The sequence below is a fragment of the Rhizobium sp. 01T417 genome, from assembly GCF_056398905.1.
Genome location: NZ_JBFTQH010000002.1, coordinates 230,687 through 287,288 on the forward strand (window position 1 = coordinate 230,687; position 56,602 = coordinate 287,288).

Genomic DNA, 56,602 nt, shown 5'->3' on the forward strand with positions numbered 1-56,602 from the left:
TTGGATTTGTTTTGCTTTCGTGGTGGTTTGGGCATACTTCATGCCGCAAATGGATCAGTGTCGGCAAGCTATCACAAAAATATGACGAAATCAATAATTTGCTGCACCTGAGTCATGCGCGCAACACATGACACCCATATGCTGCAGGCACGCTTCAGGCATTTTCTACGTCACTGAACCCGGTTTCAGGCCGAGGTTTGGGGCCGGAAGATCAGTCGCCCGCTCCGGGCTTCTCCGAGAAGTACTTCTCGAACTTGCCGGTTTCGCCGTCCATTTCCTTGGCTTCCGGCATGGCATCCTTCTTGATCGTGATGTTCGGCCAAATGCTCGCATATTCGGCGTTGACCTTGAGCCACTTGTCGAGGCCCGGCTCCGTATCCGGCTTGATGGCTTCGGCAGGACATTCCGGCTCGCAAACGCCGCAGTCGATGCATTCGTCAGGATGAATGACGAGGAAGTTCTCGCCTTCATAGAAACAGTCGACGGGGCAGACTTCCACGCAATCGGTATATTTGCAACGAATGCAATTGTCGGTCACGACATAGGTCATGAAGAACTCCAGGACTTCCACACAATGGGGCCGGGCAACCTGGAACGTCGCGCCTTTCCCCTAACCGGAAAGGAAGCAGTGAAATGCGGGGGAGGCATTTACGCTATCCGGCAAGTTGATTGTGACGTATCGGCTTTGTCTGCGGATTTCAAGAATAAAGACGTCGCAAAACCCGGCTGTTCGGACAGAGTTTTCTAATCGTCGTCCGACATCAGCTTGTCGATTGCACGGCGGTCCTTTTTCGTGGGTCTGCCCGTGCCCGTAGCGCGCATCGCCTGTTCGTAAGGTGTCAGGCGCTTTGCCTCGTCGGGTGGCGGAGTCAGGTCCTCATAGAGCAGTCGGGCTTCCTCGTAGGGACCACGTCGCTCGCCGCCCGATTTGACGATGAGGACAACATCGCGGCGCTCCAGCGCCAGCTCGACCCTGTCGCCCGTCTTGACCATCTGGCTCGGTTGAAGGGCGCGCTCGCCATTGATCCGCACATGCCCGGATTGAATGTGGCTTTGTGCCAGCGAGCGCGATTTTACCATGCGCGTGAAGAACAGCCACTTGTCGATGCGCTGCCGCGAACCGCTTCCTGGCTGTGTCTCACTGCTCATCCGCCTACTTCTTCATCTGCTCCTTCAAGGCAGCGAGCTTGGCGAAAGGAGAATCCGGATCGATCGGCTTTTCCTTGCGCGGTGGCTTTGCCTCGAAGCGCAACGGCTGTGGTCCGCCACGGTTGTTGTTGCGATCCTTGCGGTCGCCACGGTCCTGACGGTCGCCACGCTGTTCGTTGCGGTCACCGCGTCCCTGCTGTGGCTTGCCGCCATCCTTGCCGCGATGCTGGCGGTTGCCGTCGCGGCCCTCGCCATTCGCAGCACCCTGGCGGCGATGTTCGGACCCCCGGTCCTGGCCGCGATTGTTGCCGCCACGGCGTTCGCCCGGGCTGCGAGCCTGACGCTGGTTGTCCGTACGGCCACCAAGGCGCCAGAGAAGGACCGGCTTCGGCTCCTCGGCTTCTTCGGAATTTGCGATGACCGGCTGTTCGGCTGCCACTGCTTCAACAGCAGCTGGGGCTTCGGAAGGGGCTTCCTCCGATGCGCTGTCGGCATCGTCGTGATCTGCCTTCTCTGCATTATCCTCAACCGCCGTCTCGGTCGCCGGCGCTGCGGCAGCGTCCTGAGCCGACAGATGGGCAGCTGCCTCTTCCGCCTTGACGGCATCGGCGCGATAGCCGAGCCCCTTCAGGATCTCTTCCATGTCCTCCAGCGTTGCGCCGAGGATCGAAAGCATGGCGGTTGTCGTCGTGAAACGGCGACCGTCATAAGCGCCTTCGGGACGATTGGCCTGGCCCGGCTTCCACTGAAGGAGCGGGCGAATAATGTCGGCCAGGCGCTCCAGAATGTCGATACGGACCGCGCGTTTGCCAAGGAACCGGAAGCCGGCCAGCTTGTAGAAGGTGCGCTCGAAGCCCGGATCGGTAACGACCGAGGTACGGCCTGCCGCCAGCACGGGAATGAGATCGCCATAACCTGGCTTGTCGAGGCCATCATTCTTCAACGCCCAGAGGAGCGTGATGAGCTCTGCCGGGGCGGGCTTGAGAAGTGCCGGAACGAAGATGTGGTAGGCGCCGAAGCGGACACCGTAGCGGCGCATTGAGGCCCGCGCATCCTGATCCAGCGACTTCACTTCTTCGGTCACGTCGCGCCGGAACAGTACGCCGAGGTTCTCGACAAGCTGGAATGCCAGGCCCTTTGCAAGGCCCTGCAGGTCCTCTGCGCGGGACAGATCGTCAAGCGGCTTCAGAACGGTGCTGATGTGATGATTTACGAAGCGCTCGATCCGAGCGGCCACGTGGTCGCGGGCATTGCCGGTCAACTGCTCGTCGGCGAGAATGATGACACGCGGGCGCATGACATGATCGCTGCCTGCCAGGCGCGCCACCGGGTCGCCCAACCAACGGATCGAACCGTCGGAGCTAATCGCGAGATCGCCATTGCCGGCCGCATGGAGGCGAGCCGCACGTGCCTCGAATTCCAGAGCGAGCGCCTTCTGCGAAGCAGACTGGACAGCCTTAGCGTCCGGTCCCTCCGCTCCCGAAATGGGCGTGAACCGGAATCCCGACAGTTGCCCCACATGATGTCCTTCTACGAAGACATCGCCATTTACACTGATTTCAGCTTCCAGCATCGCATTCTCTCTCAGGCGCTTCATGAGCACAGATGTCCTGCGATCAACAAAGCGTTTCGTCAACCTTTCATGTAACGCATCGGACAATCGATCTTCGATTTCCCGCGTCTTTTCCTGCCAGTGTGTCGGATCGGCAAGCCAATTGGGCCGATTCGATACATAGGTCCAAGTCCTTATCTGCGCGATTCGCGCCGAAAGCGTGTCAATCTCACCGTCTGTTCGATCCGCGCGATATACCTGCTCGGCAAGGAAGTCCTCGTTTACCGTGCCATAGCGGACGAGATCGGAAAAGAGGGTGGAGATCAGATCGGCGTGTTGGGCCGGTGTAATGCGGCGATAGTCAGGAAGCGCGCAGGCTTCCCACAGTTTCTCGACGCGCGCCGGATTGTTCGCAAGGTCGATGATCTCGGGGTAGCGCGACAGATGTTCCAGCGCTTGCTGGTCTACGGCGGGGAGCGCGCGTGTCAGGCCAGAAACCGTAGGGCCGGTCTCAAGGCTCACGCGGAGCGCATGCAGGGAGCTGAAGTCGAGGTTCTTCGTGCGCCACTGCAGCACCTTCACATTGTCGAACTCGTGGCCTTCGATGCGTTCAACCAATTCCTCATCAAAGGGATCGACCTGACCGGTGACGCCAAACGTCCCGTCGCGAACATGTCGACCGGCACGGCCGGCAATCTGCCCAAGTTCGGCGGGGTTGAGGTTACGAAACTGATAGCCGTCGAATTTGCGATCCTGCGCGAAGGCGACGTGGTCGACGTCGAGATTGAGGCCCATGCCGATCGCATCCGTGGCGACCAGATATTCCACATCGCCGGCTTGGTAGAGTGCCACCTGCGCATTGCGGGTGCGCGGACTGAGGGCTCCGAGAACGACGGCGGCCCCGCCGCGCTGCCTGCGGATCAACTCGGCAATCGCATAGACTTCGTCGGCAGAGAAGGCGACGATCGCCGAGCGCTGCGGGAGGCGGGTAATCTTCTTCTGTCCGGCATAGAACAGGTGGGAAAGCCGGGGACGCTCGACGATGGTAATTCCAGGGAGCAGTTGCTGCAGGATCGGACGCATTGTACCGGCGCCGAGCAACAGCGTCTCGTCGCGGCCGCGCAGATGAAGGATCCGGTCCGTAAAGATGTGCCCTCGCTCGAGGTCGCCGGCGAGTTGAACCTCGTCAATGGCGACGAACGCCGCCTTCGTCTCGCGTGGCATTGCCTCGACGGTGCAGACCGAAAAGCGGGCGTTGGGAGGCGATATTTTCTCTTCGCCCGTTACCAGCGCAACGTTTTGAATTCCGACCTTTTCGGCGACGCGTGTATAGACCTCGCGCGCCAGCAGCCGCAGCGGCAGCCCGATCACGCCGGTGCCATGGGCAACCATGCGCTCAATGGCATAATGCGTCTTGCCGGTATTGGTTGGTCCGAGCACCGCGGTTACTCCGCGCCCGCTCAGTATCATCGGCTGCGATGTCAGTGTCATGGTCCTGCAGATGAGGCGAGGGTGCCCCAGGTCAAGTCAGCTCCTCTCCGAGCAGCACACACATGGACAGCCGTTGTCTCAAACGCAAGGGCCGATTTGAATTTACTCTGCAGTTTTCTGTTGCGCGAATAGCTTGCAGATTGCTCGTTTTGCGATTCGGAACAGCTTGAGAACGAATCGGAGACGAATCGCAGACTCCGCATGATTCAGTGTTTGTTCACGGCTAAGTATTGATTTTGAATCACTTTTTCCTACAAGATGCTGAATCGCGAAATTCGCGGCATACGTGCAACGCGATCTATGTCCAGGCTGTCAATGTCGTTTTGCCCGAAAAAGACGAGCGACATCTGCCGTATCTTTTGTCATGGGTTAATATTACGCGGCGGGACGGAAAACGGCGCACGATGAGATCGTTTTGCCCTTAAATCCAAACATTTGATACAGATGGAACAAAAATCGGTGAGGTGTGTTTCTCGTCCATTCCAGGTGTAATGACCTCGAGGACTTGAACCATGCTTGGCACCATACTGCTCATTATCCTTATTCTGCTTTTGATCGGCGCCTTACCAAATTGGGGCTATAGCCGCGGGTGGGGCTATGGACCTTCCGGCGGTTTAGGGCTAGTTCTCCTGATTATTGTTATTCTTGTGCTAATGGGTCGCATCTAAGCGACGAAAAAACTGGGAGTTATGTCATGATGAAGAAGATTGTGCTCATTGGCGCCCTCGTCGGCGCACTTGCGTCCTGCACGGCGACGGAACAGGGAACCGCAATCGGCGCGGGTTCCGGCGCTATTATCGGCGGTGCCGTCAGCCATAGCTGGGGCGGTGCTGCAATCGGTGCTGTTGCCGGCGGTCTCGCTGGCGCACTGATCGGCCAGTCCGTTGAACGTCGCGGCTACTGTGTCTACAGAGACCGCTACGGCCGCCGCTACGAGGCACGTTGCCCGCGCTACTAAGGCGATAGGATTACTATTTTTGAGATCGAAAGCGCCGGCCCGACCGGCGCTTTTTGTTTGAACACCCGCCGGATCAGCGTAACTGCCGACAACAAAAAAGCCGCCTCGTTTCCGAAGCGGCATAATTCTCTCAGTGCATGCGGTGGACGATCAGTCCTTCGCGCGCTCGACGTAGGAATTGTCTTCCGTGGCGATCACGACGCGCGTGCCGGCGTTGATGTGCGGCGGCACCATAGTGCGCACGCCGTTCGACAGCATTGCCGGCTTGTAAGAGGACGAAGCCGTCTGGCCCTTAACGACCGGTTCGGTTTCCGTGATTTCGAGGGTCACGTGGCGCGGCAGCTCGAGAGCCAGCGGAACGCCTTCATGGATCGACAGGATGCAGGTCATGCCTTCCTGCAGATAGGCCTTCTGATCGCCCATCGTTTCATCGTTCACGACCACCTGGTCGTAGGTCGCCGGGTTCATGAAGTGGAAGCCTTCGCCATCTTCGTAGAGATACTGGAAGTTCACGTCTTCGACGAAGGCGCGCTCGACCTGTTCGGTCGTGCGCCAGCGCTCGGAGACCTTGACGCCATCGACGATACGACGCATGTCGACCTGCGTAACCGGCGTGCCCTTGCCCGGATGAAAGTTCTGGGCCGTCAGAACGACGTAGAGCTTGCCGTCCACGTCGAGAACGTTGCCCTTGCGGACGGAAGAGGCGATGACCTTGACCATTAAGACTTCCTTGTAACTCGGCTTTTGGCGTCGTAGAGGACTGTCGATACTGCCCCGAAGACGCGATTGATTGTTCTTTGGGGGCGCAACTAACCTAAAATCCGGCAAATAGCCAGCCCTAGCGTTGGAAGGCCGGTCAGGACGATGCCAATGAATCCCTCGATCGCCAAAGTATCGCCGTGGTGGACGCCGAGCGTGCATTTGGACCGCCGTCCGGTCCTGATCGGGCGCAATGCGATCCAGTCCGCGCTGCGCGGCTATTTCCTGCGCGAGGATTTTCTGGAGGTCGACACCGCGACGCTGCAGGTTTCGCCCGGCAACGAGGCGCATCTCCATGCATTTGCCACCGAAGCCTTGACGACGGACGGCCAGACGGCGGCGCCGCTTTACCTGCATACCTCGCCTGAGTTCGCCTGCAAGAAGCTGCTTTCGGCCGGCGAAAAGCGCATCACCTGTTTCGCCCACGTCTATCGCAACCGCGAGCGCGGCCCCTTGCACCACCCGGAATTCACCATGCTCGAGTGGTATCGCGTGGGCGAAAGCTATGAGAGCCTGATGATGGACTGCGTTCGGATCCTGGCGCTTGCTGCGGAAACCATGAAGACGACGCGGCTCACCTATAAGGGCCGGGATTGCGATCCGTTTGCCGGACCGGACCGGATCAGTGTCGCCGCGGCTTTCGAGCGCTATGCCGGCATTGATTTGTTGGCATCCGTTTCCGCCGATGGTGCGACGGACCGGGCGCATCTCGCTGACCAAGTGAAGCGGATCGGCATGCGCGTTGCAGACGACGATGGCTGGGCGGATTTGTTCAGCCGCGTGCTTGTCGAAAAGGTCGAGCCTCATCTGGGTTTCGACCGTGTGACCATTCTTGACGAATATCCGGTGTCGGAAGCGGCACTGGCGCGCCCATCGGCGCTTGATCCCCGTGTTGCGGAACGTTTCGAGGTCTATGCCTGCGGCGTCGAGCTTGCAAACGGCTTCGGCGAGCTCACCAATCCGGCGGAACAGCGCCGTCGCTTCGAGATCGAGATGTCTGAAAAAGCTCGCATCTACGGCGAGAGCTATCCCCTGGACGAGGATTTTCTGGAAGCGCTTGCCATCATGCCCGAGGCAAGTGGCATCGCTCTCGGCTTCGATCGGTTGGTGATGCTGGCAACCGGTGCGTCGCGGATCGATCAGGTAATGTGGGCGCCGGTCGCGGAGTACGGCAGATGAACAGTATCGGGCCTATCAAGACCGTCGAAGGGCTGGAACGCGCAGGGCTGCTGGGTCAGAGAGACCGGGACGCGCTGGCTGATGTCGCCGCACGCTACGCCGTTGCATTGACTCCGACCGTTGCAGGTTTGATCGACCGCGCCGATGGCTCGGACCCGATTGCCCGGCAATTCGTGCCTGACGCAGCCGAGCTGATCGTTGCGCCCGAAGAGCGCGCCGACCCCATCGGCGACGAAGCCCATAGTCCCGTGCAGGGGATCGTTCATCGCTATCCCGACCGGGTGCTGTTGAAGGCCGTGCATGTCTGCCCCGTCTACTGTCGCTTCTGCTTTCGCCGCGAGATGGTTGGTCCGCAAGGCTTGGGCACGCTTGACCCCAAGGCAATGTCTGCGGCCTTTGCCTATATCCGTGACCATAAGGAAATCTGGGAAGTGATCCTGACGGGCGGCGATCCGCTCGTGTTGTCGCCGCGACGGCTGGAAGAAATTCTTCGCGAACTGGCATCGATCGACCACGTCAAGATCGTGCGGTTCCATACCCGGGTTCCCGTCGTTGATCCATCGAGGGTGGATGCGGCCCTGATTGCGGCCCTGAGAGCGAGTGGCAAGACCGTCTACGTGGCGCTGCACGCCAATCATCCTCGCGAACTGACCGCCGAGGCGCGCGCAGCATGCGCTCGCCTGATCGATGCCGGCTTGGTCATGGTCAGCCAATCGGTGCTTCTGAAGGGCGTCAATGATGATCCGGCGGTGCTGACGGAGTTGATGAAGGCCTTCGTCGAGACGCGTGTGAAGCCGTACTATTTGCATCATCCCGATCTGGCGCCCGGCACGAGCCATTTTCGGCTGACGATCGAAGAGGGGCAGAAGATCGTCGCCGCATTGCGTGGCCGGATTTCAGGTCTTTGCCAGCCCACCTACATACTCGACATACCCGGTGGCCATGGCAAAGCAGTGATCGCTCCTCAGTCGATCAGTGAGATGGGCGAAGGCTGCTATTCGGTTTCGGATTATCGCGGCGGCGCGCACCTGTATCCGCCGGTCGCCTAGTCAAAAATGGGCGAAAGAAGTGTTGTTATTGGACAATGTGTCACAAGATCCGTTGGTCACCCAAAAATACAGCTCGCGAGCAAGATGTTGAAATCTAACACAAGCTCCCCCTCTTCCCTGTTTCTTTCGTAGGAATTTAGCTGAGAAGCTTAGCTGACTTTAACTACGTCATTTAGGACAATTTTGTCTTTTCCAGACTACGCGTACTCCGAGAACAAGGCGGTTTCGCCACTCGAGATATGATCATCTTGGAGAAGTCATAATGAATACTACGATCCGTGAGCTCCTGGTCAAATTTGGAAAGCTCCCTGTCTCTGTCGACCAGGTCGCCGATGATGCCGACCTCTATGCGGTCGGCCTAACGTCTTTCGCTTCCGTGCAGCTTATGCTTGGCATCGAAGAAGCCTTTGATATCGAGTTTCCCGACAATCTCTTGAATCGCAAGTCTTTCGCCAGCATCGCGGCGATCGCAAGGACCGTTGACCAGATCAAAGATAGCCGGAAGGTCGCCTGAATGAACTTTCCGGTCAAAATCGCGCAAGAGGATCTTGCCGCCAGAGCCGCGCGCGTGTCGGCGATTGCGGCAAAGCATGCAGACTCCGTCGATTTTGAAGGGAGGTTCCCGCACGAAGCCGTGGAGGCAATGAGGGCCGAGCGCTTGCTAGGCGTTCAGATCCCACGCCATTTCGGTGGCGAAGGCGCGACGATCGCACAGATCGCCGAGTTATGCTCGATGCTTGGTCAGGCTTGTGCTGCGGCTGCCATGGTCTTCGCCATGCATCACATCAAGCTTTGCAGCCTTGTTGAGCACGGCGGCGAGAGCGAGTGGCATCGGGCCTTCATGCTACGTGTTGCTGCCGAGCAATTGCTGGTCGCGTCGGCAACGACGGAAGGCGGGATCGGCGGCAATCTCAGGAATAGCATCTGCGCGATCGAGGTGGATCGTGACATTTGCCGTCTGGAGAAAGATGCGACCGTCATATCCTACGGCTCCCACGCCGATGCGATCATGGTTACCTCGCGTGCCCACGCAACTGCCGCCTCTTCCGATCAGGTGCTGACCGTCTTTTTGAAGGAGCAGTACACGTTGGAAAAAACGCATACGTGGGACACGCTCGGCATGCGCGGTACCTGCTCGGATGGTTTCCTCTTCAAGGGCGAGGCTGCGGCCGAACAGATCCTGCCGAAGCCTTTCGCAGAGATCGCGGCGCAATCGATGCTGGCATCGTCGCACCTTCTTTGGAGCAGCGTGTGGTATGGCATCGCGGTCGACGCGGTTGGCCGTGCACAGGCGTTCGTGCGCGCCGCAGCGCGCAAGTCGCCGGGTACGCCACCGCCCGGAGCCTTGAGGCTCGCCGAGGTGTCAAACTTGCTGCAGATGGTTCGATCGAACGTTGTCGCCGGTCTGAAGGCCTACGAGGACGCCAGGAGCGACGCCGACAAGCTTTCTTCCATGGGCTTCGCCGTCACGATGAACAACGTAAAGATTGCCTCATCTGAGACGATCCTCGAGATCGTCAATCACGTGATGCTGATTTGCGGGATCATGGGCTACAAGAACGGCACGCCATTCAGCGTCGGCCGCCATCTGCGCGATGCCCACTCCGCGCAACTCATGATCTCGAACGACCGCATCCTCGGCAATACGTCGAGCATGCTTCTTGTTCACAAGCAGGACACTAGCTTACTGGGGTGACGATATGGACGTGCAGACAACGTTTCTGGACAGGCTCTTCGAATCGGGCCTCTTGATCGATACGGGCGTTGACGGTCTTTACGGGCGCAGCGGACAATTCGAAGACGTGATCGCCGCCTTCGAGCGCCTGATCGACAGGTTCGGCGGCGCCGATGGTGCGGAAGCGATGCGCTTTCCGCCCGGGATGAACCGCGCCTTCTTCGAGAAGAGCGGTTACATGAAGAGCTTCCCGCAGCTTGCCGGCACCGTTCACAGTTTCTGCGGCAGCGAACTCGACCACATCAGCCTCCTTCAATGCATGGAAGTGGGCGATGATTGGACCAAGGATCAACAGGCAACCGACATCGTGTTGACGCCTGCGGCCTGCTATCCGCTTTATCCGACTGTCGCTCGGCGCGGCAAATTGCCGATGAGCGGCGGCCTCTTCGATCTGCAATCCTATTGCTTCCGCCACGAGCCTTCGCAGGATCCTGCGAGGCAGCAGCTTTTCCGCATGCGCGAATATATTTGCATGGGGACCGAGCAGCACGTCACGGATTTCCGTCAACGCTGGATGGATCGCGGCGTCGAAATGATGCAGGCGGTCGGTCTGGACGTGACCATTGATGTCGCGAACGACCCGTTCTTCGGCCGTGCCGGCAAGATGCTGGCCAATAATCAGCGCGATCAGAACCTGAAGTTCGAGCTGCTTATCCCGATCACCTCGGTTGCCAAGCCGACGGCCTGCATGAGCTTCAACTACCACCAGGACGCATTTGGTGCGAAATGGGGCCTGTACCTCGAAGACGAGAGCGTTGCGCACACCGCTTGCGTCGGCTTCGGGCTTGAGCGCATCGCGCTCGCGCTGTTTCATCACCACGGGCTCGAGGTCAAGCATTGGCCTTCCAAGGTGCGTCAAGCGCTGTGGGGCTGAATGAAACGATGAGAGCCGTCTTTCCGCGGGTCCGCCCGGACGGCTATCAACCGCATCCGCTCCATTCCGGCGAGCGCATGTGGCCTGAAACCAATTGCTATGTCGACCTCTGGATCGAAGTGCTGAGCGGCTGCGGTGCAGTACCGGAGGCGATGCTCGGTTTCACGCTCACACAGGACTTCGAGGGCGATCAGTTCACCTTCTTCAAGGTGCCGCTCGAGGATCTCGAGTCACTCTATGACATCCGCGTCACTGAGCTTGCCATTTTCGACCGCGTCGAACGGCATATCGAGGTGCAGATCGCACGCGGGCGCCTTTGCCTGATCGAGATGGACTCGTTCTATATGCCCGATACGCAGGGTACCGCCTATCGGACCGAGCATGGCAAGACCACCGTGGCGATCAACAGGCTCGATCTCACCGGCAAGCGCGTGGAGTATTTCCACAATGGCGGCTATTTCCAGCTTGAGGGTGAAGACTTCGAGGGGCTGTTCCAGCTGCAACTGACGGCGGACGATCCGTCGTTCCTTCCCTACACCGAGTTCGCGAAATTTCCGGTTCGCATGCCGGATACGGCGCATGTCAGCACTATGGCACGCAGGCTTCTAGGAATTCACTTCGGTCGCCGCCCAGTCTCGAATCCGATTCGCGCCTTTGCCGAAGTGTTTCCGCAGCAGGTGGAAGCAGTCGCAGAGCGGCCGTTTGGCTTCTTTCACAAGTACGCATTCAATACGCTGCGCCAGTTCGGTGCCAATTTCGAGCTTGCCGGAGATCACCTGGCTTGGCTTTCTGCGAGCGAATTCGCGTCCGCAATTGAAGACGCGTGCCGAATTTCCGAAGTCGCGAAGTCCGTGCAGTTTCAGCTCGCCCGGGCGGTCACCCGGAAGAAATACGAGCCATTACGCACGGCGCTTGATCCGGCAGCCGATGCGTGGGATTCCATGATAGCTTCTCTCAAGGAGCGCTTGTGAAGCCGGGAGTCTAAGCATGCGGGGACGGTTGGCGAGTGTCGGTGCGGAGGAAACTCTGCTCGCCGAAGGTTGGAATCTGGTTCTGACGGAACCGGGCGCTTGTGCGACGCCGCATGACATTCCGTTGTCCGCGCAGTTTATCGCCGCCGAGGTGCCGGGGACCGTTGCCGCGGCATTGGAGAAGGCCGGGCACTTCGATCGTGAAAACCCGGAGCCGCTCGACACGCGCGATGCATGGTATCTTTGCCGACTTTTTGACGTACAACCCGGCGACGCGCTTCTTCGCTTCGAGGGCTTGGCGACGCTGTGTCATGTTTTCCTCAATGGGCAGGAGATCCTGTCATCGGGAAGCATGTTCACCATGCACGAGATACCGGTGACGCTTTCCGGTGGCGACGAACTGGCGCTTTGCTTCCGGGCGCTGGCACCGCGGCTTGCCGAGCCCGGCCCGCGCGCTCGTTGGCGGCCGCAGATGATCACGCCGCAAGGCTTGAAGAATATTCGAACAACGCTGCTCGGGCGCATGCCGGGTTGGTGTCCGGAAGTTCATGCTGTCGGTCCGTGGCGCCCCATCACGCTTGTCCGGCGCGATGTCGTTTCGATTGACAACGTCTCTGTCCGCGCCGTGCTCGAGGCGGATAACACCGGGCGACTGAGCGTTTCGCTTCATGCAAATGTCAACAATCCGGATCTAGTGCTCCGGTGCGGAGGCGTTCAGCAGACATTCGAGAAGATCGGCGAGAATCACTATTCGGCAATCGTCAGGCTGGAGAACGTCGATCTCTGGTGGCCCCATACTCACGGCGCACAGTGCCTCTATGATTTCTCGATCCTCGTCGACGGCGTTGAGCATCACGCCAGCCGAATCGGCTTTCGGCGCATCGACGTCGACCGCGGAAAAGACGGAGAGGGTTTTGCGTTGTTGATCAACGGCGAGCGCATCTTTTGCCGCGGTGCGGTCTGGACCACGGCGGATATCGTCCGGCTGCCGGGTGGCAAGGCCGACTATGAGCCGTTCCTGCGCCTTGCCGCGCAGGCAGGCATGAACATGCTCCGCATTGGCGGCACGATGGCCTACGAAACGCGGGAGTTCTTTGAGCTCTGCGACGAGCTTGGTCTGCTCGTCTGGCAGGACTTCATGTTTGCCAATTTCGACTATCCGAAGAACGACAAGGCTCTCACTGCGCAAGTCCACGCGGAAGTCGAGGAGTTGTTGCATGCCGTTCAGGGGTGCCCGTCGTTGGCGGTGGTTTGCGGCGGCAGCGAGATCTATCAGCAGGCCGCGATGCTGGGATTGCCGCAGGACTATTGGTCGGGTCCGATCACGGAGGAGATTATTCCGGCGATCGCCGGGCGTATGCGCCCCGACGTCCCCTATGTGCCAAATTCGCCTTCGGGCGGCGCGATGCCGTTTTCTCCGAATGCGGGAGTCACCCACTATTACGGGGTCGGCGCTTATATGCGCACGCTTGACGACGCGCGCCGTGCCAACGTTAGCTTCGCGGCCGAGAGCCTGGCTTTCGCCCATGTTCCACAGCAGCGAACGCTGCAACGCCATCTGGATGTACCGCCGGTCCATAGTCCGCTATGGAAATCACGTGTCCCCCGCGATCGCGGCGCATCGTGGGATTTCGAGGACGTCAGGGATTTCTATCTGGCGGAACTCTATGGCGAGGATCCGGCGCGTCTCCGTCGTGAGGATCGTGATCGATACCTCGATCTCTCCCGCGTCGTCACCGGTGAAGTTGCGGAAGCGACGTTTGCCGAATGGCGCCGGAAGGGGTCGAGCTGCAACGGCGCGCTGGTCTGGACCCTGCAGGATCTAATGCCCGGAGCTGGTTGGGGTGTGATCGATTCAACCGGCGAGCCCAAGCCGGTGTGGTATGCCCTGCGCCGCGCTTTCCGGCCTGTGCAGGTCGTCGTGACCGACGAGGGCACAAATGGCCTCGACGTTCACGTCCTGAATGAGACCGAGCATGCTCTCCAGCTTGATCTCGAGCTGGTTTGCTTGCGGCATGGCAGGCAGCACGCCGTCAGCGGCGGCCGCATTCTGACCTTGGCGCCGAGAAGCTGTGAGACTTTTGCCGCCACTGATCTCTTTGGCGCCTTTTTTGACACGACTTACGCCTTCCGCTTCGGCCCGCCGTCTCACGACGTCACCGTCGCGCGCTTGCGTCTGCCGGACGGAGGTCCTGTGGTCGCCGATGCCTTTCATTTTCCGTTGGGGCGCTCCAAGGCCCTCCACGACGCCGAAATCCAAGTGTCGGTGGCGCCACAGGACGAAGGGTGGGTCGTCGATCTCGCAGCCGACAGGTTCGCCCAGTCGGTCCACCTCAACGTCGATGGCTATCGGCCGGAGGATGATTGGTTTCATCTTGCGCCTGGCGCTAGCAAACGCGTCAGTCTGCTTCCGACGGCTGGAAGGACAGACGGAGAGGCACCCTCGGGTGAGGTCACAAGCCTTGGCGGCACGCGGGCGCTTTCCTTTTGACACCTCCAGCCTGCTCCTTGTTGAGCGGACTGGAACGGCAGTTCAGAAGGCCTTGAAGGTCAGTGTCGTCAGGGAACGCACGATGCCGGGGATGTTGGCGATGTTATCGTTGATGAACTTGCCAATGTCCTGCCCCTCTTCGATGTAGACCTTGAGCAGGAGATCATAGTCGCCGCTCGTCGAATAGAGCTCCGAAGCGCGCTCGGTCTGGTAGATGGCATCGGCGACTTCGTAGGTCTTGCCTGGCGCGCACTGGAGCTGAACGAAAATTGGCTTCATCGGAGTTTCCTGCATCATATTCTGGTTCGGCGCATAATGATCGAAAGCGCCATGTCGGCGCAAGGCTTCAGATCGCGGCTTCTCGAACGATCCAGTCGCGAAATGCATCCAGCGGCGCGTAGTCGGCCCGTTCTGGCGGATAGGCAAGATAGTAGTGCTCGCTGCTTTCCGTTTCGCGATCAACGGCTGCAACAAGGTCGCCGCGTTTCAATTCATCTTGAATCAGGAACGTCGGCAGCAGCGCAACGCCGAGACCGGCCATCGCTGCTTGGGCTGCCGTCGCGAACTGATCGAAGAGCATGCCGTGCACGGTTTGAAAGCTCACGCCGTTGTCCGCAAACCAGCGCTCCCATGCATCCGGGCGCGTCGTCAGGTGCAGCAGCGGGGCTTCGAGTAGATCCTGTGCCGCGTTGATCGCATGTCGGCTGCGGAATTCGGGGCTGCAGGCCGGAATTGTCTTCTCCGACATTAGAAATGTCAGCTCCGCGCCCGGCCAATGAGCGTGGCCGAAGTGAATGGCCGCGTCGATCGAATCGAGCCGGAAGTCGAAGGGTGACAGCCGGGTGACAAGATTGATCGTCACTCCCGGATTGGCGGCAAGGAAACCTCCCAGCCGGGGTGCCAGCCAGCGCGTCCCGAAGGTGGGAAGAATCGCCAGGTTGAGCGTACCACCATGCGGATTGGCACGAAGATTGAGTGATGCGCTCGAAATGCGCCGCAGCGCCTCGCGTATCTCGCGGGCATAGCCGTCGCCGGCCAGCGTCAACCGCACGGTTTGGCGCTCGCGCACGAAGAGTTCGACCCCGAGCTGCTCTTCCAATGCCTTGATCTGGCGGCTGACAGCGCTCTGAGTAAGGTCGAGTTCGCGCGCGGCGGCCGTCACGCTGCCGGTGCGGGATACAGCCTCGAAGGCGATAAGCAGGGACGTCGACGGAAGAAAACGTCGTGATGGCAGCATCAATCATTCCATTTCAGAATAAGCTATTTCCTAAATGTCGATATTTACGCCTTATTCGGCTTTGTAAAGTCATCCATCTGACAGAATCGGAATGAACTGAAAATACGATCGAACTGCCTGTTACGCACTCCTGGCTACGATCGGCAACCTGATCAGCGGTTTAACAAGCAATCGCACGGCGCTAGAATGCCGCCTGCTTAATGGATGGATTTTGATCGATGCTGAACGATCCCCGCTCCCACGGCCTCTGGGAAAAAACCGCTCCTCAGCCGCCCGTGACACCGGCGCTCGCAGGCGCTGTGAACGCCGACGTCGTAGTCGTGGGCGGAGGCTATACAGGCCTTTCCTCAAGTCTCCATCTGGCGGAAGCGGGCTCGAAGGTCGTGTTGCTGGAAGCCAAGGAAATCGGCTTCGGCGGTGCGGGCCGCAATGTCGGCCTCATCAATGCCGGCATGTGGGTCATGCCTGATGACCTTCCCGGTGTTCTCGGCCCGGTCTATGGCGAGCGGTTGTTAGACCTGTTGGGCAACGCGCCGCGGCTCGTGATGGAGTTGATCGACAAGCACGGCATCGCATGCGAGCTTGAACGAAACGGCACGCTTCACGTCGCCGTTGGCGAAAGTGGCTTGAAGGAAATCGAGGATCGCGCGCGGCAATGGGCGGCACGCGGCGCTCCGGTGACGCTGCTGGACGCGGCGGAGACGGCCAAGCGCGTCGGCAGCAGCGCCTATACCGGGTCGTTGCTCGACATGCGCGCAGGCACGCTGCAGCCGCTCGCCTACGCCCGCGGGCTTGCGCATGCGGCCGTCAAGGCTGGCGTTTCAATCCACACGTCGAGCCCGGTCATCGGAACTGAGCGGAAGGGCAATCGCTGGACCGTGAGGACCGCAAAGGGAGAGGTTACGGCCGACTGGATCATCGTGGCGACGGACGCCTACAGCACCGGCCCTTGGGAAGCGGTACGCAACGAGCAGGTCCATCTGCCCTATTTCAATCTTGCAACCCGGCCGCTCAGCGACAATTTGCGCCGCTCGATCCTTGCCGGGCGCGAAGGCGTTTGGGATACGAAGGAAATCCTCTCCTCCTACCGCATGGACCAGGCGGGACGCTTGGTCTTCGGCAGCGTCGGTGCGCTGCGCAACACCGGGCTTCAAATCCACACGGCCTGGGCCAAACGGTCCTTGAAAAAGCTCTTTCCGCAGCTTGGCGATGTCGAGTTCGAATGCGAGTGGTACGGCAAGATCGGGATGACCGACAATGCGCTGCCCCGCTTCCACAGGTTTGCGCCGAATGTTGTGGGCTTCTCCGGCTACAACGGTCGCGGGATCGCGCCCGGCACAGTGTTTGGCCGCACGCTCGCCCAGCTCATCCTGGGGCAGACGACGGAAGCGGACTTGCCACTGCCCCTTACAGCACCGTCCGAACCTAGCTTCCGCGCGGTGAAGGAAATGTGGTACGAAGCCGGCGCCCAAGTGGCCCATTTCGCAGACGCCCGATTTTGAGAACCGAGGTTGACCCCATGACCATCTCTGCACTTGATCTCGCCACTGAGACGAAAAAACTGCTCACGGAACTGGGCGTCCGCGCCGACCGCTATACCGGCGGCACCCTTCGCGTTACCTCGCCGGTAACCGGCAAGGAGATCGGTGCGCTGAAGGAGCATTCTGCCTCGGAAGCAAAGGACGCCATAGAGGCGGCACACAAGGCATTCCTCGAATGGCGGGCTGTCCCGGCTCCGAAGCGCGGCGAACTCGTCCGCCTGCTCGGCGAAGAACTCCGCGCGGCAAAAACCGCACTCGGCCGCCTGGTCTCGATCGAGGTTGGCAAGATCGCCTCCGAGGGGCTCGGCGAAGTCCAGGAAATGATCGACATCTGCGACTTTGCCGTCGGCTTGTCGCGTCAGCTCTACGGTCTGACCATTGCCACCGAACGCTCAGAGCATCGGATGATGGAAAGCTGGCACCCCTTGGGCGTGGTCGGCATCATCTCGGCCTTCAATTTCCCGGTCGCCGTCTGGTCCTGGAATGCTGCCCTGGCGTTGGTTTGCGGTAACTCGACAGTCTGGAAGCCTTCTGAGAAGACGCCGCTGACAGCGCTTGCCGTTCAGGCACTGTTTGAGAAGGCATTGAAGCGGTTCGTTGCCGAAGGGGGCGTAGCACCTTCGAACCTGTCGACGTTGCTCATTGGTGGCCGCGATGTCGGGGAAGTGCTCGTCGACCATCCCAAGGTGCCGCTCGTCTCGGCGACCGGTTCGACGGCCATGGGCCGCGTTGTCGGTCCCCGCCTGTCACAGCGCTTTGCGCGATCGATCCTCGAACTCGGCGGCAACAATGCAGCGATCATCTGCCCAACGGCCGATCTTGACCTGACGCTGCGTGGCGTTGCCTTTTCGGCCATGGGCACGGCCGGTCAACGCTGCACGACGCTGCGTCGCCTGTTCGTGCACGAGAGCGTCTATGACAAGCTCGTTCCACGCCTGCAGAAGGCCTATGGCTCGGTGTCGATCGGCAACCCACTGGAAACGGGGACGCTTGTCGGGCCTCTGATCGACAGGCAGGCCTTTACGAACATGCAGTCGGCTCTTGAGCAAGCGAAGGCTGCCGGTGGCAAGGTTACCGGTGGCGAGCGCGTCGAGAACGGTGCGGGAGACGCCTTCTACGTCCGGCCGGCGCTCGTTGAAATGCCTGTTCAGGCCGGCCCCGTCGAGCATGAGACATTTGCGCCGATCCTCTACGTGATGAAGTACACGGATTTCGATGAGGCTCTGGAACTCCATAACGCGGTGCCGCAGGGATTGTCTTCTTCGATCTTCACGAACGATATGCGGGAGGCCGAGACCTTCGTTTCTGCTCGCGGTTCGGACTGCGGTATTGCCAACGTCAACCTCGGTCCGTCCGGGGCCGAAATTGGTGGTGCCTTCGGCGGTGAAAAGGAAACTGGCGGCGGTCGCGAATCTGGTTCGGATGCCTGGAAAGCCTACATGCGCAGGGCGACGAACACGGTCAACTACGGCAAGACGCTGCCGCTTGCCCAGGGCGTCAAGTTCGACGTCGAATAATCATTGCTGCATTGCAGCCGAAAGGGTGATGACATAACACGTCATCACCCTATTTCGTTTTGCAGGTTGCCATGCATTTCACCCTAGCTGCGGCGGAAACGCTCGTTGTCGATGCCTTGACGCGCAATCGTGTGGACGAGGCCAATGCGCGCTCGGTCGCCAGGGCACTCGTTGCCGCCGAAGCTGCCGGACAAGGCGGTCATGGCCTGCGCCGGGTCGAGGCCTACGCAAAGCAGGCGAAGGCAGGCAAGGTCGACGGATTTGCCAGGCCGCAACTCGAACGGCAGTTTCCCGCCGTCGTGCGCATCGATGCCTGCCATGGCTACGCCTATCCAGCCTTTGATCTTGCCGCTGCAGCGCTTCCGGAGATCGTCAGGGAGCAGGGTATCGCCTTGGCAGCGGTTCATCGTTCGCACCACGCCGGCGTGCTTGCCTTGACCGTCGAGCGCTTTGCGGACATGGGGTTTGTCGCTCTGATGGTTGCCAACGCCACGGCGTCCATGGCCGCCTGGGGCGGGCGCAAACCCGTCTTTGGAACGAATCCGATCGCGTTCGCCGCGCCGATCCCGGCAGCCGACCCGCTCGTTATTGACCTGGCGCTTTCGCGCGTCGCCCGCGGCAAGGTGATGGCTGCGCGCCAGAAAGGCGTCGCTATCCCTGCGGATTGGGCCTTTGACCGCAATGGCCAGCCGACGACGGATGCGGTTGCGGCACTCGAGGGGACGATGGCCCCATCCGGCGAAGCCAAGGGGGCAGCGCTGGCGATGATCGTCGAATTCCTCGCCGGCGCACTGACCGGGGCCAATTTCTCTTTCGAGTCGTCCTCGCTTTTTGACGACAAGGGTTCGGCGCCCGGCCTCGGGCAGATGCTTGTCGTGATCGACCCTGTCGCCAGCGGTGGAAAGGGCGTGGCGGAACGGCTGGCCAGGCTGGTGGACGAGATTTCATCCGACCCCGGAGTGCGGCTTCCGGGGCGTCGCGGCCAGACTGCCCGACGCCAGGCGCTGGAGCATGGCATCGATGTCGAGGACGAAGTGATTGCGACGATCTGCGAGCTCTAGAACGATTCTAAAGTTGATCAATGGTTTCAAGTATTTGTGATATTTGTGCCATCACTAAAACTTGAAATTCCAAATCAACAAAAATATACGGCTCATCATCCCGGGATCCCCGGTGAAACAATGGAGGGCTTCATGACAACTTCCCTTAATCGCCTTTCCGGCGCGCTGGCGCTTGCCGCCTCGCTCGTTGCCGCAACTTCGCTGGCCACCGGCGCCGCTGTCGCGCAGGAATCCGAAGGTATCGTCGTCTACAATGCGCAACACGAGAGCCTCGGGCGCGAGTGGATCGATGCGTTCACCAAGGCAACCGGCATCAAGGTAACGGTGCGCCAGGGCAGCGACATGCAGCTCGCCAACCAGATCGTCCAGGAAGGCGACGCGTCGCCGGCCGACGTATTCCTGACCGAGAACTCTCCGGCCATGACGCTGGTCGATGCCGCCGGCCTATTTGCACCGGTCGACAAGGAAACCCTCGAGCAGGTTCCAGAGCAATATCGTCCGTCTGATGGCATGTGGACCGGCATTGCCGCCCGTTCGACGGTTTTTGCCTACGACAAGACGAAGCTGACCGAAGACAAGTTGCCGAAGTCGCTGCTCGACCTCGCGGATCCGGTCTGGAAGGGTCGTTGGGGCGCTGCGCCTGCTGGTGCTGACTTCCAGGCGATCGTCAGCGCTTTGCTCGAGCTCAAGGGCGAGGAAGCGACCGCGGCCTGGCTCAAGGCGCTCAAGGAAAACTCCACGCCATATAAGGGCAACAGCGTCGCCATGAAGGCGGTCAATGCCGGCGAAGTCGAGGGTGCGGTGATCTATCACTACTACTGGTTCGGCGATCAGGCGAAGACCGGTGAGAACAGCAAGAACGTTGCCCTCCACTACTTCAAGAACCGGGATCCCGGCGCCTTCGTCAGCATTTCCGGCGGCGGCGTTCTGAAGTCGAGCCAGCATGCCAAGGAGGCTCAGACCTTCCTCAAGTTCGTCACCGGCAAGCCGGGCCAGGACATCCTCAAGAACGGCACGTCCTACGAATATGCGGTCGGCAAAAATGCAGCATCGAATGAGAAGCTCGTTCCGCTGGCTGATCTCGATGCACCGACGGTCGATGCAGCCAACTTGAACAGCAAGAAGGTGACGGAACTGATGACTGCCGCCGGCATCATCTAAGTCTTTCTGTCACGGGCCCGGGGGTTAAAACTGTTGCTTTTGGCTCAAGAAAAACGTAGGGCATGACGAAATCGGCAACCGCCTTTCATAGGCGGTTGCCTTCCTTTTTCAGCGTATAAAGGCGGCAGGCCTTGCTGCAGGACAACAGATTGCTTGTTCCCGGTCATGAAAGGCCGATGGTGCGGCCGGTGGCGGGAATAGATCGGCTGCGGGCGCGTTTGCCCCACGCTTCCGTCATCCTCTTTGCTTCCGTCGTGGCGCTGTTCAGTTTGGTTCCGCTTGGTTTCATCGGCTGGATAACCTTTGATGTCGGTTGGCAGACCGTCAAGGAATTGGTGTTTCGTGCGCGCGTTGGCGAACTGCTTGTCAACACGGTGCTGCTGGAAGCTTTTACCATTCCGCTGTCGATCGCCCTTGCCGTAACGCTCGCCTGGTTGGTCGAACGGACGGACATCCCCTTCGCCCGGCTTTGGTCGTGGTTGGCGGTTGCGCCGCTGGCGGTGCCGGCCTTTGTCCATAGCTACGCCTGGATCAGCGTCGTTCCCGGCATGCGTGGGCTGCAGAGCGGTGTCTTCGTCTCCGTACTGGCATACTTTCCGTTTCTTTATCTTCCGGTCGCCGCTGCCTTGCGCCGGCTGGATCCAGCCATTGAGGATGCGGCCTCTTCCCTTGGCCTCGGCCCCTGGCGTTTGTTCTTCCGCACCATCTTGCCGCAGTTGCGTTTCGCCATCTGTGGCGGTTCGCTGCTGATCGGGCTGCACCTGCTCTCGGAGTACGGCCTCTTCGTGATGATCCGTTTCGACACTTTCGCAACCGCGATCGTCGACCAGTTCCAATCCGCCTATAATAGCCCGGCCGCCAACATGCTGGGTGGCGTTCTCGTCGCTTGCTGCCTGCTTCTGCTGGGTCTCGAAATCCTGTTGCGCGGCAATGAGCGGTATGCCCGCGTTGGATCCGGTTCTGCGCGGCCCGCGGATCGCCGTCGGCTCGGCGGGTTCATAGTGCCTGCGATCATACTGCAGGTGGGTCTGGCGGCTTTGACGCTCGGTGTTCCCTTGGTGACGCTGGTGCGGTGGCTCTATCTCGGCGGCCTCGAGGTCTGGCGCGTCGACACGGTCGGCAATGCGTTTGTGCAAACCATTATTCTTGCGATCGCCGGCGGCGTGCTTGCCACGATTGCCGCCGCGCCGATGGCCTGGCTTTCGGTCCGGGCGCCAGGGCGTCTGCAGCGCCTGCTCGAGGCCTGCCACTACTATGTCGGTTCGCTGCCGGGCGTGGTCGTCGCGCTCGCGCTGGTGACGATTACCGTCCGGCTTGTTCTGCCCCTGTACCAGACCTTCGCGACCCTCGTTGCTGCCTACATCCTGCTGTTCCTGCCGCGCGCCATGGTGGGCTTGCGCGCCAGCATCGCCCAGGCGCCCGTGGAGCTTGAGCGTGCTGCAATGGGTCTTGGCCGGACACCTGCCCAGGCCGTGCGACAGATCACCATGCGGCTGGCCGCGCCAGGCGCGGCCGCCAGCGTTGCGCTCGTCGGTCTCGGCATTACCAATGAGCTCACCGCGACATTGATGCTGGCGCCAAATGGGGTGGAGACACTTGCGACGAAGTTCTGGTCGCTGACCAGCGAGATCGACTACGTGGCGGCGGCGCCTTACGCATTCATGATGGTCGTGCTATCGCTGCCCCTCACCCTTCTTCTCTATGCCCAATCGAAACGGACTGCCGGACAATGACGCTGCTTACGATCGATCGCATCAGCAAGCGCTATGGGCATGTCCAGGCATTGCAGGACATCTCACTCGATGTCGCCGCCGGAAGCCGCACGGCCGTTGTCGGGCCATCAGGGTCGGGCAAGACGACGCTGCTGCGCATCATCGCCGGCTTCGAGCAGCCCGACGAAGGTCGTGTGACGCTTGACGGCGAGCTGCTGGCGGATGGACCGGTAGCGGTGCCTGCGCACAAGCGAGGCATCGGGATCGTGTCGCAGGACGGGGCGTTGTTTCCGCATCTGAGCGTTGCCGACAATATCGGTTTTGGCTTCGAGCGCGGCGCGCCCGATCGCGAACGACGCATCATCGACCTGCTCGATATGGTCGAGCTTGACCGCAACATGCTCACCCGTCGGCCACACCAGCTTTCTGGCGGCCAACAGCAGCGTGTGGCACTTGCCCGCGCGCTCGGCCGCAAGCCGCGTCTGATGTTGCTCGATGAACCGTTTTCGGCGCTCGATACCGGTCTGCGTGAGAATATGCGCAAGGCCGTGGCCCGCGTTCTTCAGTCCGCAGGCATCACCGCGATCCTCGTCACGCATGATCAGGCGGAGGCTCTCTCCTTTGCGGATCAGGTTGCCGTCCTGCGGGAAGGGAAGTTGATCCAGGCAGGGTCGCCGCAATCGGTTTACCTGCAGCCCCTCGATCGGGAGACAGCTCTGTTTCTCGGAGACGCGGTGATGCTTCCAGCCATCGTTCGCGACGGCTTTGCCGATTGTGCGCTCGGCCGGGTCGCCGTCGACGGCGGCCATAAAGGCAAGGTCGAGATCATGCTGCGGCCCGAACAGATTAGGGTCGTTCCCGATGAAAGCGCGCAGACCTATCGCGGACGGGTCGTCGAAGTGGAATTCGGCGGGGCGACCTGCACCGTCGCCGTGTCGCTTGAAGGCGTTGCCCTTCCGCCGATCATGATCAAGACGTCAAGCGTGGCGCTTCCCGAGCGCGGAGATCATGTCCGCCTCGACATCGCCGGCAAGGCTCATGTACTTGGAAGCCGCTGATCAGGCGATCTTACGTTCGGAACTCTCGCCTTCCGACAACCAGCCACCGCTAAAGCCTGCCAGTTCGAGGCCGCGGCGGATGACCGGTGAGCGTCGCATCAGACCCCAGATGAAGTCCGAGCGGTCATTCTCGATCGTCATGACCAGTAGGCCTTGGTCGATGCCGACGCAGCGATCGTCGACCCAACCTTCAGGTCGCTTGGTCTTGACAGTCGGGTTGAATCCACCGGGGAAGCGATCCTCGTAGAGCAGGTTCGGATAGGTGGACATCAGGGCGCGAAGGCCATCGAGCGAGGCCTGGCGGTCATATGGGAGCGATGCAAGCGCTGCCCACGGTGCGATTGTGCCATCATCGGGCCCGAGCGGTGCGCCACGCGCGGCATAGCCGAGCACGCGCGGATGGCGACCGCCGCGCATGTTGCGGGTCGGAGGCGGACCATCCGAAGCGGACAGTCCCCAGATGTCCTTGTTGTAGCCGACGAAGTGGCTGGGATTGCGCTCGGCGTAGTCCCGCTGCACGGCGATCGATATCTGCGTGTTGCGGAAATAATCCCAGTTTCGTTCGGCCATCGCCTTGTCCTGGATTCCACGGAAATCGATCCAGGCATGCGAGAAGAAGTGAATGAAGAGCGGGCCGGCATAGACATAAGGTTGGTCGCCGAACAGCATCCACGAATAGCTCGCGGTAAAGGCATCGTAGCTCGACGCCGGGATCGGATGTGTTGGGGAAGCGAGGGCCAGCGTATAAAGCAGGATCGCTTCGTCGTAGCCCTGCCAGCGCCAGCGCAGGAAGCCGCTGCCCGGCTTCCAGCCCATGCAGACGGTCTGGCCCTTGTTCAGCGCCCAGTGCCAGTCGATTCTCTCGTAGACCAAACTCGCGAGCCTGCGGATCTCCGTCTCGTCTTCGGTGTTGCGGTCGAAATAGGCCGCCGCGGTCAACATGCCTGCGACGAGAAGCGTGGTGTCGATCGTCGACAACTCGCTGTTCCAGGCGCGGTGGCCGGTGTCCATGTGCAGGAAATGATAGAAGAAACCGCGATAGCCGATCGCGTGCCGCTCACGACCTTGGTGGCCGTTGGCAAAGAAGCATAGCGTCTTCAGCGTGTATTCGATCGCGTCGGAACGCTGCATCCAGCCGCGCTCGACTGCGACGGGATAGGACGACAGGGAAAAGCCGACCGCGGCGATGCTGCAGGGAACGCCCGCGATGGAGGTGTCCGCGACCAGCCCGTTTTCCGGATTGTAGTGCTTCGGGAAATAATTGAATGCGCCTTGCTGAAGCCTGTCGATCAGCGCGGCATCCGTTTCCTCGGTCCGTTGTAACATACGTGCCAAGCCCAACTTGTTGTCCAGTCCCCGGTTCAACATGGTGAAGCACGATCCGCAAATCAATCATTTTTGAAGGTGTTGCGACCGAACGATCCATCGACCGTTCTATTCTGCTACCGACCCAATGGCATTTCCACACTTCGCCAAGGTGCGGTGACAGCAAGCCACTGCCGCGTTCGTGTCTCCGGATCGGGGTTCAGGGTAATATCGGTCACGACGGCAGCGCTGTCGGCGCCCTGAGAAAAAACGCCCTCGATTCGATCGACGTTCAACCCGCCGATGGCGACGAGCGGCAGGTCGCCGAGGCGCGACTTCCATAGGCGCAGGCGTTCCGGTCCTTGCGGCGACCATTTCATCTGCTTGAGAATGGTCGGATAGATCGGACCGAGCGCGATGTAGTCCGGCTTTGCCGCTAGCGCCGTCTCAAGTTCCGCATCGTCGTGGGTGGACAGCCCAAGCTTCAGGCCGGCGGCACGAATGGCGCCGAGATCGGCCGCTTCCAGATCTTCCTGACCGAGGTGGACGAAATCGCATCCTTCTTCGACGGCAAGCTGCCAGTAGTCGTTGATGATGAGCTGACAGCCATGCTTAGCGCAAATCGCCTTCGCGGTTCGGATTTCGGTGCGCAGCTCGGCCGTCTCTTTATCCTTGATCCTGAGCTGCACGAGCTTGACGCCGAGCGGCACCAGCCGTGCGATCCATTCGGCGCTATCGACGATGAGATAGAAGGGATCTAGCATCATGCAAATACGGCCTTTCCGATGATGGGTGTCGAGGGAACCGCGACATCGCGCGGTTCGAGCATGCCCGCACCGAAAGCCTCGCGGCCGGACTCGATCGCCTTGGCAAACGCGCCCGCCATGGTAGCCGGGTTGCCGGCACCGGCGACGGCGGTGTTCAGGAGGACGGCATCGAAGCCGAGCTCCATGACGGTCGCCGCATGTGATGGCCGCCCGATCCCGGCATCAACGATGAGCGGAATGTCGGGGAAATGTGCGCGCATGGAACGCAACGCCGAGAGGTTGAGCGGTCCCGCGGCACTGCCGATCGGGGCGCACCATGGCATCAATACCCGACAACCCGCTTCGAGCAGCTTCTCGGCCACCACGAGGTCGTCGGTCGTGTAGGGAAAGACCTCAAAGCCCTCGGCGGAAAGAATGCGGGCGGCTTCCACCAAGCCGAAAACATCAGGCTGAAGCGTATCGTGATTGCCGATTACCTCCAGCTTGATCCAATTGGTGCCGAAGAGCTCGCGCGCCATCTTGGCTGTCAGCACGGCCTCGGAGACGCCATGGCAGCCAGCCGTGTTCGGCAGAACTCGAACGCCGAATGCCCGTATCATCTCGAAGAAGGCACTGCCGCTCCGTCCGCCCGCGGTCTCGCGGCGGAGCGAGACGGTGACGATCTCCGTTCCCGATCGCTTGACGGCCTCCGCGAGGGTCGCAGGTGAAGGATACCGTGCGGTGCCGAGAAGCAGGCGGGAGGAGACTACGGTGTCGTAGAGCGTCAGCATGGTCAGCCTCCCTGCATCGGCGACAGGATTTCGATCCTGTCATTGTCGTTGAGCGCGTGGTCGGCGCGGTCCTCGCGGTGGACGATTTCGCCGTTGACGGCGGTCGCCAGCCAGTCGCCTTCGTATTCCATCAGCGTCAGCAGTTCGGACAAGGTTGGCGCAGCGAGGTCGTGATACTCGCCGTTGACGATCAGTTTCATCGGCAATTTCCTCCTGGTTCGGTTCTGGAGAAGACAAGGTCCACAGCTTCCTGCGCCATGGTAGGCGCCAGCAGGAAGCCGTGGCGATAGAGGCCGTTGAGCACGACCGCCTCGGCCTCGCGGGTCACGCGTGGAAAATTGTCGGCGAATGCCGGCCGGATGCCCGCGCCGGTTTCGATAACGGTAGCGTCCGCAAAGGCGGGATGCACAGCGTAGGCGGCGTTCAGCAGTTCCATCATCGAACGCGCCGAGATGGGACCGGCGAACTCGGTCTCGATCATGGTGGCGCCCACCATGAACAGGCCATTTCCACGCGGAACGATATAGACGGGGAAGCGCGGATGCAGCAGGCGAACGGGTCTGGCGAGGTCGACTTCGGGCGTGCGTAGATAGAGCATTTCGCCGCGCACGCCGCGAAGGCCGCTCGTTTGCCCAATGCGTGCTGCGCCCGTGCAATCGACGATGTCGTCGTAGCCGGTGGTCTCGGCCACTTGGTCGATGAATGCTACGCGCCGAGCGGCGAGCTTTTCTCGCAGTAGACCCAGCACTCGTCTCGGATCGAGATGTCCTTCCAGCGGGAAGAACAGAGCACGCCTGAAGCGGCCTGCGAGAGCCGGCTCCAATGGGCCGATCTGCTCCTCGCCCAGCCATTCATGGCCGCTGGTGCGGCTGGCAAAGCGATCGAGTTCACCCTGGTCGCGCGCGGGGGCAACGACCAGCGTGCCGTTTCGGTGTACCTCGCCGGGCAGCATCATGTCCCACCGATCGATGGCACCGCGGCCACGCAGCAAGACGGCTTCGTCCGCGCCTTCACGCTCACACCACGGTGCCAGCATGCCGCCCGCGAGCCATGATGCTGCCTGGCCGAAATCTGGATTCGGATCCATAACGGTGACGTCAGCACTTCGAAGAGTGAGTTCGTGCGCGACCGTGAGGCCGGCAACGCCGGCCCCTTTGACGAGGACATGCATCTCAGTCACGCGACTCCTGGATGGTATCGATCGGCATATAGAGATCGCCACCCTCGCGGTATTTCGCCGCCATGGCGTCGAGCCCTTCTTTCTGCGCTTCAGCGCGGATGTCGTGCGAAATCCGCATCGAGCAGAACTTCGGGCCACACATGGAGCAGAAGTGCGCCACCTTGTGCGCTTCCTTCGGCAGCGTCTCGTCGTGGAAGCTGCGGGCCGTCTCCGGATCGAGCGACAGGTTGAATTGATCCTCCCATCGGAATTCGAAGCGGGCGCGCGACAGCGCATCATCGCGCGATTGAGCTGCCGGGTGACCCTTGGCGAGATCGGCGGCGTGGGCGGCGATCTTGTAGGTGATGACGCCGGTCTTCACGTCGTCGCGGTCGGGGAGACCCAGATGCTCCTTCGGGGTGACGTAGCAGAGCATCGCCGTACCGAACCAGCCAATCATCGCAGCACCGATGCCCGAAGTGATGTGGTCATAGCCCGGGGCGATATCTGTCGTCAGTGGTCCCAGCGTGTAGAAAGGCGCCTCGCCGCAGACGGCGAGCTGCTTGTCCATGTTTTCCTTGATCTTGTGCATCGGGACATGGCCCGGGCCCTCGATCATGACTTGGCAGTCCTTGGCCCAGGCGATCTTCGTCAGTTCGCCGAGGGTCTCCAGCTCGGCGAATTGTGCGGCGTCGTTGGCGTCGGCAATCGAACCCGGACGCAGGCCGTCGCCGAGCGAGAAGGAGACGTCATAGGCGCGGCAGATGTCGCAGATCTCCTCGAAATGCTCGTAAAGGAAGCTTTCGCGATGGTGATGAAGACACCACTTGGCCATGATAGAGCCGCCGCGTGAAACGATGCCGGTGACGCGGTTGACCGTAAGTGGGATGTAGTGAAGCCGCACGCCGGCATGGATCGTGAAATAGTCGACGCCCTGCTCCGCCTGCTCGATGAGCGTATCGCGATAGACCTCCCAGGTCAGGTTCTCGGCGATACCCTCGACCTTCTCCAGCGCCTGATAGAGCGGCACGGTGCCGATCGGCAGCGGCGAGTTGCGGATGATCCATTCGCGGATGTTGTGGATGTTGCGGCCGGTGGAGAGATCCATCACGGTGTCGGCGCCCCAGCGCGCGGCCCAGACCATCTTCTCGACCTCTTCGGCCATCGAGGAGGTGACGGCGGAGTTGCCGATATTGGCGTTGATCTTCACCAGGAAATTCCGGCCGATGATCATCGGCTCGGCTTCCGGGTGGTTGATGTTGGCGGGGATGATGGCGCGGCCGGCGGCGACTTCCTGTCGGACGAATTCCGGGGTGACGTGATCGGGAATATGGGCGCCGAAGCTCTCACCGTCGCGCACAATTGCCTCGGCCTTAGCCTTGCGGCCGAGATTTTCGCGGATGGCGATGAACTCCATCTCGGGCGTGATGATACCGGCGCGCGCATAGGCGAGCTGGGTCACGGCCTTGCCGTCCTTGGCGCGGAGCGGTTGGCGCTTGGCGGGAAATTCCGGCGTCAGCCGCTCGCCGCTGGCAAAGCCGTTATCCTCGGGGCGCACCTGGCGACCCCGATAGGCTTCGACGTCGCCGCGCGCGAGCACCCAGCTGCGGCGCAGTTCCGGAAGCCCCTGCTCGATGCTGATGTCAGCGCCTTCGACCGTATAGATGCCGGAGGAATCATAGACTGTGACCGGTGGCTCGCCCGATGTCGGGTGGACGCTGATTTCGCGCATCGGCACGCGGACATCGGGGTGAATGTCCCCAGGGATGTAGATTTTCCGAGAGGCCGGTAGGGGGCCTGTTGTGACGGTCGGGGTGATGGTCTTTGCGGCAATATTCATGGTTTGAGGCTCCAAGTTTTAAGTTTGGAGACCCAGTCCTCAGCCGGAATGATGAAAAGACGCCGGCACGGATTCCACGCGTGAATCCAATGCTTTCGAGCGCTTGCACCGTCCCTACGCCAGTATGAACTGGATCAGGTTCAACGGGTCACTGCGCACGATAGCAGTATCTCAGCCCCTTGCCGGGACCCCCCTGGTGAATGTCAAAAGGTTAGAGCCAGAGCAGCAAAGCTGTCAAGCCGACTGCCGCAACTACATGGAAAGGTCCAGAGCGCGGCCTTCGAAGAGGCGGCTCTGCGAACCCTCAAGATGCGCCTTCATCAAAGCCCGCGCGTCTTCCGCACGTCCTTCGACGATGGCGAGGTAGATCTTGTTGTGCTCCTCGTAGACCTGCTCGAGGCCCTGACGCGGACCAAGCAGCGATAGGCCGTGAAGGTGCATGCCGACGGCGATGTGGGCCTTCAGGGCATCGATCGAGGCTGTGTAATAGTGGTTGTTGGCGGCTTCGGTGACGGCCCGATGGAAGGTGAAGTCGGCGTCGGTGCGATGGAGCTGGTGGCTGGTCGCCTCGCGCAGATCGGCGAGCGCTGCGGCAATCCTCTGGATCGCCGCTTCGTCACGGCGCTTGGCAGCAAAGTAGGCGGCGGCAGGCTCGATCGTCAGTCGAAACTCGTAGCAGCGCTGGATATCGGCGATCGTCTTGACCGGCGAATAGGAAAGCTGCGTCGTCGGCGAACCGTGGGCGCTGACGAAGGTGCCGGCTCCCTGACGGGCATAGACGATGCCTTGATCGCGCAACCGTGCCAAGGCGTCGCGCACGATCGGACGCGACACGCCGAGCATCGATGCAAGCTCATGCTCACCGGGAAGCCGCGAATCCGGCGGATAGTTTCCCGAGCGGATACGCTCCTGCAACTGGTCGAAGACGCGATCGACCAGCTTGACGGCCTTGCCGCGCTCCGGCTTTGCCGCAGGCGCCGCTTGCGCGTTCGCCGGTACACCGTTTGCTTCGTCCACCTTCACTCTCCCCGTCGGCATGAACTATGCCGCCTGATTCTGCGCGATCAGTCTTACCAAACTATCCGAATTACCGAAGCCCCCGGACTTCACCGCGCAGCGCAGACGCAGGCCGTCTGCCGTTACGACGTCGAACCACGGAATACCCGCCTCGATTTCGCCCTGCGGCCTCAGAACCCGAATGCCGAGCTCGCGAAAAACTGCCAGTGCCGTATCGCCACCGCCGACCATCAGCATGTCCGGGCGCGTCATCTCTATGATGGATTTTACGCCTTTTGCGAAGCGGTCGGCAACTGCCACGGCTTCGCCGCTGATTTCGCCAGTACAGCGGACGAGTAACGGCAAGCCAACTTGTGCGTCGGAAGGCACTGCTCCCATGGATGCATCGATGGCAGCGGCGAGGCAGCCGGTACCCTCCAGCCTGGCCATTTGTGCTGTTGTGATCGGGTCGCGGGAGCCGAAGGCAAAGACGGTCCGGCTCGATGCGGCAAAAGCGTTGCTTGTCCTGTTCGACTGTCCGATCTTGCGGGCAAGTGCAGCTCCGATACCGCGGGCGCCGACAGCAAGGGCCCTCTTCCAATCGCGTGCCTCAACCACTTGGTCGAGATCGCTGTCCGTTTCGGCATCGCGGACCAGCACTTCGGTTCCACCACTTGCATCGAAAAGCTCGGCAATCGGCAGCGGCTTGTCGACACCACGACCGACGACGTGACCGTTGTGGGTCAAACGGTCCTGATCGGGAATGGCCGGCGCCACCACGATTATCTCGTGACCGAAGACGGCAGCCAAAGCTACGCTTTCCGCTGCAACGTTCCCCTTGAGCCGGGAGTCGATCTTTTTCAGAACGATTTGAGGCGAGACGGCAAGAAGGGCCTTCGCCGCAGCGTTGACCCTTCCTGCCGCTTCCTCCTCCGGGAGAGCTCTCGAAGCCGTGTTGACCACCGCGACCTCGCAACCGGTCGCAAGCGTTTCCGATATGGCACTGACGTCGATCGCGACAGCGACGGAAAGTCCGGCGTCGACAAAGGGGGCTCCCGTGTCGAGCGCGCCGGTCAAATCGTCAGCGATGATCGCGACCTTCAGCGTCATGCAGTCTGTCCTGAGTTGACAGCGTGGCAGGCGACGAGATGGCCAGGCTTGGCTTCCTTCCATTCCGGCACGACCTTGCTGCACACGTCCATGGCGATCGGGCAGCGCGAGTGGAAGCGGCAGCCGCTCGGTGGGTTGAGCGGGCTCGGCACGTCGCCCTGCAGGATCTGGCGCTTGCGCGTGCGCTCCAGCTCCGGATCGGTTTCCGGAACGGCCGACAGCAGCGCCCTGGTGTAGGGGTGCAGCGGGTTCTCGAACAGCTCCTCGCGCGTCGCAAGTTCCGCCAGGCGGCCGAGATACATGACGCCGACGCGGGTACTGATATGTCGGACAACAGCCAGGTCGTGGGCGATGAAGAGGTAAGTCAGGCCATACTTCTCCTGCAGATCGAGCAGGAGATTAATAATCTGCGCCTGTATCGAGACGTCGAGCGCCGAGATCGCTTCGTCGCAGACGATGAATTTAGGCTGGCAGGCAAGTGCGCGAGCGATGACGACGCGCTGTCGCTGGCCGCCGGAGAGTTCATGCGGATAGCGCTGCGCAAAGCGCGTCGGCAGGCCGACGTCGGTCAGCAGGGTGGCGATCTTGTCCTTGAGCTCCGCTTTGGTGCAGAGCTTGTGGAAAAGGATCGGTTCGCCGACTGCCTCACCGATCGTCATGCGCGGGTTGAGCGTCGAATAAGGATCCTGAAAGACGATCTGCAGGTCGCGGCGGAAGGGCCGCATCTGCTTTTCATCAAGGGTCGCCAGGTCCTGGCCCTTGTAGACGACCTTGCCTGATGTCGCCTTGTAGAGGTTGAGGATGGTGAAGCCGGTGGTGGACTTTCCGCAGCCGGATTCGCCGACGAGCGAGAGGGTTTCGCCTTCCATGATGTCGAGATTGACGTTGTCCAGCGCATAGACGGTCGCCGAACGCTCGCCGAAGGCGCCGAGCTTGACGTGGAAATGCTTGACGAGGTTTTCGACCTTGAGCAGCGGTTGTGCACCCATCACGCAGCCTCCTGCATTTTCTGGACGACGAAGCAGGCCGTACGGTGGTTTCCGGCGCCTGACAGCGGTTCGAGTTTCGGTACGCGCTCGTGGCAAATGGCTTCCGCCAGCGGACAGCGTGGGGCAAAGGGGCAGCCTTTGGGGCGGCGACCCGGCTCCGGCGGCGTACCGCCGATGGACGAGAGCCGGCTTGCGGGCGCATCCGAGAGCTTCGGAATCGAGGCGAGCAGACCGCGCGTATAGGGATGGCTTGGGCGGGCATAAAGCTCGTCAACCGGGGCATCCTCGACGACGGTTCCGGCATAAAGCACGGCGACACGATCGACGAGACCGGCAATCAGCGCCAGGTCATGGGTAATCCAGACAACCGACATGCCGAGCTTGGCGCGCAGATCCTTCACCAGATCGACGATCTGCGCCTGAATGGTGACGTCGAGCGCCGTCGTCGGTTCGTCAGCGATCAGCAGTTTCGGATTGCAGGCAAGGCCGATCGCGATCATCACCCGTTGGCGCATGCCGCCGGAGAGTTCATGCGGATAAGCTTGCAGGCGCTCTTCCGGCCCGGGAATGCCGACGAGGCGCAGCAGTTCGACAGCGCGGACTCGCGCATCGGCCTTCTTCATTCCACGGTGATAGATCAAGGGCTCGCAGATCTGGTCGCCAATGCGCATCACCGGGTTGAGCGAGGTCATCGGATCCTGGAAGACGAAGCCGATGTCGCCGCCGCGCACCTTGCGCAGTTCCTTGTTCGACATCTTTTGCAGGTCGTGGCCGTCGAAGCTCGCGGATCCCTTGGTGACCTTGATCTTGTTGGGTAGAAGCCGCATCAGGCTCAGCATGGTCAGACTCTTGCCGCAGCCGGATTCGCCGACGACGCCAAGCGTCTCGCCCTTGTTGACGTGCAGATCGATGCCATCGATCACGACCGCCGGGCCGTTTCTGCCATCGATTTCGACCGTCAGGCCGCGGACATCGAGGAGTTTTTCGTTGGATCGGGTGGTGTTCATCACTTCGAACCCCGCGGATTGAGTGCGTCGTTGAGGCCATCGCCGAGGAAGCTGAAGGCGACCGAGGCAAGGCCGAGAACGGCTGCCGGGGCGGCCAACAGATGCGGATAGTGCTGCCAGACGCGCAGACCGTCCGAGATCATGTTGCCCCAGCTTGGGGTCGGCGGGTTGACGCCGATGCCGAGGAAGCTGAAGGCGCTTTCCAGAACCATCGCGGTGCCAAGGCCGGCGCTGACGGAGACGATCAACGGGCCAAGCGCATTCGGAATGACGTAGCGCTTCATGATGATCCAGTTCGAAAGGCCGAGCGCCTGCGCGGCCGTGATGTAGGGCCGGCTGCGGATCGACAGCACCTGGGCGCGAACGAGACGCGCATAGGGCGGCCAGGAGATCAACGCCATCGAGCCGAAGACCAGAATGAAGTCGACCCAGATGGTCTGGCGATAGAAGGGATTGAGCGTCGCCAGATACTGCGCCTCCATCCATTTGGTGATGGGGGACTTCAGCGATGCATTGATGACGACGACGAGGAGCAGGTTCGGCACCGACATGGTCATGTCCGTCAGCCACATGATGACGCGGTCGAACGGATTGCCGAAGAAGCCAGCGATCGCGCCAAGGATCGTGCCGATAAATACGGCGATGACTGTGACGATGACCGCGACCAGGAAGGCCGTGCGGGTGCCGAAGACGACACGGCTGAACACATCGCGGCCGAGGTCGTCGGTACCGAAGAGATGTTGCAGCGATGGAACGGCGTTGCGGGCCTGCAGATTCTGGCTCAGGTAGTCATAGGGCGTCAGATACGGGCCAAAGATCGCTGTGAAAGCGAGGATTGCCACGACGATCAGGCCGAAGACGGCAAGCTTGTTGCGCTTCAGGCGATACCAGGCGTCGCGCCACAGGCTGACGGGTGCTTCTTCCTGAGCTGCGACGGGAGAGAGAGGGATGGCGGACATGGTCAGCGGCTCCTTCTTGCATCGTTGGCACGCGGATCAAGCAGCGGATAGAGAACGTCGACCAGAAGGTTCGAGATCATCACCAGGAAGGATCCGATGAGCGTGATCGCCAGAATGACGGGGTAGTCGGAATTGGTCAGCGCCTGCACGGTCAGGCGACCGAGGCCGGGAAGACCGAAGACGAGCTCAACGAAGATCGCGCCGTTGACAATGGTGATCATGATCAGGCCGAGCTGTGTCACGACGGGCGTCAGCACCGGGCGCAGGATATGGCGCAGCGCTACGACCATCTCGGGCACGCCCTTGGCGCGGGCGGTGCGGACGAAATCTTCAGACAGCACCTCGATGACGGCGGCGCGCGTTTGGCGGACGATCAGCGCGATTGGTTGAAATGAGAGCACGATGAGCGGCAACAGGATGCGCACATCGAAAACACCACCCCAGCCATACGGCACCTTGACCATCGGCAGCAGCACGATAAGGCCGACCATCAGCAGCGGGCCGGCGACATAGGCCGGGATCGCCCACAGAAAGAGCGCGCTGCCGAGGATCGTATAATCGAGGCGGCTGTTCTGGTTCATCGCGGCGATCATGCCAAGCGGAATGGCGATAACAGTCGTCAGGATGATGGAACAGAGCGCAAGCTTGAAAGAAACGGGGGCTGCGGCCGACACCATCGCCCAGACCGAGCGGCCGGATGTCAGCGAATTGCCGAACTGGCCATGCAGCAGGTTCCAGATGTAAAGGGCGAACTGTTCGATGAAGGGCCTGTTCAGGCCGGCACTTTCGCGGATGGCTTCGATGCGCTGCGGATTGTAGGCGACGTCGCCGGGTGCGCGCAGAAAGATCAACTTGATCGGATCGCCGGCGCCGTAGAAAGCCAGCGCGTAGACGGCCAGCATTACGATCAGCACGGACGGAATCCAGATGGCAAACCGGGTCAGCACATAGCGTAACAAGGTCATCTCCCACCGGTTGGCAGACACCTTCCGCGTCAAGGCGGACATGCGATGTCTTCTTGAAACTTGCGCGAAGGCCTTGCGGTCTTCGCGCGGTTGCTAATGTGCCCGAGGGCTATCTGTTTCAGAGTTTCGTGCCGGCTCAGCCGATCGAAATGTCCCAGGGCGCCACGACCTGCCAGTCGAGGTTCTTCTCCATTCCCTTGACCTCTTTGGTGGCCCAGCGGGACATCGCCTGAGAATACCACGGAATGAATGCCCAATCGTCGCGGAATGCCTTCTGGGCATCCTGGGCGAGCTTGACGCGCTGCGGATCATCGACGGCTTTCGTTGCCGCTTCGGCAAGTGCCGCATCGACCTTGTCGTTCTTGTAGCCGCCAAGCTTGTTCTGCGCGTTCGACGAGGTCGAGGCGATGCAGCCGGCGAGATAGGAAACGGCATCGGGAACACGAGTGCCGACGTCGTCGCGGAAGATCTGGACGGCGTTCTGGTCCGGACCGGCATAGGAGTCCTGCTGCGGCTTCATGTCGACGGCCGTGATGCCGAGGTTCTGGCGCCACTGCTCGGCAATGAACTGGGCCGCAGCCTCGATAGCCGGGGCGGAAATGCCGACGAAGAGGATCTTCGGCAGGCGCTCCGGACCACCGTAGGTCGATTCGGCAAGCAGCTTCTTTGCCGCGGCCGGATCGTACGGATAGGGCTCGAAGCCGGAATTTTCGGCGCCGGGAACGGAATTCAGGATCTGGTCGGCCTTCTTGTGCGGACCGTCAGGATAGGAAGCCTTGAAGAGGCCGTCGCGATCGATCGCCATGATCAATGCCTGGCGAACCTTCGGATCGTCCATCGGTGCGCGGGTGACGTTGAACCAGAAGTGCTGGCTGGTCGGGATCAGCGGACCGGCGGAGAATTCGGGGCCGAGGTCCTGGATAATCGTCGAGGTGACCAGTTCCGTATGTGCGTTGAACTCGCCGGACTTGATAAGCGACGTCGCGGTGACGTTGTCTTCGATCGAGGTGATTTCGATGCGCGCGAGCTTCGGCTTAGGCCCGAAGAAGTTCTCGTTCGGCTCGAACACCAGCTTGCCGGCGTCGATGTCGATGCTCGTCAGCTTGAACGGGCCGGAATAGACGGCGCTGCTGTCGGGCTTGTACCAGTCCGCCACTTCCTCGCCGTCACTACCACGAGACTGCGCGGCCTTGGTGATCGGTGCGATATGGTTGGCAAGGCGCATGAAGAAGATCGGGTCGGCTTCCGCCAGCGTCACAACGACGGTGCCTTCGTCAGGCGTGGCGACGCCCGTCAGTTCGTTGCCGGAACCGGCGCCGATTTCCTTGTAACCCTGAACCTTGCTCAGTACCTGGTCGGCACGCTGGCTCTTGGTGTTGGGCATGGAGGCCACTTCCCAGGATCCCTTGACATCAGCCGAGGTGATCTTGCTGCCATCCGAGAAGACAGCCTTGGGATCGATCTTGAAGGTCCAGACCTTGTTGTCTGGCGACTCCCAGCTGGTGAAGACGTATGGCTTGATCTTGCCTTCGCTGTCGAAATACATCGGCGAGGCCCACCAGATCGAGTTCCAGCGGAACGGAACGCCGCCACCGCGCAACGGCGACCAATCCTGGTTGAAGGCCGGATTGGCAACCTTCAACACCTGACCGTCATCGGCCAGCACGATGCGAGCATTCATGCCGAAGATTGTGAGGCCGACGCCGGCGGCGAGGCCAAGCTTCAACGCGTCGCGACGCGACATCTGCGCTTTCTGCGCAATATTCCCTTCATTCCGATCAGTCATCGTGTCCTCCCATGACAAAATCAGTGACGGCACCACTTTCACTCTGTTCCCGAAAGTGCGTCACGACATGGCGCAGACACTCGCTCGATAATGTAAATATGTCAACATAAATTAATCGATGGCGCTCTCGGCAAAACGAACGAAATATTTTCTTTAGTTTTTTCAACATGTTAAAAAATCACAACTGACGCTCTCTGTATTGTCATATTGACAACAAAGCTTCAGGGGATGAAGAAAACGCCATCTTGCGGGCCGGATTTCCGGTCGCTGCCGCTTTTTTCGCGGCGTTCATCCGAGGAGGACGATATGAGCAATCACAAGATTACAGGCGTATTTAGCGCGGCCGCGACGCCACTCAATGCGGATGGCAGCCCGGATCTCAGCCTTTTCACCGAGCACTGCCAGCGACTGTTGCAGGAAGGGTGCCACGGCATCGCCCTGCTGGGCACGACGGGGGAAGCAAACTCTTTCTCCTCCAGCGAGCGCCGTGCAATTCTCGAGGCAGCGCTCAAGGCGGGCGTGCCGGCCGACAAGCTGCTCCCGGGGACGGGTGTCGTTGCCATTCCTGAAACCGTCGAATTGACCAAGCACGCCCTTTCGCTCGGCGTGACGAAGGTCGTGATGCTGCCGCCCTTCTACTACAAGGGAGTCTCCGACGACGGATTATTCGCCGCCTACTCGCAGGTCCTGGAAAAGATCGCCGACGCCCGGCTGCAGGTCATTCTCTACCACATCCCGCAGGTTTCGGGCGTTCCGCTTTCGATTCCGCTGATCGGCCGATTGATAGAAGCCTTCCCCGACACGGTCGTCGGGATCAAGGAATCGGCCGGCGATTTCAATAACATGCAGGCGATCATCGGAGCTTATCCGGGCTTCTCCGTGTTGGCGGGCGCCGATCCGCTGCTCTTGCCGCTGCTGAAGGCCGGAGGTGCGGGCTGCATCACGGCAACCTCCAATCTCGTCGCGAATTCGCTGCGAACCGTATACGACAAGGTGCATGACGAGACGCAGGCCGGCGCCGTCGAGGCCGCCCAGGCTCGCATCAACGCCTATAGAACGCTTTCCAATTCCTACGTGCAGATCCCGACCATCAAGGCCATGGTCGGGCTGAAGACCGGCAACGCTGCCTGGAAGCGCACGCGCGCGCCGCTGATGCCGATCAGCGATGCCGACTACGTCGCGCTTTCCGAAGCCTACGCCAAGCTGCCGTAGGGAGCGCGACCATGAGTTCCACAGCTTTGCCAGCCGAGGCCGTTCCGGCGCTGATGACCGGAGAGATCGTCGCGAACGCGAACGAAAGGGGGCGCGCAGATGCCTATCTGCCCTCCCCTTGCATCCAGAACCATGCCGCCAACCTCGCCTTTCTGCCTGGCGGGACGCTCACCTGCGTTTGGTTTGGCGGCACGATGGAGGGGATGGGCGACATTTCCATTTACATGTCGCGGCTTGCCCCGGATGCCAATGTTTGGTCGCAGCCGGAGAAAATGTCCGACGACCCGACCAAATCCGAGCAGAATCCGCTGATTTTCACGGCTCCAGATCGAAAAGTCTGGCTGCTTTACACCTCGCAGACCTCGGGGAATCAGGATGGTTCTGTTGTCAAATGTCGGACCTCCGAGGATGGCGGCAAAACCTTCGGAGAGGTCCGCCTTCTCTGCGACATCCCAGGCACCTTTGTTCGCCAGCCGATCATCGTCAACAAGGCCGGCGCTTGGCTCCTGCCGGTCTTTCGCTGCATCGGATTGCCCGGCGAGCGCTGGACTGGCGACGTGGACACGGCAGGCGTGCTGATCTCCCGCGACCAAGGTGAGAGTTGGGCTATGACCGAGGTCCCTGATAGCATTGGGGCGGTCCATATGAACATCGTTCCGACAGACGATGGCAACCTTGTCGCCTTCTATCGAAATCGGTTCGCCGAATCCGTCTTGTGCAGTCGCTCGAGTGATGGCGGCGAGCATTGGAGTGCGCCGCAGCCGATCGATCTGCCGAACAACAATTCGTCAATTCAGGCGACAAAGCTCAAAAACGGCGTGATAGCAATGGTTTATAACCATTCCAATGCGTCGATGTCGGACGCTCGGCGCCTTTCGCTCTACGATGAGATCGAAGGTGACGATGAGATCAAGGCGGCGTCGGCACCGGCGATCGAGCGCCGCAAGGCCGTCTGGGGCGTTCCCCGCGCCCCGCTCAGTCTCGCCTTCTCCAACGACGGCGGCGCAAGCTTCCCACGTCGTATCGACCTCGATACCGGCGATGGATATTGCCTGAGCAACAACTCGAAGGACTCGGTGAATCGCGAGTTTTCCTACCCTTCGATTGTCCAGGGACCAGATGGCGCCGTGCACATCGCCTATACCTACTATCGCCGAGCCATCAAATACGTCCGGCTTTCGGCGGATATGATTGCCTGACGCCTTCACAGGTTGTCAGTTGTGAACCTCATCGATCCGACCCGGCTTCATCAGAGCATGAAACGCGTTGGATTGGGTGTTTGTTTTTGACAACTTTTGCGCCCTACTTCCGACGATTCGGTGCTGGCTCTCTCGGCGCCGCCAAACAACGGATCGCATGAGTGTTATAATCAATTTCAATATGTTAGCTTATGCAATGTATCTTCTTTCCTGCGATGGTTTCGAGGAGAAATGCGATTTATTTCGACACTATCGAATGTGTCGCTTGCCAAATACACGATCATTGTATAACAAATTTACATCTTTTGCGACCTGATGTGTCGCTAGCACTTGCAGGGGAGGACTGGTCCGGTGGTTAGCTTGGATTCGCCTATCACAATCGTTCGGCCGCATCTGATCGAGTTCGGTGTCGGTACGGCGGAGCGGCTCGGCAAGTGGGCCGGCGAGAAGGGTTATCGCCGGACTCTCGTCATTTCCGACGCCTTCAATGCGACGCGGGTCGATGCGCTTGCCCTCAAGGGTGAGGTCACGGTGTTTGCCGATGTGACGCCCGAGCCCGACATTACCAATCTCGACAAGGTGCTGGCGGCGGCGAACGCGGCGGATGCGCAGCTTGTGGTCGGCTTCGGCGGCGGGAGCGCCATGGATCTTGCCAAGCTCGCAGCTGTTCTCGCCGGCTCATCGCAAACGCTTCATGACGTCGTAGGACCGAACAAGGTCCACGGACCGCGCCGCGTTGCTCTGGCGCAGGTGCCGACCACATCAGGCACGGGAAGCGAGGCCGGCATCAGAGCTCTGGTCACTGACCCGAAGACGATGGCGAAGCTCGCCGTCGAAAGCATGCACATGTTGGCCGATATCGCGGTTGTCGACCCGGCGCTTACCTTCAGCGTGCCTGCGCGCACGACCGCAGCGACGGGCGTCGATGCCATGGCACATTGTGTCGAGGCATTCACCAATCGCAAGGCGCATCCGATGATTGATCTCTACGCCATCGAGGGTACGCGGTTGGTCGGAAAGTATCTCGCGCGGGCGGTCAAGGACGGATCCGACGCCGAGGCGCGTGCGGGCCTGTCGCTTGCCTCGCTCTATGGCGGCTTCTGTCTTGGCCCGGTCAATACGGCTGGCGGCCATGCACTCGCCTATCCGCTCGGTACACGCTGGCATGTCGCGCATGGCGCGGCAAACGCCCTGATCTTTCCGCATGTTCTCGCATTCAACACCCCGGCCGTGCCCGCAAAGACCCGTGCCGTCATGGACGCGCTTGGTCGCGCGACCTCCGACGAGATCGCGTCGGTGTTCGATGCCGCCTACTCCTTCTGCGCCGAACTCGGGATTGAGATGAAACTCTCCGGCCTCGGCGTTCCGGAAAGCGATCTGGATGCGATGGCTGAGGATGCCTTTGCCATCCGCCGCCTGCTCGACAATAATCCGCGCGACCTGTCGCGCGCCGATATCCGCTCGATCTACGAAGCCGCCTTCTAAGGCGCGCTTCCATTCAAAGAGGACCGTGAGTGATGGACAGAAATGCGAAAGTCGCCGTGACGCTCGGCGATCCGGCGGGCGTCGGCCCCGAGGTGATCGTCAAGGCGCTCGCCACGATGCCGGAACAGGAGCGGCGCGATTTCGTCATCGTCGGTAACACGGAGGCGCTCGAGCGCGCCAATCGAACGGCAGCAACCGGACTTTCCTTTGCGCCGGCGGATGCAGCGGTCGCCGGCAAGATTGCCGTCGACGAGGTGGACCTCGGCGCACCGTTACCGGAGATCGGCAAGGTGAGCCCCGTGGCGGGCGATGCCTCGGTTCGCTACATCAGCCGCGCGGTCGATCTTGCGATGTCGGGCGACGCCGATGTCATCGTCACCGCGCCGATCAATAAGGAAGCAATGAACCTTGCTGGCCACCACTATGATGGTCACACCGGCCTGCTGGCGCACCTGACGGGCTCCAAGAGCTCGTTCATGCTGCTCGCCTCGGAGCGGCTGAACACCATCCATGTCTCGACCCATATTTCGCTGAAGGGCGCGATCGAGCGCGCGAGGACCGAGCGCGTGCTGGCGACGATCGAGGCAGGCCACAACCACTTCATGCGCCTTGGCAAGAAGGCGCGCATTGCGGTCGCGGGCCTCAATCCGCACTGCGGCGAAAACGGTCTGTTTGGCACCGAGGATACCGAGTTCCTGGCCCCGGCCGTCGAGCTGGCGCAGGCGAAGGGGATCGATGTCGTTGGTCCGATCTCGGCGGATACGGTCTTTGCCCGTGCCTATAACGGCGCCTTCGATCTCGTCATCGCGCAGTATCACGATCAAGGCCATATCCCGATCAAGCTCATTGCCTTCGACACGGCGGTCAACGTCTCGCTCGGCTTGCCGATCGATCGCGTGTCGGTCGACCACGGGACGGCCTTCGATATTGCCGGAACGGGCAAGGCCAACCACGTGAATATGCTCTCGGCCATTGCCTATGCGCGGCTGATGGCGCGGTCTCCACGCCGACGGGCGGCTTAACGCTTCGGGTGCTTGTTGCATTGTCAGCGGCGCAGCGTTGCGCCGCCTGCCGCTTTGCTCGTTGGAGGAAATGAGCGATGGAAAAGACTGTTGTCATTCTCGGTGGCGAACTGGCGCCGGAAGGTCGCTCGCTTCTGGAAGAGGCCGGAGCAAGCGTCATTGCCACACCGCCCTATATCGACCGGCAAGCCGTTATCGAAACAATGAAGGCCCACCGACCGGATGCCGTCATCGTGCGATTGCTGGCCGATCTTCTTAGTTCGGAGGAAATGCAGGCGGGCGGAAAGCTCCGGCACATCGCCAAGCACGGCGTCGGGACGAATGACATCGATGTGAAGGCAGCCACGGCGCTCGGCATTCCGGTGTCGATGGCTACGGGCAGCAACGGGCACTCCGTTGCCGAGCATGCGCTCGCGCTGATCATGGCGCTGGTCAAGGATCTGCCGCGCCAGGACGCGCTGATCCGGGACGGCATCTGGGACAAGAACCAGTACAAGGGACGCGAGCTGCGCGGCCAGCGGCTTGGCCTCGTCGGTTTCGGCTTCATCGGCCAGACGCTGGCGAAAATGGCCGGCGCGATCGGCATGACCGTCTCAGCCTTCGATCCGCACGCGCCGGACAGCGCCTTTGGCGATGAGGTCAGCCGCGAAACAGATCTCGATACGCTTCTTGCGGACTCCGATATCGTCAGTTTGCACTGTCCGTTGACACCTGAGACGCAAGACCTGATCGACGCCCGCCGCATCGGCCTGATGAAACAAGGTGCGTTCCTGATCAACACGGCGCGGGGCGAAGTCGTCGATGAGAAGGCATTGGTCGCTGCCCTCGAAGATGGGCACCTCGCCGGAGCCGGTCTCGACAGTTTCGCCGTCGAGCCGCCGGGCATCGACAATCCCCTGTTAGAGCTTTCGAACACGCTCGTCACGCCACATGTCGCGGGCGTGACGCTCGACGCGAAACGCGCCGTTTCCATCATGTCGGCCGAGAACGTGCTTGCCGCGCTCGACGGTGTGACGCTTCACCCGCGCTTTCTGGCGCGCTGACCCGGCGGCCCGGTGCCGGCAAATAATGGAGTAAGCCATGGGCGAGACATCCGACATCCGCTACGCGCCGGATAGGCTGCGCCAATTTGCACGGGCGGTGTTTGCCGCTGCCGGGCTCGAGGAGGAGAAAGCGGCCGCCGTCGCCCACTATCTCCTCGAAGCCGATCTGATGGGACACACGACGCATGGTTTGGCATTGGCCGGCTGGTATCTCCAAAGTATCGCCGATGGCGTGATGAAGCGCGAAGGTCTGCCGGAGGTGGTCTCCGACCGCGGGCCGGCCATTGCGTGGCAGGGGCAGCGCCTGCCCGGTGCCTGGCTGACATCGGAGGCGGTGAAGCTTGCCTGCGAGCGTGCGGCGACCTACGGCACGGCGACGATCGCAATCGCCGACAGCCATCACATCGGTTGCCTTGCCGCATATCTCACCATCGCGACCGATCGCGGCTATATGGTCAGCATCGCGAGTTCCAGTCCATCGGGGGCGCAGGTCGCGCCCTTCGGCGGGCGAAAGGGCATCTACACGCCGAATCCCGTCGCCCATGGCATTCCGACGCCCGGCGATCCGATCCTGATCGATATCAGCGCCTCGATCACGACGGTCAACATGGCGCAACGTCTGGTCCGCGAGGGCCGACAATATGATCATGCGTGGCTGATGGACGAGAACGGCGAGCCCAGCCGTGATCCGCGAGTGATCGAACGCGGTGGCACGCTTATGCCGGTCGGAGGGCTCGATCATGGCCAGAAGGGCTATGGCATGGCGCTTCATGTCGAAGCCTTCACCCAAGGTCTTTCAGGGCTTGGCCGCGTCGACGGGCTGAAGGGTACCAATGCTGCTGTCACCGTCCAGGTTTTCGATCCTGACGCATTTGGGGGTCGCGATGCCTTTCTGCGGCAGACCGGCTGGCTCGCCGATGCGTGTCGCAGCAATCCGCCGCGACCCGGCGTTGCCCGCGTTCGGCTGCCCGGGGAAAACGGCCTGGCGCGCAAACGCTCTGCCCTGGCGGATGGGGTCGCCCTGCACTCCAACATCATGGCATCGCTCGCGTCCCATGCCGAGCGGCTCGGCGTCGCAATGCCCTAGCTTCGGGGCCAACGCTCATCTGGAACAAAAGCACGTGGAGAGTTCGATCGAGCCGTTTCGATCACCGCTCACAGCCGCTAAGTGTTTACAAAGCGTAAACAGTCGGAGGGATGAGGTGAGAAGTTTTGCAGCAGGTCTGACCGCAGCTCATTTGGAGCAAATGCTCGCACCCTACATCGCCGACCGGCAAGGTGAAGCGGATCGCGGCAATGCCGAGCGTGGTGACGAGCGCGAAACCGCCCCAACCAAGAAAGGCGCGGAGGATGCCTGGACATCGCCTCGCAACTAAATTCCGCTGGCCGTTTTTCGAGATCCGAGAACCGACGACTTTGGCGCGGCCGAACGTCGGTTTTTTGCTGCCCGGCGATCTCGCCAAGCCCCAGCACGCATTTCTAATGTCTTGAAAACACAAGCGATCGTCAGGCCAAAGCCTGAAAAAAGATCACTTGTTATAAGGAAATTTGGAGCGGGCGAAGGGATTTGAACCCTCGACCCCAACCTTGGCAAGGTTGTGCTCTACCCCTGAGCTACACCCGCTCAATCCGCATCGGTCCGGGGTAGTTGTGAGGACCGTGGGCGCCACCTTGCGGCGACGGGCGCTATATCGCCCAAACGATTTTCAAATGCAACAGGGAAATGACGGAAATTCGAAGAAAAATTTGCCTGCCTCGTTCGGAGACATCGGAAGTGCCGCAAATGCAGGGCAAAGCGTCGACCGGGAGCGTTGCAAAAGATGATGGCGGGACGTAATCAGGCATGCATCCACTTTCCCGGCCGCATGGATTTTCCGATGACCGACGAGACGCCGAAGACGAGAGACGACCTTTTTGCCTTTCTTGATGGCTTGGATATCAAGCACAGCACCAAAAACCATGCGCCTGTCTTTACGGTTGCCGAATCGGTCGCACTGCGTGACGAGATCCCCGGCGGCCACACGAAAAACCTCTTCGTCAAAGACAAAAAGGATCAGTTCTTCCTGCTGACGGTTGAAGAAAATGCGACTGTAGATCTGAAGACGGTGCACACGCTGATCGGCGCCGCCAGCAAGGTCTCCTTCGGAAAGCCGGAAAGGCTGATGGAGTATCTTGGGGTTGCGCCCGGTTCGGTCACGGCCTTTGGGGCCATCAATGACACCGGTGGAAATGTGACGTTCGTTCTCGATGCCGATCTGATGAAGGACGAGATCATCAATTGCCACCCACTGTCCAATGATGCAACGACTTCGATTGCAAGCGGAGATCTTATTCGCTTTATGGAAGCGACGGGACATAAGCCGCTTGTCTTGAAAGTGACGTCCTGACATACGATTTTAGCGCTAGAAAAGCCGGCTGACCGGCACGGCGGGAGATATCCATGAGCGGCAACGACAATCCTTACAGCAATTCCTTTGGCCAGATGACGGCAACGGCGAATTATGGGGCGGCCCCGGCTGCGGGCGCGGGCGGTTACATCAAGGATACGACGACCGCGAATTTCGCGAAGGATGTCATCGAGGAATCTCGCAACCAGCCGGTTCTGGTCGATTTCTGGGCACCGTGGTGTGGTCCCTGCAAGCAGCTGACCCCAGTGCTGGAAAAGGTCGTCAATGAAGCGCAAGGGCGCGTCAAGCTGGTCAAGATGAACATCGATGACCATCCGTCGATCGCAGGCCAGCTTGGTATCCAGTCGATTCCGGCCGTAATCGCCTTCGTCGGCGGTCGTCCCGCCGATGGTTTCATGGGCGCTGTGCCGGAGAGCCAGATCAACCAGTTCATCGATCGGATCGCCGGTCCGGCCGGCGCCGACCAGGCGGCCGAAATCGAAGGCGTCCTCAAGGAGGCGAACGAGTTGTTGGCATCGGGCGATATCAATGGTGCCGCACAGCTTTACGGCGCCGTCATGCAGGCCGATCCCGAGAATGCGAAGGCTTTGGCGGGAATGGCCGAATGCATGATTGCCGCAAACCAGCACGAGCGTGCGCGCGAGGCGCTGACTGACCTGCCTGAGGAGATGGCGAAGGACCCGGCGATCCAGGCTGTATCGACGAAGCTCGATCAGATCGAGGAGGCGCGCAAGCTTGGTGATCCCGTCGCTCTGGAGCAGGACCTAGCGCGAAATCCCGACGATCATGAGGCCCGCCTGAAGCTTGCCAAAATCCGCAACGTCGAGGGTCGGCGCGAAGAATCGGCAGAGCATCTGCTTTATATCATGCGCAAGGACCGCGCTTTCGACGACGATGGCGCTCGCCGGCAACTGCTGCAGTTCTTCGACGTCTGGGGCTTCAAGGATCCTGCGACGGTTTCGGCACGGCGCAAGCTCTCGGCCATGCTATTTTCGTAATTCGGGCTTCAAGTTTCGATCGCCCGCCCTTGCGTTTTCGGGGGCGGGCCCCACATTCCCGATTGTGCGGGCGCATCCTGTCGCGTCCGCGGGTGACGCAGGACCAGTCTCTATGCAAGTGGGGAATGCACGATACTTAAAGCCCGGTGATCTGCCCGATACGATCGCTGTCTTTCCGCTTGGCGGTGCGCTTCTGTTGCCCACAGGCCAGCTACCCCTCAATATCTTCGAGCCGCGTTATCTCGCGATGTTCGACGCCGCTTTGTCGGGAAATCGACTGATCGGCATGGTCCAGCCCGCGTTGGGGGACCAGGAAGGGCAGGGCGAGGTTCTGGCCCCGGTTGGCTGCCTTGGACGCATTACATCCTTCGCCGAAACAGGGGATGGTCGCTACATCGTTTCCCTCACCGGCATCTGCCGTTTTCGCCTTCTAGAGGAGCGCGAGACGCACAATCCGTTCCGGACCTTCCGCATAGCACCGTTCATTGCCGATCTCTCGGCACGCGATGAGGAGGACGCTGTCGATCGCGCCGCGCTTCTGGCTGCTTTCAAGGCCTATCTCGATGCAAACAAGCTCGAGGCCGATTGGGAAAGCGTCGAGCGCGCCAGCAACCTGACGCTCGTCAATTCGCTGGCAATGATGTCACCCTTCGGGCCTGCCGAGAAGCAGGCGCTCCTGGAGGCGCCCGACCTAAAGACACGAGCGGAAACGCTGATCGCGATCACCGAGATCGTGCTGGCGCGTGTCTTCGGTGACTCGGACACCGTTCTGCAGTAAAACGGATTCATGGACGAAAAACTCAGCCGCGTTGATCCGAAGCTTCTCGAACTGTTGGTATGCCCCCTGACAAAGGGTCGGCTAACATATGACCGCGAGCACAATGAACTCGTGTCGGAGAAGGCGCGCCTCGCCTATCCGATCCGTGATGGCATTCCGATCATGCTGGTCTCGGAGGCCCGTGGACTGGACGACTGACTAGATCGTCTGTCCTGCGAGCAGGCGAGGATTGTCCTTGGCTGTGGTGCCGGCCGCCTGGCCGATGAAGAACGACTTCAGGCCGGGAAGCCGATCGACGATGCCGAGGCCGAAATCGCGGGCGATGCGCAGCGGCGCCAGGTCATTCGAGAAGAGCCGATTGAGTACGTCGGTCGTGACGCCCATACGGAAGGTGTCAAAGCGGCGCCATGCCTGATAGCGCTCGAGAATGTTGATCGAGCCGATATCAAGGCCAAGCCGGTCGGCCTCGACAACGGTTTCGGCAAGGGCTGCGACATCCTTGAAGCCGAGGTTCAGGCCCTGGCCGGAAATCGGATGGATGCCGTGAGCCGCATCGCCGGCGAGCGCCACACGCGGAGCGACGAATGCCCGCGCCAGCGTCAATCCGAGCGGGAAGGCGCGCTTGTCACCGACAGTTCTCAACGTGCCAAGCTTGTGACCGAAGCGGCGCTCCAGTTCCTCTTCAAAGATGAGATCGTCGGACGTGACCAGACGGTTTGCTTCCGGCGTTGGCTCCGTCCAGACGAGCGAAGAGCGGTTTCCTTTCAGCGGCAGGATCGCAAACGGGCCAGACGGAAGGAAATGCTCTTCGGCGCAGCCGTGATGCGGACGCTCATGCTCGACCGTTGTGACAATTCCCGACTGACCATAGTCCCAGGACACGGTCTTGATGCCTGCCAGATCCCTTAAGTGTGAGCGGACGCCGTCGCAGGCGACAACAAGTCGGGCTTCCAACACGCTGCCATCCGAGGCGGTGACGGTTGCGTGCGTATCTTCCACGGAGAGACCGGTTGCGCTGAAGCCGTGGTGAATTTCGATGCCAAGGCGCTCGCATGCGCCCCGCAGCGCCCGGACGAGCGTGACATTCGAAATCATGTGCGCGAAGGGCCGTCCATCCTCCACTTCGCCATCGAAGGTCAGGAAAACCGGCCGTACGGGATCTGCGGTTTTCGAATCGGTAACGATCATCTTGGTGATCGGCTGCGCCTCGGGCTCGATCTCATCCCAGATGCCGAAAACCTCGAGCATCCGGGTGGCGGCGGCGATAATCGCCGAGGCACGCATGTCCTTCTGCCAGACGCCCGCAGGTGCTGCCTCGACGACCACGATATCGAGATGAGGTGCTGCCTGCTTGACCGCTACGGCCGCGGAAAGACCGACATAACCCGCGCCTACAACCAGCATGTCCCGCATGGAGTTCCGTTCCGTTTCTTGTGAATATCGTATTGATCTATATAGATCATCGCTGCCGCACTTCCTACCGTCCGGAGCTATACAAAATGACGCGTGACACCGAAAAACCGACTGCGATGGAGACGCTGCTTTCCACGCTGGACCTTGAACCGATCGAGGTCGACATCTTTCGTGGACGCAGCCCGCAGGTTGGTTGGCAGCGTGTTTTTGGCGGTCAGGTGATCGCGCAGGCGCTGATGGCAGCACAGCGCACGGTGGCGCGCGACCGCATTGTACATTCGCTGCACGCCTATTTCATGCGCCCTGGCGATCCTTCGGTGCCGATCGTCTATCAGGTCGAGCGGATTCGCGATGGGTCGAGTTTCAATACACGCCGCGCCGTCGCCATCCAGCATGGAGAGGCGATATTCGCTCTCTCTGCCTCATTCCAGATCGAGGAGCCCGGCTTCGGCCACCAGATCCTCATGCCGGATGTTCCCGCTCCTGAGAAGCTGCTCGATGAACGGCAGATCGCAGCACAGTTTCTTGCCAACGCGCCGGCACCGATTCGCAAATATTGGGAGCGTGAACGGCCGATCGAGATCCGGCCGATATCGCTGACGCATTATTTCTCGGATGAGAAGCTCGATCCGGTTCAGCATGTCTGGGTGCGGGCGACGGGGCCGGTTCCCGACGATCGCTATTATCAGGCGGCGATCCTGGCTTATCTTTCCGACATGACCCTGCTCGATACATCGCTTTATCCGCATGGAACGTCGATCTTCGATCAGACGATCCAGGTTGCGAGCCTCGATCACTCGATGTGGTTCCATCGGCCAACCAAACTCGACGATTGGCTTCTTTATACGCAGGACAGTCCTTCGGCTTCCGGCGCGAGGGGCCTCACTCGCGGTAGCTTGTTTACGAGGGACGGTACCCTGATTGCGTCGGTGGCGCAGGAGGGGCTGATTCGTAAAAGGGCAAATGAATAAATTGTAGGCACATTTGTTCATTTGGGTATTTTTTGAGCGATTATCGGGCAGTCATTTGCCTGTTTATTAGTGCCGCTTTATATAACCATTATATTTCAATAGGTTAGCTTCCTCGTGGGAATCTGGCACGCTCCTTGAATGTATATCCCCGGTCGCTGTTCGTGAACGTCAGCGGCAAGGAGAGTCGGCTCCGCGCCGAGGATAACGAAGGATGGGAAACCAGATGAAAATTGTGATGGCCATTATCAAGCCGTTCAAGCTGGACGAGGTGCGCGAAGCCCTCACGGCGATCGGCATCCAGGGCCTGACCGTGACCGAAGTGAAGGGCTACGGGCGCCAGAAGGGGCATACTGAGATTTATCGCGGCACTGAATATGCGGTGAGCTTCCTGCCGAAGCTCAAGATCGAAATCGCGGTTGCTTCCGAACTCGTCGACAAGGCCGTTGAGGCCATCGTGTCATCCGCCAAGACCGGCCAGATCGGCGATGGCAAGATCTTCGTTTATTCGATCGACCATGCCGTGCGCATCCGCACCGGCGAAACCGACACAGAAGCGCTGTAAGAGCGGCAGAGCAAGGGAGCCTCTTTCAATGTCAATCTCGAAATTTTCCTCCACATATGCGCGGCTTGCTGCTGCGCCTGCCGCGCTGCTCGCGCCGGTTGCCGCCTTCGCGCAGGATGCCGCCACGACCGCTGCGCCTGCTGCCGTCGCTGCTGCTCCTGCGATGACGGTCGACAAGGGCGACAACACGTGGATGCTCATCTCCACCGTGCTTGTCCTGCTGATGACAATTCCGGGCCTCGCCCTGTTCTACGGTGGCCTCGTCCGCGCCAAGAACATGCTTTCCGTTCTCATGCAGGTCTTCATGATCACGGCCGTGGTCATGATCATCTGGGTTACCTACGGCTATTCGCTGGCCTTTACGGACGGCGGTTCGCTCAACAGCTTCGTCGGCGGCTTCTCGAAGGCATTCCTTGCAGGCGTCGACACGACCACCCTGTCAGAGACCTTTACGAAGGGCGTTGCAATTCCCGAGCTGACCTTCGTTTGCTTCCAGATGACTTTCGCCTGCATCACGCCAGCCCTGATCGTCGGCGCCTTTGCCGAGCGCATCAAGTTCTCGGCCGTCATGCTGTTCGTGGTTCTGTGGGTCACTTTCGTCTACTTTCCGATGGCACACATGGTCTGGTTCTGGGGTGGCCCAAGCTCCTACACTTCGCCGTCTGGCCTGATCTTCTCCTACGGAGCGCTCGACTTCGCCGGCGGCACGGTCGTCCACATCAATGCCGGTATTGCCGGTCTGATCGGCGCCATCATGCTCGGCAAGCGCACGGGCTATAAGAAGGAAATCATGGCACCGCACTCCATGACCCTCACGATGGTCGGTGCTTCGCTTCTGTGGGTCGGCTGGTTCGGCTTCAATGCCGGATCGAACCTCGAAGCAAATGCCTACGCCTCGCTCGCGATGATCAACACCTTTGTCGCAACGGCTGCTGCCGCTGTGTCCTGGTGCCTCGTTGAAAACTTCACCCGCGGCAAGGCTTCAATGCTCGGTGCAGCTTCGGGCGCTGTCGCTGGTCTCGTTGCCGTTACCCCGGCAGCTGGCTTCGCCGGCCCAATGGGTTCGATCGTTCTCGGCCTCATCGTCTCGCCGGTCTGCTACTTCTTCGTTGACGTCGTGAAGAACAAGTTCAACTACGACGACTCGCTCGATGTCTTCGGTGTTCACTGCATCGGTGGTATCCTCGGCGCCATCGGCACCGGTATCCTGGTCAACCCGGCACTCGGCGGCGCAGGCATTGTCGATTACTCGACGGCCGATTTCGCCGCCGGCTATCCGGGCACGGCGACGCAGGTCTTCGCTCAGCTGAAGGGCGTCCTGACAACGATCGCATGGTCGGGTATCGGTTCCCTGATCCTCTACAAGATCGTTGATGTCGTTATCGGTCTGCGCGTCTCTGTTGAAGCCGAGCGCGAAGGTCTCGACCTTTCGACCCACGGCGAAGCCGCTTACCACGCGTAATCAAGGCATTGCGGCGCTGGCGCAAGCCGGCGCCGCTGAACAGCCCGTCGCGGCCTATTCATCCGAATAGACCGCTCTTGGCCCGGACCTCCATAGGTTCGGGCTTTTTTATTTTCCGCTGCAAGATGTGGGGGCGGCATGGTTAATACCGCTTTAACTGTCCTCTGATTAGGTGGGGCGAAGGTACTGAGCGCAGACGCTTGGCGATTCGAACGCTCTCACGCATTGGACGGGTACACACATGGCAAGAAGCACATCGCCAGCAATGGATGGCCGGCCGGACCGTTTTTCCCTCTCGGGTTTCATGTTCCGGCAGGCGCAGACCCTTTTTGGCTTCGCCATCTTCCTGCTGCTCGCATTGGCGGTCGCAGCGCTCGCGACCTGGAACGTCGCGGACCCGAGCTATTCCTATGCGACCGGGAACCAACCGACGAACATCCTGGGTTATGGCGGCGCCGCGTTCGCCGACATCGCCATGCAATTCTTTGGCCTGGCCAGTGTCGTGGCGCTTCTGCCGGTTGTCGCTTGGGCTCTCGCTCTGATCTCAGGCAGGCGTTTCAGCCGCATTCCCGCGCGCGCCGCAGCTTGGGGCTTGGGTTCCGTGCTCTCCTCCGCCGTTATTGGCTGCTTCCCGCCACCACTCACTTGGCCGATCCCGAATGGCATCGGCGGCGTTATTGGCGATATGATCCTGCGGTTTCCTGCCTTGTTCGTCGGTGCCTATCCGACGGGCGCTTTTGCGACCGCCGTCGGTTGCGTGTTCGCTGTCCCGACCGTCTGGATGATGCTGTTTGCTGCCGGCATCGTCGGTCGCAGCGAGGACGATGAAGAGGAGGCCGAGGAAGCCTACGCAAGCACTCGCTCCAAGCTGCGCTCGGTCGGCGACGAAGATGAAGATGACGATGAAGGCGGCTGGCTTGCCTTCGGTGCGCTGACGCACGCCTGGTACATGAGCCAGGCCCGAATGCGCCGGCTGCTCGGCATGGGTCCGCGCAAGCGCCGGCAGGATGATTTCGAGTCGCCATACGACTTCAACGACGACGAGTTTGGCAAGCTGAACGAACCGGTTCGCGCAAAGGCGCCGGCCGGGCGCGGCGATCGCATGGAGCCATCAATGGAGCCGCGCGCTGCCTCGCAGCGCCGCATTGTTTCTACGCCGTCCATTTCGTTGAACAATGATGACGATGACGACGATCTGCCGTTCGACGACATGCCGCCGCGGCCGGCCGATATCCTGCCTGATGACGATGACTGGATGATTCGCGCGCCGGCCAAGGCGACCGGGCGCGCGGAACCGCGCGTCGTGCAGCCTCCGGCGCGGCCGAAACCTGGTGCGCGTCTCGAACGGGAGCAGCAGGGATCGTTCATTCGTCCCGAGGGCTTCCAGCTTCCGTCGATGCACCTTCTCGCGGAACCGAAGAATGTCGTGCGAGATTCAACACTATCTGCCGACGCGCTGGAACAGAATGCGCGCATGCTCGAGGGCGTGCTCGAGGATTTCGGCGTCAAGGGCGAGATCATCCACGTTCGTCCCGGTCCGGTCGTCACGCTTTACGAACTGGAACCTGCGCCTGGCATCAAGTCGTCTCGCGTCATCGGCCTTGCCGACGATATTGCCCGTTCGATGAGCGCGATCGCTGCCCGCGTCGCCGTCGTGCCGGGTCGCAACGCGATCGGCATCGAACTGCCGAACTCCACGCGCGAAACCGTCTATCTGCGTGAACTCATCGCTTCCCGTGACTTCGAGGGCTCCAAGGCCAAGCTTGCCATGGCGCTCGGCAAGACGATCGGCGGCGAGGCCGTGATTGCTGATCTGGCGAAGATGCCGCACTTGCTGGTTGCCGGTACGACCGGTTCCGGTAAGTCGGTCGCCATCAACACCATGATCCTGTCACTGCTCTACCGCATGACGCCGGAGCAGTGCCGCCTGATCATGATCGATCCGAAGATGCTCGAATTGTCCGTCTACGACGGCATTCCGCACCTTCTCTCGCCTGTTGTGACGGATCCGAAGAAGGCAGTCGTTGCGCTCAAGTGGACCGTCCGCGAGATGGAAGAGCGCTACAAGAAGATGTCGAAGATCGGCGTCCGCAATATCGACGGCTTCAACAGCCGCGTCGAGCAGGCGCTTGCCAAGGGCGAGGTGATCTCGCGCACCGTCCAGACCGGTTTCGACCGCCATACCGGCGAAGCGATGTACGAGACGGAAGAGTTCGACCTGCAGCCCATGCCTTACATCGTCGTCATTATCGACGAGATGGCCGACCTGATGATGGTCGCCGGCAAGGATATCGAAGGTGCTGTGCAGCGCCTGGCGCAGATGGCACGCGCGGCCGGCATCCACGTCATCATGGCGACCCAGCGTCCGTCCGTCGATGTCATCACGGGCACGATCAAGGCAAACTTCCCGACGCGCATTTCCTTCCAGGTGACGTCGAAGATCGACAGCCGCACCATCCTCGGAGAGCAGGGCGCCGAGCAACTCCTCGGCATGGGCGACATGCTCTATATGGCCGGCGGCGGGCGCATTCAGYGCGTCCATGGTCCGTTCGTTGCCGATATGGAAGTGGAGGAGATCGTTTCCTATCTGAAGACTCAAGGCTCGCCGCAATATCTCGACGCCATCACCGCCGATGACGACGAAGACGGCGACTACGGCGGCGGTCCGGCAGGGACGTCCAATCTCTCCGATTCCGACGATCCGTACGACCAGGCTGTCGCCATCGTTCTGCGTGACGGAAAGGCGTCAACGTCGTATATTCAGCGTAGACTTGGCATTGGATACAACCGCGCCGCATCACTGATCGAGCGGATGGAGCAGGAAGGCATCATCGGTCCCGCCAACCATGCTGGAAAACGCGAGATCCTGGTTCCGACCGAAGACGATATTCTCGACCGTTGAGGTCGACAGCGATCAAAATGATGCCGGGATCACGGAAACCTGATCGCGCTGAAACCGTTAGTTTATGCAGGTCTGCGAACTACGCCATGAAGGCGCCGCGTTTCCGCAGCATTCGAATTGCATAAAGGAGACATAGATGAACAACTCCGATTCCATCTTGGATCGCATCTCGCTGAGCCGGCGCCATCTTCTCGGCTCGCTGGCCGCCGCTGCGGCATCTGCGATTCCGATTGCTGCCTATGCGCAAGCGGCATCCGCTGCTTCAGGTGCCAGCACCGCGCAGGCGATCGCGGATCACTTTTCGAGCGTCGCTACGATGCAGGGCGAATTCGTTCAATTCGGCCCGCGTGGCGAGCAGACCGGCGGAAAGTTCTACATTAAGCGCCCCGGCAAACTGCGCTTCAACTATGACAATCCGTCACCGATCCGTGTCATCGCGGACGGCAAGAACGTTGCTGTTGGAAATATGAAGCTCAAGACGTGGGATCTCTACCCATTGTCGAAGACGCCGCTCAGCCTGCTGCTGGCGCAACGGATCGATCTCTCGGCCGGCTCGGTGAAGAGCGTGAAGCAGGAGTCCGACCTGACGACGATCGCCCTTGGCAACAACACGATCTTCGGTAACTCGACAATTACGATGATGTTCGACCCGAAGACCTACGATCTCCGCCAGTGGACGATTACCGACAACCAAGGCAAGGACACCTCGGTGATGGTGTTCAACGTCAAGACGGGCGTCCAGTTCGACGACAAGGTGTTCAGGGTGCCCTATGAAGTGATCCCGGGAACGGCCGCTTACCGAGATTGATTTCAGCTGTTTTATGAGAAGAACGCCTCGCGATCTCGCGGGGCGTTTTTCTTTGCGCGTATCCGTTCCATCGGCAAAGCCTTTGCTCTAAAGCCAGTTCGTCCGGTTTTGAAAGGCAAAGATGGAATGAGCTTCTCGGTTACGACGTGGAATATCAACTCTCTGCGGCTGCGCATGCCGATCGTCGAGCAATTCGTCCTCAAACATAAGCCGGACATCCTTTGCTTCCAGGAAACGAAGGTTCCGAACGACTTGTTTCCTGCCTCGCCGTTGCGCGCGATGGGCTACGAACACATCATCATCCACGGCCAGAAGGGCTATCATGGCGTTGCGATTGCATCGCGCGTTCCATTGGTCGAGGACCACCGGCAGGACTATTGCAACGTCGGTGACGCGCGGCACATCTCGGCCATCTTCGAGCGCGGTAGCCGGCGCATTCGCCTGCATAACTTCTACGTGCCGGCCGGAGGCGACGAACCGGATCGGGAGATCAATCCGAAGTTCGGCCACAAGCTCGATTTCATCGAGGAAATGAAGCAGCTCAAGGCAAATGGCGAGGCGAATACATCCTCAATCCTTGTCGGCGACCTCAACATCGCTCCGCTTGAGCAGGACGTCTGGTCCCACAAGCAGTTGCTGAAGATCGTCAGCCACACGCCCGTGGAGACGGAAGGCCTTCTCCAGGTGATGCAGCGCGGCGCCTGGCTCGACCTTATGCGGCAGCACGTGCCTGAGAACGAAAAGCTCTATACCTGGTGGAGCTATCGCGCCAAGGACTGGGAAGCGGCCGATCGCGGCCGCCGCCTTGACCACATCTGGAGCTCAAAGGATCTTGGGCCACACCTGCAGCGCATCGACATCCTGAAGGAAGCGCGCGGCTGGGAGCGGCCGTCCGACCACGTGCCTGTCACGGCGCACTTCAATCTCTGATCTGTCAGACAAAGCGGTGAAGCTGGGCCGCGGCTCTGGCCGCAAGCTCGGCAATATTGTCGCGGATACGGCTCTCGATCAACCGGGCTGCATCCGGATACTCCTCGATCAACCGATGGAAGAGTGAGCGCGTGATGCGGATGATGCTCGTGTCTTCCGTTGCAACGGCCGTAAACTTGCGCTCGACCAAGGTGATCAGGGCAAGTTCGGATAGAAGCGTGCCGGGTCCGACGGTGTTCTGGATCTCGGGCTGACCGTCGC

Annotated in this window: 52 protein-coding genes, 1 tRNA gene, 1 pseudogene and 1 riboswitch (1 of these 55 only partly in view); of the genes and pseudogenes, 32 read left to right on the forward strand and 22 right to left on the reverse strand. The window is 60.6% G+C overall.

What is annotated here, in order from left to right; all coding sequences use genetic code 11:
• Positions 1-211: 211 nt before the first annotated feature.
• The 3 genes from fdxA to AC1DPR_RS03250 all read right to left on the reverse strand — a co-directional run bounded on the left by fdxA (position 212) and on the right by AC1DPR_RS03250 (position 4,192).
• The gene (gene fdxA / locus AC1DPR_RS03240) at positions 212-550 is read right to left on the reverse strand and encodes a ferredoxin FdxA (RefSeq protein WP_025658085.1); all 339 of its coding nucleotides are present in this window, start codon (positions 548-550) and stop codon (positions 212-214) included.
• 194 nt (positions 551-744) lie between these two features.
• On the reverse strand, positions 745-1,149 hold the full coding sequence (locus AC1DPR_RS03245; protein WP_018855884.1) for an RNA-binding S4 domain-containing protein: 405 nt from the start codon (positions 1,147-1,149) through the stop codon (positions 745-747).
• A gap of 4 nt (positions 1,150-1,153) precedes the next feature.
• A complete protein-coding gene (locus tag AC1DPR_RS03250) occupies positions 1,154-4,192 on the reverse strand; it encodes a helicase-related protein (RefSeq protein ID WP_477815744.1) in 3,039 nt (1,012 codons plus the stop codon).
• A 512-nt stretch (positions 4,193-4,704) separates the two neighbouring features.
• Here AC1DPR_RS03250 and AC1DPR_RS03255 point away from each other — a divergent pair.
• Together AC1DPR_RS03255 and AC1DPR_RS03260 are read left to right on the forward strand one after the other, a co-directional pair.
• The gene (locus AC1DPR_RS03255) at positions 4,705-4,860 is read left to right on the forward strand and encodes a DUF3309 family protein (RefSeq protein WP_018855882.1); all 156 of its coding nucleotides are present in this window, start codon (positions 4,705-4,707) and stop codon (positions 4,858-4,860) included.
• 26 nt (positions 4,861-4,886) lie between these two features.
• Positions 4,887-5,150, forward strand: coding sequence for a YMGG-like glycine zipper-containing protein (locus AC1DPR_RS03260; RefSeq protein WP_018855881.1), 264 nt, complete (start codon positions 4,887-4,889; stop codon positions 5,148-5,150).
• Between the two features lie 150 nt (positions 5,151-5,300).
• On the opposite strand, the gene efp is transcribed toward AC1DPR_RS03260, so the two are convergent.
• Positions 5,301-5,870 carry an elongation factor P gene (efp, locus tag AC1DPR_RS03265; RefSeq protein WP_018855880.1) on the reverse strand — a complete coding sequence of 190 codons (570 nt, stop codon included), beginning with the start codon at positions 5,868-5,870 and terminating at the stop codon, positions 5,301-5,303.
• A 150-nt stretch (positions 5,871-6,020) separates the two neighbouring features.
• Between efp and epmA the strand changes: the two genes are divergently transcribed.
• The 7 genes from epmA (at position 6,021) to AC1DPR_RS03300 (ending at position 14,208) form a co-directional block, all read left to right on the forward strand.
• Complete coding sequence (gene epmA / locus AC1DPR_RS03270; RefSeq protein ID WP_018855879.1) at positions 6,021-7,088, forward strand: EF-P lysine aminoacylase EpmA; 1,068 nt, start codon at positions 6,021-6,023, stop codon at positions 7,086-7,088.
• Positions 7,085-8,137, forward strand: a complete 1,053-nt coding sequence (locus tag AC1DPR_RS03275; protein ID WP_477815745.1) for a lysine-2,3-aminomutase-like protein — start codon at positions 7,085-7,087, stop codon at positions 8,135-8,137. Before epmA ends, AC1DPR_RS03275 begins: the two co-directional genes overlap by 4 nt.
• 262 nt (positions 8,138-8,399) lie before the next feature.
• Positions 8,400-8,651, forward strand: coding sequence for an acyl carrier protein (locus AC1DPR_RS03280; RefSeq protein WP_018855877.1), 252 nt, complete (start codon positions 8,400-8,402; stop codon positions 8,649-8,651).
• On the forward strand, positions 8,652-9,833 hold the full coding sequence (locus AC1DPR_RS03285; RefSeq protein WP_018855876.1) for an acyl-CoA dehydrogenase family protein: 1,182 nt from the start codon (positions 8,652-8,654) through the stop codon (positions 9,831-9,833).
• A gap of 4 nt (positions 9,834-9,837) precedes the next feature.
• Positions 9,838-10,746 carry an amino acid--[acyl-carrier-protein] ligase gene (locus tag AC1DPR_RS03290; protein WP_018855875.1) on the forward strand — a complete coding sequence of 303 codons (909 nt, stop codon included), beginning with the start codon at positions 9,838-9,840 and terminating at the stop codon, positions 10,744-10,746.
• 8 nt (positions 10,747-10,754) lie between these two features.
• A complete protein-coding gene (locus AC1DPR_RS03295; protein WP_018855874.1) occupies positions 10,755-11,717 on the forward strand; it encodes a DUF1839 family protein in 963 nt (320 codons plus the stop codon).
• Positions 11,718-11,733: 16 nt separating this feature from the next.
• Positions 11,734-14,208, forward strand: a complete 2,475-nt coding sequence (locus tag AC1DPR_RS03300) for a glycoside hydrolase family 2 protein (protein ID WP_477815746.1) — start codon at positions 11,734-11,736, stop codon at positions 14,206-14,208.
• Between the two features lie 42 nt (positions 14,209-14,250).
• On the opposite strand, the gene AC1DPR_RS03305 is transcribed toward AC1DPR_RS03300, so the two are convergent.
• Both AC1DPR_RS03305 and AC1DPR_RS03310 read right to left on the reverse strand, forming a co-directional pair.
• The gene (locus AC1DPR_RS03305) at positions 14,251-14,487 is read right to left on the reverse strand and encodes an Lrp/AsnC ligand binding domain-containing protein (protein WP_007794587.1); all 237 of its coding nucleotides are present in this window, start codon (positions 14,485-14,487) and stop codon (positions 14,251-14,253) included.
• A gap of 67 nt (positions 14,488-14,554) precedes the next feature.
• Complete coding sequence (locus AC1DPR_RS03310) at positions 14,555-15,445, reverse strand: LysR family transcriptional regulator (protein WP_018855872.1); 891 nt, start codon at positions 15,443-15,445, stop codon at positions 14,555-14,557.
• 218 nt (positions 15,446-15,663) lie between these two features.
• On the opposite strand from AC1DPR_RS03310, the gene AC1DPR_RS03315 reads away from it, so the two are divergent.
• From AC1DPR_RS03315 to AC1DPR_RS03340, 6 genes and pseudogenes are all read left to right on the forward strand, one after another.
• Positions 15,664-16,947 carry an NAD(P)/FAD-dependent oxidoreductase gene (locus AC1DPR_RS03315; RefSeq protein ID WP_062374004.1) on the forward strand — a complete coding sequence of 428 codons (1,284 nt, stop codon included), beginning with the start codon at positions 15,664-15,666 and terminating at the stop codon, positions 16,945-16,947.
• Positions 16,948-16,964: 17 nt separating this feature from the next.
• The gene (gene amaB, locus AC1DPR_RS03320; RefSeq protein WP_477815747.1) at positions 16,965-18,503 is read left to right on the forward strand and encodes an L-piperidine-6-carboxylate dehydrogenase; all 1,539 of its coding nucleotides are present in this window, start codon (positions 16,965-16,967) and stop codon (positions 18,501-18,503) included.
• Between the two features lie 71 nt (positions 18,504-18,574).
• On the forward strand, positions 18,575-19,564 hold the full coding sequence (locus AC1DPR_RS03325; protein WP_192241238.1) for an Ldh family oxidoreductase: 990 nt from the start codon (positions 18,575-18,577) through the stop codon (positions 19,562-19,564).
• Between the two features lie 132 nt (positions 19,565-19,696).
• Positions 19,697-20,725, forward strand: a complete 1,029-nt coding sequence (locus AC1DPR_RS03330; RefSeq protein WP_026371603.1) for an iron ABC transporter substrate-binding protein — start codon at positions 19,697-19,699, stop codon at positions 20,723-20,725.
• A 115-nt stretch (positions 20,726-20,840) separates the two neighbouring features.
• A pseudogene (locus AC1DPR_RS03335) lies at positions 20,841-22,458 on the forward strand (ABC transporter permease).
• The gene (locus AC1DPR_RS03340) at positions 22,455-23,495 is read left to right on the forward strand and encodes an ABC transporter ATP-binding protein (protein ID WP_025658098.1); all 1,041 of its coding nucleotides are present in this window, start codon (positions 22,455-22,457) and stop codon (positions 23,493-23,495) included. Before AC1DPR_RS03335 ends, AC1DPR_RS03340 begins: the two are co-directional and overlap by 4 nt.
• Here AC1DPR_RS03340 and AC1DPR_RS03345 read toward each other — a convergent pair whose 3' ends face one another.
• The 13 genes from AC1DPR_RS03345 to AC1DPR_RS03405 all read right to left on the reverse strand — a co-directional run bounded on the left by AC1DPR_RS03345 (position 23,496) and on the right by AC1DPR_RS03405 (position 37,148).
• Positions 23,496-24,821, reverse strand: a complete 1,326-nt coding sequence (locus AC1DPR_RS03345; RefSeq protein ID WP_113469709.1) for a glucoamylase family protein — start codon at positions 24,819-24,821, stop codon at positions 23,496-23,498.
• Positions 24,822-24,937: 116 nt separating this feature from the next.
• Positions 24,938-25,567, reverse strand: coding sequence for a thiamine phosphate synthase (locus tag AC1DPR_RS03350; RefSeq protein WP_477815748.1), 630 nt, complete (start codon positions 25,565-25,567; stop codon positions 24,938-24,940).
• Positions 25,564-26,337 (reverse strand): thiazole synthase, encoded by a 774-nt coding sequence (locus AC1DPR_RS03355; protein WP_018855863.1) that lies wholly within the window; start codon positions 26,335-26,337, stop codon positions 25,564-25,566. The genes AC1DPR_RS03350 and AC1DPR_RS03355 overlap by 4 nt, the downstream gene beginning before the upstream one ends.
• Before the next feature lie 2 nt (positions 26,338-26,339).
• Positions 26,340-26,537, reverse strand: coding sequence for a sulfur carrier protein ThiS (gene thiS / locus AC1DPR_RS03360; protein WP_018855862.1), 198 nt, complete (start codon positions 26,535-26,537; stop codon positions 26,340-26,342).
• Positions 26,534-27,508, reverse strand: a complete 975-nt coding sequence (gene thiO, locus AC1DPR_RS03365) for a glycine oxidase ThiO (RefSeq protein WP_477815772.1) — start codon at positions 27,506-27,508, stop codon at positions 26,534-26,536. Before thiO ends, thiS begins: the two co-directional genes overlap by 4 nt.
• Position 27,509: 1 nt before the next feature.
• Positions 27,510-29,336, reverse strand: a complete 1,827-nt coding sequence (gene thiC, locus AC1DPR_RS03370) for a phosphomethylpyrimidine synthase ThiC (protein ID WP_477815749.1) — start codon at positions 29,334-29,336, stop codon at positions 27,510-27,512.
• A gap of 93 nt (positions 29,337-29,429) precedes the next feature.
• Positions 29,430-29,541, reverse strand: a riboswitch (TPP riboswitch).
• Between the two features lie 47 nt (positions 29,542-29,588).
• Complete coding sequence (locus tag AC1DPR_RS03375; RefSeq protein WP_018855859.1) at positions 29,589-30,353, reverse strand: FadR/GntR family transcriptional regulator; 765 nt, start codon at positions 30,351-30,353, stop codon at positions 29,589-29,591.
• Positions 30,354-30,377: 24 nt separating this feature from the next.
• Positions 30,378-31,442: a four-carbon acid sugar kinase family protein gene (locus AC1DPR_RS03380; protein ID WP_477815750.1), complete on the reverse strand. Its 1,065-nt coding sequence runs from the start codon at positions 31,440-31,442 to the stop codon at positions 30,378-30,380.
• Entirely contained in the window at positions 31,439-32,431 is a 993-nt protein-coding gene (locus AC1DPR_RS03385; RefSeq protein ID WP_477815751.1) for an ABC transporter ATP-binding protein, read from the reverse strand. Before AC1DPR_RS03385 ends, AC1DPR_RS03380 begins: the two co-directional genes overlap by 4 nt.
• The gene (locus AC1DPR_RS03390) at positions 32,431-33,438 is read right to left on the reverse strand and encodes an ABC transporter ATP-binding protein (RefSeq protein WP_477815752.1); all 1,008 of its coding nucleotides are present in this window, start codon (positions 33,436-33,438) and stop codon (positions 32,431-32,433) included. Before AC1DPR_RS03390 ends, AC1DPR_RS03385 begins: the two co-directional genes overlap by 1 nt.
• A complete protein-coding gene (locus tag AC1DPR_RS03395) occupies positions 33,438-34,397 on the reverse strand; it encodes an ABC transporter permease (protein WP_018855855.1) in 960 nt (319 codons plus the stop codon). The genes AC1DPR_RS03390 and AC1DPR_RS03395 overlap by 1 nt, the downstream gene beginning before the upstream one ends.
• 2 nt (positions 34,398-34,399) lie before the next feature.
• Positions 34,400-35,356, reverse strand: coding sequence for an ABC transporter permease (locus AC1DPR_RS03400; protein ID WP_025658110.1), 957 nt, complete (start codon positions 35,354-35,356; stop codon positions 34,400-34,402).
• A gap of 142 nt (positions 35,357-35,498) precedes the next feature.
• Positions 35,499-37,148, reverse strand: coding sequence for an ABC transporter substrate-binding protein (locus tag AC1DPR_RS03405; RefSeq protein WP_018855853.1), 1,650 nt, complete (start codon positions 37,146-37,148; stop codon positions 35,499-35,501).
• 306 nt (positions 37,149-37,454) lie between these two features.
• Between AC1DPR_RS03405 and AC1DPR_RS03410 the strand changes: the two genes are divergently transcribed.
• The 7 genes from AC1DPR_RS03410 to AC1DPR_RS03440 all read left to right on the forward strand — a co-directional run bounded on the left by AC1DPR_RS03410 (position 37,455) and on the right by AC1DPR_RS03440 (position 44,485).
• Complete coding sequence (locus AC1DPR_RS03410; protein WP_018855852.1) at positions 37,455-38,360, forward strand: dihydrodipicolinate synthase family protein; 906 nt, start codon at positions 37,455-37,457, stop codon at positions 38,358-38,360.
• A gap of 11 nt (positions 38,361-38,371) precedes the next feature.
• Positions 38,372-39,559, forward strand: coding sequence for a sialidase family protein (locus AC1DPR_RS03415; RefSeq protein WP_018855851.1), 1,188 nt, complete (start codon positions 38,372-38,374; stop codon positions 39,557-39,559).
• A gap of 351 nt (positions 39,560-39,910) precedes the next feature.
• Positions 39,911-41,044, forward strand: a complete 1,134-nt coding sequence (locus tag AC1DPR_RS03420; RefSeq protein WP_477815753.1) for an iron-containing alcohol dehydrogenase — start codon at positions 39,911-39,913, stop codon at positions 41,042-41,044.
• 32 nt (positions 41,045-41,076) lie between these two features.
• Entirely contained in the window at positions 41,077-42,066 is a 990-nt protein-coding gene (pdxA, locus tag AC1DPR_RS03425) for a 4-hydroxythreonine-4-phosphate dehydrogenase PdxA (protein ID WP_018855849.1), read from the forward strand.
• 77 nt (positions 42,067-42,143) lie between these two features.
• Complete coding sequence (locus tag AC1DPR_RS03430; protein ID WP_018855848.1) at positions 42,144-43,109, forward strand: hydroxyacid dehydrogenase; 966 nt, start codon at positions 42,144-42,146, stop codon at positions 43,107-43,109.
• A gap of 37 nt (positions 43,110-43,146) precedes the next feature.
• A complete protein-coding gene (locus AC1DPR_RS03435) occupies positions 43,147-44,196 on the forward strand; it encodes an Ldh family oxidoreductase (protein WP_018855847.1) in 1,050 nt (349 codons plus the stop codon).
• A 115-nt stretch (positions 44,197-44,311) separates the two neighbouring features.
• Positions 44,312-44,485: a hypothetical protein gene (locus AC1DPR_RS03440; RefSeq protein WP_162745720.1), complete on the forward strand. Its 174-nt coding sequence runs from the start codon at positions 44,312-44,314 to the stop codon at positions 44,483-44,485.
• Positions 44,486-44,658: 173 nt separating this feature from the next.
• On the opposite strand, the gene AC1DPR_RS03445 is transcribed toward AC1DPR_RS03440, so the two are convergent.
• Positions 44,659-44,733 (reverse strand) — tRNA-Gly (locus AC1DPR_RS03445).
• A gap of 253 nt (positions 44,734-44,986) precedes the next feature.
• On the opposite strand from AC1DPR_RS03445, the gene AC1DPR_RS03450 reads away from it, so the two are divergent.
• The 4 genes from AC1DPR_RS03450 to AC1DPR_RS03465 all read left to right on the forward strand — a co-directional run bounded on the left by AC1DPR_RS03450 (position 44,987) and on the right by AC1DPR_RS03465 (position 47,491).
• Positions 44,987-45,496 (forward strand): prolyl-tRNA synthetase associated domain-containing protein, encoded by a 510-nt coding sequence (locus tag AC1DPR_RS03450; RefSeq protein WP_026371601.1) that lies wholly within the window; start codon positions 44,987-44,989, stop codon positions 45,494-45,496.
• 53 nt (positions 45,497-45,549) lie between these two features.
• A complete protein-coding gene (trxA, locus tag AC1DPR_RS03455; protein WP_018855844.1) occupies positions 45,550-46,515 on the forward strand; it encodes a thioredoxin in 966 nt (321 codons plus the stop codon).
• Between the two features lie 112 nt (positions 46,516-46,627).
• Positions 46,628-47,293, forward strand: a complete 666-nt coding sequence (locus AC1DPR_RS03460) for an LON peptidase substrate-binding domain-containing protein (protein WP_018855843.1) — start codon at positions 46,628-46,630, stop codon at positions 47,291-47,293.
• 9 nt (positions 47,294-47,302) lie between these two features.
• On the forward strand, positions 47,303-47,491 hold the full coding sequence (locus AC1DPR_RS03465) for a Trm112 family protein (protein ID WP_007794429.1): 189 nt from the start codon (positions 47,303-47,305) through the stop codon (positions 47,489-47,491).
• Here the strand turns inward: AC1DPR_RS03465 and AC1DPR_RS03470 are convergent, their stop codons facing one another.
• Positions 47,492-48,706, reverse strand: a complete 1,215-nt coding sequence (locus tag AC1DPR_RS03470) for a ubiquinone biosynthesis hydroxylase (protein ID WP_018855842.1) — start codon at positions 48,704-48,706, stop codon at positions 47,492-47,494.
• 86 nt (positions 48,707-48,792) lie between these two features.
• Between AC1DPR_RS03470 and tesB the strand changes: the two genes are divergently transcribed.
• The 6 genes from tesB to AC1DPR_RS03500 all read left to right on the forward strand — a co-directional run bounded on the left by tesB (position 48,793) and on the right by AC1DPR_RS03500 (position 56,341).
• Positions 48,793-49,677, forward strand: coding sequence for an acyl-CoA thioesterase II (gene tesB / locus AC1DPR_RS03475; protein ID WP_018855841.1), 885 nt, complete (start codon positions 48,793-48,795; stop codon positions 49,675-49,677).
• Between the two features lie 211 nt (positions 49,678-49,888).
• Positions 49,889-50,239, forward strand: coding sequence for a P-II family nitrogen regulator (locus AC1DPR_RS03480; protein ID WP_018855840.1), 351 nt, complete (start codon positions 49,889-49,891; stop codon positions 50,237-50,239).
• A 28-nt stretch (positions 50,240-50,267) separates the two neighbouring features.
• Positions 50,268-51,701 carry an ammonium transporter gene (locus AC1DPR_RS03485; RefSeq protein ID WP_192241916.1) on the forward strand — a complete coding sequence of 478 codons (1,434 nt, stop codon included), beginning with the start codon at positions 50,268-50,270 and terminating at the stop codon, positions 51,699-51,701.
• Positions 51,702-51,942: 241 nt separating this feature from the next.
• Complete coding sequence (locus AC1DPR_RS03490; RefSeq protein WP_477815754.1) at positions 51,943-54,603, forward strand: FtsK/SpoIIIE family DNA translocase; 2,661 nt, start codon at positions 51,943-51,945, stop codon at positions 54,601-54,603.
• A 136-nt stretch (positions 54,604-54,739) separates the two neighbouring features.
• Positions 54,740-55,411, forward strand: coding sequence for an outer membrane lipoprotein carrier protein LolA (locus AC1DPR_RS03495; protein WP_018855837.1), 672 nt, complete (start codon positions 54,740-54,742; stop codon positions 55,409-55,411).
• Positions 55,412-55,537: 126 nt separating this feature from the next.
• Positions 55,538-56,341: an exodeoxyribonuclease III gene (locus AC1DPR_RS03500; protein WP_018855836.1), complete on the forward strand. Its 804-nt coding sequence runs from the start codon at positions 55,538-55,540 to the stop codon at positions 56,339-56,341.
• Positions 56,342-56,345: 4 nt separating this feature from the next.
• Here the strand turns inward: AC1DPR_RS03500 and AC1DPR_RS03505 are convergent, their stop codons facing one another.
• On the reverse strand, positions 56,346-56,602 hold the 3' portion of the coding sequence (locus tag AC1DPR_RS03505; RefSeq protein WP_112655454.1) for a cyclic nucleotide-binding domain-containing protein. It continues 199 nt past the right edge of the window; only the last 257 of its 456 coding nucleotides appear in the window; its start codon lies off the right edge, out of view; it ends in the stop codon at positions 56,346-56,348.

Excerpts from the sequence above, each read along its gene's own strand:
- AC1DPR_RS03310 (WP_018855872.1), bottom strand. The coding sequence starts at position 15,445 with ATGCTGCCATCACGACGTTTTCTTCCGTCGACGTCCCTGCTTATCGCC.
- AC1DPR_RS03460 (WP_018855843.1), top strand. The coding sequence starts at position 46,628 with ATGCAAGTGGGGAATGCACGATACTTAAAGCCCGGTGATCTGCCCGAT.
- AC1DPR_RS03345 (WP_113469709.1), bottom strand. The coding sequence starts at position 24,821 with ATGTTACAACGGACCGAGGAAACGGATGCCGCGCTGATCGACAGGCTT.
- AC1DPR_RS03500 (WP_018855836.1), top strand. The coding sequence starts at position 55,538 with ATGAGCTTCTCGGTTACGACGTGGAATATCAACTCTCTGCGGCTGCGC.
- AC1DPR_RS03325 (WP_192241238.1), top strand. The coding sequence starts at position 18,575 with ATGCATTTCACCCTAGCTGCGGCGGAAACGCTCGTTGTCGATGCCTTG.
- AC1DPR_RS03260 (WP_018855881.1), top strand. The coding sequence starts at position 4,887 with ATGATGAAGAAGATTGTGCTCATTGGCGCCCTCGTCGGCGCACTTGCG.
- AC1DPR_RS03250 (WP_477815744.1), bottom strand. The coding sequence starts at position 4,192 with ATGACACTGACATCGCAGCCGATGATACTGAGCGGGCGCGGAGTAACC.
- AC1DPR_RS03340 (WP_025658098.1), top strand. The coding sequence starts at position 22,455 with ATGACGCTGCTTACGATCGATCGCATCAGCAAGCGCTATGGGCATGTC.
- AC1DPR_RS03470 (WP_018855842.1), bottom strand. The coding sequence starts at position 48,706 with ATGCGGGACATGCTGGTTGTAGGCGCGGGTTATGTCGGTCTTTCCGCG.
- AC1DPR_RS03480 (WP_018855840.1), top strand. The coding sequence starts at position 49,889 with ATGGGAAACCAGATGAAAATTGTGATGGCCATTATCAAGCCGTTCAAG.
- AC1DPR_RS03465 (WP_007794429.1), top strand. The coding sequence starts at position 47,303 with ATGGACGAAAAACTCAGCCGCGTTGATCCGAAGCTTCTCGAACTGTTG.
- AC1DPR_RS03280 (WP_018855877.1), top strand. The coding sequence starts at position 8,400 with ATGAATACTACGATCCGTGAGCTCCTGGTCAAATTTGGAAAGCTCCCT.
- efp (WP_018855880.1), bottom strand. The coding sequence starts at position 5,870 with ATGGTCAAGGTCATCGCCTCTTCCGTCCGCAAGGGCAACGTTCTCGAC.
- AC1DPR_RS03245 (WP_018855884.1), bottom strand. The coding sequence starts at position 1,149 with ATGAGCAGTGAGACACAGCCAGGAAGCGGTTCGCGGCAGCGCATCGAC.
- AC1DPR_RS03430 (WP_018855848.1), top strand. The coding sequence starts at position 42,144 with ATGGAAAAGACTGTTGTCATTCTCGGTGGCGAACTGGCGCCGGAAGGT.
- AC1DPR_RS03390 (WP_477815752.1), bottom strand. The coding sequence starts at position 33,438 with ATGAACACCACCCGATCCAACGAAAAACTCCTCGATGTCCGCGGCCTG.
- amaB (WP_477815747.1), top strand. The coding sequence starts at position 16,965 with ATGACCATCTCTGCACTTGATCTCGCCACTGAGACGAAAAAACTGCTC.
- AC1DPR_RS03300 (WP_477815746.1), top strand. The coding sequence starts at position 11,734 with ATGCGGGGACGGTTGGCGAGTGTCGGTGCGGAGGAAACTCTGCTCGCC.
- AC1DPR_RS03485 (WP_192241916.1), top strand. The coding sequence starts at position 50,268 with ATGTCAATCTCGAAATTTTCCTCCACATATGCGCGGCTTGCTGCTGCG.
- tesB (WP_018855841.1), top strand. The coding sequence starts at position 48,793 with ATGACGCGTGACACCGAAAAACCGACTGCGATGGAGACGCTGCTTTCC.
- AC1DPR_RS03385 (WP_477815751.1), bottom strand. The coding sequence starts at position 32,431 with ATGGGTGCACAACCGCTGCTCAAGGTCGAAAACCTCGTCAAGCATTTC.
- epmA (WP_018855879.1), top strand. The coding sequence starts at position 6,021 with ATGAATCCCTCGATCGCCAAAGTATCGCCGTGGTGGACGCCGAGCGTG.
- fdxA (WP_025658085.1), bottom strand. The coding sequence starts at position 550 with ATGACCTATGTCGTGACCGACAATTGCATTCGTTGCAAATATACCGAT.
- AC1DPR_RS03405 (WP_018855853.1), bottom strand. The coding sequence starts at position 37,148 with ATGACTGATCGGAATGAAGGGAATATTGCGCAGAAAGCGCAGATGTCG.
- AC1DPR_RS03275 (WP_477815745.1), top strand. The coding sequence starts at position 7,085 with ATGAACAGTATCGGGCCTATCAAGACCGTCGAAGGGCTGGAACGCGCA.
- AC1DPR_RS03295 (WP_018855874.1), top strand. The coding sequence starts at position 10,755 with ATGAGAGCCGTCTTTCCGCGGGTCCGCCCGGACGGCTATCAACCGCAT.
- AC1DPR_RS03415 (WP_018855851.1), top strand. The coding sequence starts at position 38,372 with ATGAGTTCCACAGCTTTGCCAGCCGAGGCCGTTCCGGCGCTGATGACC.
- AC1DPR_RS03285 (WP_018855876.1), top strand. The coding sequence starts at position 8,652 with ATGAACTTTCCGGTCAAAATCGCGCAAGAGGATCTTGCCGCCAGAGCC.
- AC1DPR_RS03355 (WP_018855863.1), bottom strand. The coding sequence starts at position 26,337 with ATGCTGACGCTCTACGACACCGTAGTCTCCTCCCGCCTGCTTCTCGGC.
- thiS (WP_018855862.1), bottom strand. The coding sequence starts at position 26,537 with ATGAAACTGATCGTCAACGGCGAGTATCACGACCTCGCTGCGCCAACC.
- AC1DPR_RS03410 (WP_018855852.1), top strand. The coding sequence starts at position 37,455 with ATGAGCAATCACAAGATTACAGGCGTATTTAGCGCGGCCGCGACGCCA.
- AC1DPR_RS03350 (WP_477815748.1), bottom strand. The coding sequence starts at position 25,567 with ATGATGCTAGATCCCTTCTATCTCATCGTCGATAGCGCCGAATGGATC.
- AC1DPR_RS03435 (WP_018855847.1), top strand. The coding sequence starts at position 43,147 with ATGGGCGAGACATCCGACATCCGCTACGCGCCGGATAGGCTGCGCCAA.
- thiO (WP_477815772.1), bottom strand. The coding sequence starts at position 27,508 with ATGCATGTCCTCGTCAAAGGGGCCGGCGTTGCCGGCCTCACGGTCGCG.
- AC1DPR_RS03255 (WP_018855882.1), top strand. The coding sequence starts at position 4,705 with ATGCTTGGCACCATACTGCTCATTATCCTTATTCTGCTTTTGATCGGC.
- AC1DPR_RS03395 (WP_018855855.1), bottom strand. The coding sequence starts at position 34,397 with ATGTCCGCCATCCCTCTCTCTCCCGTCGCAGCTCAGGAAGAAGCACCC.
- thiC (WP_477815749.1), bottom strand. The coding sequence starts at position 29,336 with ATGAATATTGCCGCAAAGACCATCACCCCGACCGTCACAACAGGCCCC.
- pdxA (WP_018855849.1), top strand. The coding sequence starts at position 41,077 with ATGGACAGAAATGCGAAAGTCGCCGTGACGCTCGGCGATCCGGCGGGC.
- AC1DPR_RS03290 (WP_018855875.1), top strand. The coding sequence starts at position 9,838 with ATGGACGTGCAGACAACGTTTCTGGACAGGCTCTTCGAATCGGGCCTC.
- AC1DPR_RS03450 (WP_026371601.1), top strand. The coding sequence starts at position 44,987 with ATGACCGACGAGACGCCGAAGACGAGAGACGACCTTTTTGCCTTTCTT.
- AC1DPR_RS03380 (WP_477815750.1), bottom strand. The coding sequence starts at position 31,442 with ATGACGCTGAAGGTCGCGATCATCGCTGACGATTTGACCGGCGCGCTC.
- AC1DPR_RS03495 (WP_018855837.1), top strand. The coding sequence starts at position 54,740 with ATGAACAACTCCGATTCCATCTTGGATCGCATCTCGCTGAGCCGGCGC.
- AC1DPR_RS03315 (WP_062374004.1), top strand. The coding sequence starts at position 15,664 with ATGCTGAACGATCCCCGCTCCCACGGCCTCTGGGAAAAAACCGCTCCT.
- trxA (WP_018855844.1), top strand. The coding sequence starts at position 45,550 with ATGAGCGGCAACGACAATCCTTACAGCAATTCCTTTGGCCAGATGACG.
- AC1DPR_RS03305 (WP_007794587.1), bottom strand. The coding sequence starts at position 14,487 with ATGAAGCCAATTTTCGTTCAGCTCCAGTGCGCGCCAGGCAAGACCTAC.
- AC1DPR_RS03330 (WP_026371603.1), top strand. The coding sequence starts at position 19,697 with ATGACAACTTCCCTTAATCGCCTTTCCGGCGCGCTGGCGCTTGCCGCC.